Source organism: Secundilactobacillus paracollinoides, from assembly GCF_001702155.1.
Lineage (GTDB): Bacteria > Bacillota > Bacilli > Lactobacillales > Lactobacillaceae > Secundilactobacillus > Secundilactobacillus paracollinoides.
In genome coordinates, this window is sequence record NZ_CP014912.1 from 1,557,129 (window position 1) to 1,614,799 (window position 57,671).

55 protein-coding genes, 3 pseudogenes and 4 other annotated features (2 of these 62 cut by a window edge) are annotated in these 57,671 nt (G+C 45.6%); of the genes and pseudogenes, 34 read left to right on the top strand and 24 right to left on the bottom strand.

Going from position 1 to position 57,671, the window contains the following annotated elements; translation table 11 throughout:
* From ltrA to AYR61_RS15695, 8 genes and pseudogenes are all read left to right on the top strand, one after another.
* Window positions 1-673, top strand: the 3' end of a protein-coding gene (gene ltrA / locus AYR61_RS06510) for a group II intron reverse transcriptase/maturase (RefSeq protein WP_065902218.1). The gene continues 710 nt to the left of window position 1, outside the view; 673 of the gene's 1,383 nt are visible here — the last part of the coding sequence; its start codon lies beyond the left edge, outside the window; the stop codon is at window positions 671-673.
* 179 nt (window positions 674-852) lie between these two features.
* Window positions 853-1,082 (top strand) — a binding site (T-box leader).
* 211 nt (window positions 1,083-1,293) lie between these two features.
* Complete coding sequence (locus AYR61_RS06515) at window positions 1,294-2,379, top strand: glutathione S-transferase C-terminal domain-containing protein (protein ID WP_065902220.1); 1,086 nt, start codon at window positions 1,294-1,296, stop codon at window positions 2,377-2,379.
* A 144-nt stretch (window positions 2,380-2,523) separates the two neighbouring features.
* Window positions 2,524-3,435, top strand: coding sequence for a DUF1684 domain-containing protein (locus AYR61_RS06520; protein WP_065902222.1), 912 nt, complete (start codon window positions 2,524-2,526; stop codon window positions 3,433-3,435).
* Between the two features lie 49 nt (window positions 3,436-3,484).
* On the top strand, window positions 3,485-4,048 hold the full coding sequence (locus AYR61_RS06525) for a GNAT family N-acetyltransferase (protein ID WP_065902225.1): 564 nt from the start codon (window positions 3,485-3,487) through the stop codon (window positions 4,046-4,048).
* A 148-nt stretch (window positions 4,049-4,196) separates the two neighbouring features.
* Complete coding sequence (locus tag AYR61_RS15875) at window positions 4,197-4,667, top strand: transporter substrate-binding domain-containing protein (RefSeq protein WP_404814638.1); 471 nt, start codon at window positions 4,197-4,199, stop codon at window positions 4,665-4,667.
* A gap of 23 nt (window positions 4,668-4,690) precedes the next feature.
* The gene (locus tag AYR61_RS15880; RefSeq protein WP_065912696.1) at window positions 4,691-4,990 is read left to right on the top strand and encodes a type 2 periplasmic-binding domain-containing protein; all 300 of its coding nucleotides are present in this window, start codon (window positions 4,691-4,693) and stop codon (window positions 4,988-4,990) included.
* 11 nt (window positions 4,991-5,001) lie between these two features.
* Window positions 5,002-5,658: a DUF1684 domain-containing protein gene (locus AYR61_RS06535; protein ID WP_065902227.1), complete on the top strand. Its 657-nt coding sequence runs from the start codon at window positions 5,002-5,004 to the stop codon at window positions 5,656-5,658.
* Window positions 5,659-5,681: 23 nt separating this feature from the next.
* Window positions 5,682-5,912: pseudogene (locus AYR61_RS15695) on the top strand (DUF1684 domain-containing protein); the annotation flags it as partial.
* A 112-nt stretch (window positions 5,913-6,024) separates the two neighbouring features.
* Here the strand turns inward: AYR61_RS15695 and AYR61_RS06540 are convergent.
* From AYR61_RS06540 to AYR61_RS06600, 13 genes are all read right to left on the bottom strand, one after another.
* Entirely contained in the window at window positions 6,025-7,164 is a 1,140-nt protein-coding gene (locus tag AYR61_RS06540) for an amidohydrolase (RefSeq protein WP_054711228.1), read from the bottom strand.
* Window positions 7,165-7,183: 19 nt separating this feature from the next.
* Window positions 7,184-8,182, bottom strand: coding sequence for an NAD(P)-dependent oxidoreductase (locus AYR61_RS06545; protein WP_065902228.1), 999 nt, complete (start codon window positions 8,180-8,182; stop codon window positions 7,184-7,186).
* Window positions 8,183-8,339: 157 nt separating this feature from the next.
* Window positions 8,340-9,260, bottom strand: coding sequence for a glutathione S-transferase C-terminal domain-containing protein (locus AYR61_RS06550; protein WP_056987539.1), 921 nt, complete (start codon window positions 9,258-9,260; stop codon window positions 8,340-8,342).
* A gap of 33 nt (window positions 9,261-9,293) precedes the next feature.
* Window positions 9,294-10,088: a transporter substrate-binding domain-containing protein gene (locus AYR61_RS06555; RefSeq protein WP_054711230.1), complete on the bottom strand. Its 795-nt coding sequence runs from the start codon at window positions 10,086-10,088 to the stop codon at window positions 9,294-9,296.
* A gap of 94 nt (window positions 10,089-10,182) precedes the next feature.
* Window positions 10,183-10,977: a transporter substrate-binding domain-containing protein gene (locus AYR61_RS06560; RefSeq protein WP_082409313.1), complete on the bottom strand. Its 795-nt coding sequence runs from the start codon at window positions 10,975-10,977 to the stop codon at window positions 10,183-10,185.
* Window positions 10,964-12,343 carry a class-II fumarase/aspartase family protein gene (locus tag AYR61_RS06565; RefSeq protein ID WP_065902231.1) on the bottom strand — a complete coding sequence of 460 codons (1,380 nt, stop codon included), beginning with the start codon at window positions 12,341-12,343 and terminating at the stop codon, window positions 10,964-10,966. The genes AYR61_RS06560 and AYR61_RS06565 overlap by 14 nt, the downstream gene beginning before the upstream one ends.
* Before the next feature lie 8 nt (window positions 12,344-12,351).
* On the bottom strand, window positions 12,352-13,527 hold the full coding sequence (locus AYR61_RS06570; RefSeq protein WP_065902232.1) for an aminotransferase class I/II-fold pyridoxal phosphate-dependent enzyme: 1,176 nt from the start codon (window positions 13,525-13,527) through the stop codon (window positions 12,352-12,354).
* A complete protein-coding gene (locus tag AYR61_RS06575) occupies window positions 13,487-14,590 on the bottom strand; it encodes an iron-containing alcohol dehydrogenase family protein (RefSeq protein ID WP_065902233.1) in 1,104 nt (367 codons plus the stop codon). The genes AYR61_RS06570 and AYR61_RS06575 overlap by 41 nt, the downstream gene beginning before the upstream one ends.
* Window positions 14,591-14,615: 25 nt before the next feature.
* Window positions 14,616-15,752 (bottom strand): amidohydrolase, encoded by a 1,137-nt coding sequence (locus AYR61_RS06580; RefSeq protein WP_056987541.1) that lies wholly within the window; start codon window positions 15,750-15,752, stop codon window positions 14,616-14,618.
* A gap of 3 nt (window positions 15,753-15,755) precedes the next feature.
* Window positions 15,756-16,517 carry an amino acid ABC transporter ATP-binding protein gene (locus AYR61_RS06585; protein ID WP_054711241.1) on the bottom strand — a complete coding sequence of 254 codons (762 nt, stop codon included), beginning with the start codon at window positions 16,515-16,517 and terminating at the stop codon, window positions 15,756-15,758.
* Complete coding sequence (locus AYR61_RS06590; RefSeq protein ID WP_065902235.1) at window positions 16,450-17,193, bottom strand: amino acid ABC transporter permease; 744 nt, start codon at window positions 17,191-17,193, stop codon at window positions 16,450-16,452. Before AYR61_RS06590 ends, AYR61_RS06585 begins: the two co-directional genes overlap by 68 nt.
* A gap of 5 nt (window positions 17,194-17,198) precedes the next feature.
* Window positions 17,199-17,759, bottom strand: coding sequence for a GNAT family N-acetyltransferase (locus AYR61_RS06595; RefSeq protein WP_054711246.1), 561 nt, complete (start codon window positions 17,757-17,759; stop codon window positions 17,199-17,201).
* Window positions 17,714-19,087: an MmgE/PrpD family protein gene (locus AYR61_RS06600; protein ID WP_054711248.1), complete on the bottom strand. Its 1,374-nt coding sequence runs from the start codon at window positions 19,085-19,087 to the stop codon at window positions 17,714-17,716. Before AYR61_RS06600 ends, AYR61_RS06595 begins: the two co-directional genes overlap by 46 nt.
* Before the next feature lie 621 nt (window positions 19,088-19,708).
* Window positions 19,709-19,942 (top strand) — a binding site (T-box leader).
* A gap of 139 nt (window positions 19,943-20,081) precedes the next feature.
* On the opposite strand from AYR61_RS06600, the gene AYR61_RS06605 reads away from it, so the two are divergent.
* From AYR61_RS06605 to AYR61_RS06650, 10 genes are all read left to right on the top strand, one after another.
* Window positions 20,082-21,239, top strand: a complete 1,158-nt coding sequence (locus tag AYR61_RS06605; protein WP_083220042.1) for an amidohydrolase — start codon at window positions 20,082-20,084, stop codon at window positions 21,237-21,239.
* A 36-nt stretch (window positions 21,240-21,275) separates the two neighbouring features.
* Window positions 21,276-22,316: an ABC transporter substrate-binding protein gene (locus tag AYR61_RS06610; protein ID WP_056987542.1), complete on the top strand. Its 1,041-nt coding sequence runs from the start codon at window positions 21,276-21,278 to the stop codon at window positions 22,314-22,316.
* Between the two features lie 11 nt (window positions 22,317-22,327).
* Window positions 22,328-23,407 carry an Ldh family oxidoreductase gene (locus tag AYR61_RS06615; protein ID WP_065902237.1) on the top strand — a complete coding sequence of 360 codons (1,080 nt, stop codon included), beginning with the start codon at window positions 22,328-22,330 and terminating at the stop codon, window positions 23,405-23,407.
* 12 nt (window positions 23,408-23,419) lie between these two features.
* A complete protein-coding gene (locus AYR61_RS06620) occupies window positions 23,420-24,718 on the top strand; it encodes an O-acetylhomoserine aminocarboxypropyltransferase/cysteine synthase family protein (protein WP_054711250.1) in 1,299 nt (432 codons plus the stop codon).
* Window positions 24,719-24,757: 39 nt separating this feature from the next.
* On the top strand, window positions 24,758-25,186 hold the full coding sequence (locus AYR61_RS06625) for a GNAT family N-acetyltransferase (protein WP_054711252.1): 429 nt from the start codon (window positions 24,758-24,760) through the stop codon (window positions 25,184-25,186).
* A gap of 13 nt (window positions 25,187-25,199) precedes the next feature.
* Complete coding sequence (locus AYR61_RS06630; protein ID WP_065902239.1) at window positions 25,200-26,342, top strand: trans-sulfuration enzyme family protein; 1,143 nt, start codon at window positions 25,200-25,202, stop codon at window positions 26,340-26,342.
* Window positions 26,343-26,355: 13 nt separating this feature from the next.
* Complete coding sequence (locus AYR61_RS06635; protein ID WP_065902241.1) at window positions 26,356-27,537, top strand: aminotransferase class I/II-fold pyridoxal phosphate-dependent enzyme; 1,182 nt, start codon at window positions 26,356-26,358, stop codon at window positions 27,535-27,537.
* Between the two features lie 240 nt (window positions 27,538-27,777).
* Window positions 27,778-28,020 (top strand) — a binding site (T-box leader).
* Window positions 28,021-28,091: 71 nt separating this feature from the next.
* Window positions 28,092-29,138: an ABC transporter substrate-binding protein gene (locus tag AYR61_RS06640; protein ID WP_056987544.1), complete on the top strand. Its 1,047-nt coding sequence runs from the start codon at window positions 28,092-28,094 to the stop codon at window positions 29,136-29,138.
* 20 nt (window positions 29,139-29,158) lie between these two features.
* Window positions 29,159-30,172 carry an ABC transporter permease gene (locus AYR61_RS06645; protein ID WP_082409319.1) on the top strand — a complete coding sequence of 338 codons (1,014 nt, stop codon included), beginning with the start codon at window positions 29,159-29,161 and terminating at the stop codon, window positions 30,170-30,172.
* Window positions 30,173-30,187: 15 nt separating this feature from the next.
* Entirely contained in the window at window positions 30,188-30,961 is a 774-nt protein-coding gene (locus tag AYR61_RS06650; protein WP_054711258.1) for an ABC transporter ATP-binding protein, read from the top strand.
* A gap of 51 nt (window positions 30,962-31,012) precedes the next feature.
* Here AYR61_RS06650 and AYR61_RS06655 read toward each other — a convergent pair whose 3' ends face one another.
* From AYR61_RS06655 to AYR61_RS06690, 8 genes and pseudogenes are all read right to left on the bottom strand, one after another.
* Window positions 31,013-32,416 carry an MFS transporter gene (locus AYR61_RS06655; protein ID WP_225356523.1) on the bottom strand — a complete coding sequence of 468 codons (1,404 nt, stop codon included), beginning with the start codon at window positions 32,414-32,416 and terminating at the stop codon, window positions 31,013-31,015.
* Window positions 32,417-32,657: 241 nt separating this feature from the next.
* Window positions 32,658-33,933 (bottom strand): annotated as a pseudogene (locus tag AYR61_RS06660) (IS1380 family transposase).
* Between the two features lie 277 nt (window positions 33,934-34,210).
* Window positions 34,211-34,912 (bottom strand): phosphate signaling complex protein PhoU, encoded by a 702-nt coding sequence (gene phoU, locus AYR61_RS06665; RefSeq protein WP_054712076.1) that lies wholly within the window; start codon window positions 34,910-34,912, stop codon window positions 34,211-34,213.
* Between the two features lie 10 nt (window positions 34,913-34,922).
* Window positions 34,923-35,681, bottom strand: a complete 759-nt coding sequence (gene pstB, locus AYR61_RS06670; protein ID WP_065902244.1) for a phosphate ABC transporter ATP-binding protein PstB — start codon at window positions 35,679-35,681, stop codon at window positions 34,923-34,925.
* 13 nt (window positions 35,682-35,694) lie between these two features.
* Window positions 35,695-36,489: a phosphate ABC transporter ATP-binding protein PstB gene (gene pstB / locus AYR61_RS06675; protein ID WP_065902247.1), complete on the bottom strand. Its 795-nt coding sequence runs from the start codon at window positions 36,487-36,489 to the stop codon at window positions 35,695-35,697.
* A gap of 8 nt (window positions 36,490-36,497) precedes the next feature.
* A pseudogene (pstA, locus tag AYR61_RS06680) lies at window positions 36,498-37,385 on the bottom strand (phosphate ABC transporter permease PstA).
* Window positions 37,382-38,290 carry a phosphate ABC transporter permease subunit PstC gene (gene pstC, locus AYR61_RS06685; protein ID WP_054712081.1) on the bottom strand — a complete coding sequence of 303 codons (909 nt, stop codon included), beginning with the start codon at window positions 38,288-38,290 and terminating at the stop codon, window positions 37,382-37,384. The pseudogene pstA and the gene pstC overlap by 4 nt, the downstream one beginning before the upstream one ends.
* Window positions 38,291-38,368: 78 nt before the next feature.
* Complete coding sequence (locus tag AYR61_RS06690; RefSeq protein WP_054712088.1) at window positions 38,369-39,271, bottom strand: phosphate ABC transporter substrate-binding protein PstS family protein; 903 nt, start codon at window positions 39,269-39,271, stop codon at window positions 38,369-38,371.
* A 192-nt stretch (window positions 39,272-39,463) separates the two neighbouring features.
* Here AYR61_RS06690 and AYR61_RS06695 point away from each other — a divergent pair, with 192 nt between their 5' ends.
* From AYR61_RS06695 to AYR61_RS15510, 3 genes are all read left to right on the top strand, one after another.
* Window positions 39,464-40,177: a winged helix-turn-helix domain-containing protein gene (locus AYR61_RS06695; RefSeq protein ID WP_065902249.1), complete on the top strand. Its 714-nt coding sequence runs from the start codon at window positions 39,464-39,466 to the stop codon at window positions 40,175-40,177.
* Between the two features lie 709 nt (window positions 40,178-40,886).
* A complete protein-coding gene (locus AYR61_RS06700; RefSeq protein WP_054712092.1) occupies window positions 40,887-41,348 on the top strand; it encodes an NUDIX hydrolase in 462 nt (153 codons plus the stop codon).
* On the top strand, window positions 41,345-42,553 hold the full coding sequence (locus AYR61_RS15510) for a C39 family peptidase (protein WP_225356524.1): 1,209 nt from the start codon (window positions 41,345-41,347) through the stop codon (window positions 42,551-42,553). Before AYR61_RS06700 ends, AYR61_RS15510 begins: the two co-directional genes overlap by 4 nt.
* Here AYR61_RS15510 and AYR61_RS06710 read toward each other — a convergent pair.
* Both AYR61_RS06710 and AYR61_RS06715 read right to left on the bottom strand, forming a co-directional pair.
* Window positions 42,550-43,641, bottom strand: a complete 1,092-nt coding sequence (locus tag AYR61_RS06710) for a DmpA family aminopeptidase (protein WP_065902250.1) — start codon at window positions 43,639-43,641, stop codon at window positions 42,550-42,552. The genes AYR61_RS15510 and AYR61_RS06710 overlap by 4 nt on opposite strands.
* Before the next feature lie 93 nt (window positions 43,642-43,734).
* On the bottom strand, window positions 43,735-44,328 hold the full coding sequence (locus AYR61_RS06715; RefSeq protein ID WP_065902251.1) for a M15 family metallopeptidase: 594 nt from the start codon (window positions 44,326-44,328) through the stop codon (window positions 43,735-43,737).
* Between the two features lie 114 nt (window positions 44,329-44,442).
* Between AYR61_RS06715 and hisJ the strand changes: the two genes are divergently transcribed.
* From hisJ to AYR61_RS06775, 12 genes are all read left to right on the top strand, one after another.
* Window positions 44,443-45,288, top strand: coding sequence for a histidinol-phosphatase HisJ (gene hisJ / locus AYR61_RS06720; protein WP_225356525.1), 846 nt, complete (start codon window positions 44,443-44,445; stop codon window positions 45,286-45,288).
* A gap of 69 nt (window positions 45,289-45,357) precedes the next feature.
* Window positions 45,358-45,618 (top strand) — a binding site (T-box leader).
* Window positions 45,619-45,671: 53 nt separating this feature from the next.
* Window positions 45,672-46,811, top strand: coding sequence for an ATP phosphoribosyltransferase regulatory subunit (locus AYR61_RS06725; protein WP_054712100.1), 1,140 nt, complete (start codon window positions 45,672-45,674; stop codon window positions 46,809-46,811).
* A 5-nt stretch (window positions 46,812-46,816) separates the two neighbouring features.
* Window positions 46,817-47,449: an ATP phosphoribosyltransferase gene (hisG, locus tag AYR61_RS06730; protein WP_065902253.1), complete on the top strand. Its 633-nt coding sequence runs from the start codon at window positions 46,817-46,819 to the stop codon at window positions 47,447-47,449.
* A 4-nt stretch (window positions 47,450-47,453) separates the two neighbouring features.
* Complete coding sequence (gene hisD / locus AYR61_RS06735; protein WP_065902255.1) at window positions 47,454-48,737, top strand: histidinol dehydrogenase; 1,284 nt, start codon at window positions 47,454-47,456, stop codon at window positions 48,735-48,737.
* A 609-nt stretch (window positions 48,738-49,346) separates the two neighbouring features.
* On the top strand, window positions 49,347-49,931 hold the full coding sequence (hisB, locus tag AYR61_RS06740; protein ID WP_056987243.1) for an imidazoleglycerol-phosphate dehydratase HisB: 585 nt from the start codon (window positions 49,347-49,349) through the stop codon (window positions 49,929-49,931).
* Window positions 49,932-50,558: an imidazole glycerol phosphate synthase subunit HisH gene (gene hisH, locus AYR61_RS06745; protein WP_054712499.1), complete on the top strand. Its 627-nt coding sequence runs from the start codon at window positions 49,932-49,934 to the stop codon at window positions 50,556-50,558. It abuts the gene before it with no gap.
* Window positions 50,536-51,264: a 1-(5-phosphoribosyl)-5-[(5-phosphoribosylamino)methylideneamino]imidazole-4-carboxamide isomerase gene (hisA, locus tag AYR61_RS06750; protein ID WP_065902257.1), complete on the top strand. Its 729-nt coding sequence runs from the start codon at window positions 50,536-50,538 to the stop codon at window positions 51,262-51,264. Before hisH ends, hisA begins: the two co-directional genes overlap by 23 nt.
* The gene (hisF, locus tag AYR61_RS06755) at window positions 51,254-52,012 is read left to right on the top strand and encodes an imidazole glycerol phosphate synthase subunit HisF (RefSeq protein ID WP_054712493.1); all 759 of its coding nucleotides are present in this window, start codon (window positions 51,254-51,256) and stop codon (window positions 52,010-52,012) included. The genes hisA and hisF overlap by 11 nt, the downstream gene beginning before the upstream one ends.
* The gene (gene hisI, locus AYR61_RS06760) at window positions 52,009-52,347 is read left to right on the top strand and encodes a phosphoribosyl-AMP cyclohydrolase (protein ID WP_054712482.1); all 339 of its coding nucleotides are present in this window, start codon (window positions 52,009-52,011) and stop codon (window positions 52,345-52,347) included. The genes hisF and hisI overlap by 4 nt, the downstream gene beginning before the upstream one ends.
* A gap of 2 nt (window positions 52,348-52,349) precedes the next feature.
* Window positions 52,350-52,670, top strand: coding sequence for a phosphoribosyl-ATP diphosphatase (hisE, locus tag AYR61_RS06765; RefSeq protein ID WP_054712479.1), 321 nt, complete (start codon window positions 52,350-52,352; stop codon window positions 52,668-52,670).
* A gap of 24 nt (window positions 52,671-52,694) precedes the next feature.
* On the top strand, window positions 52,695-53,768 hold the full coding sequence (gene hisC / locus AYR61_RS06770) for a histidinol-phosphate transaminase (protein ID WP_056987244.1): 1,074 nt from the start codon (window positions 52,695-52,697) through the stop codon (window positions 53,766-53,768).
* A gap of 568 nt (window positions 53,769-54,336) precedes the next feature.
* Window positions 54,337-55,212 carry an AraC family transcriptional regulator gene (locus tag AYR61_RS06775; RefSeq protein WP_083220044.1) on the top strand — a complete coding sequence of 292 codons (876 nt, stop codon included), beginning with the start codon at window positions 54,337-54,339 and terminating at the stop codon, window positions 55,210-55,212.
* 263 nt (window positions 55,213-55,475) lie between these two features.
* Here the strand turns inward: AYR61_RS06775 and AYR61_RS06780 are convergent, their stop codons facing one another.
* A complete protein-coding gene (locus AYR61_RS06780) occupies window positions 55,476-56,504 on the bottom strand; it encodes an aldose epimerase family protein (RefSeq protein ID WP_054712473.1) in 1,029 nt (342 codons plus the stop codon).
* Between the two features lie 203 nt (window positions 56,505-56,707).
* On the opposite strand from AYR61_RS06780, the gene AYR61_RS06785 reads away from it, so the two are divergent.
* Window positions 56,708-57,671, top strand: the 5' portion of a protein-coding gene (locus AYR61_RS06785) for a GntR family transcriptional regulator (RefSeq protein WP_054712470.1). 116 nt of this gene lie beyond the right edge of the window; 964 of the gene's 1,080 nt are visible here — the first part of the coding sequence; it begins with the start codon at window positions 56,708-56,710; its stop codon lies beyond the right edge, outside the window.

A 57,671-nucleotide genomic window follows, 5' to 3' on the forward strand; every position in this document is an offset into this window, starting at 1 on the left:
TTTGGCTAACATTTATCTCAACGAACTGGATAAGCTGTTAACTTCCAGAGGTCATAAGTTTGTCCGCTATGCGGACGATTGTAATATTTATGTCCGAAGCAAACGTGCTGGAGAACGGGTTCTGAATAATGTTACTCGCTTTCTTGAAGGCGACCTAAAGGTCACCGTCAATGAGGACAAGACATCAGTAAGTTCGCCTCTGCGGGCCAAGTTCCTGGGATTTTCCTTGGGGGTTGGTCGAGGAGGTGCGTATGCGCGACCTGCTTGGCAGGCCAAGCAACGCATCAAGTCTGCACTCAGGAAAATGACCAAGCGCAATCGGGGCGTTTCGTTAAACCTGGTGTTTAACGAGATTCATCAAAAGATGCGTGGGTGGTTACAGTACTATTCGGTCGGGAAAATGACCAATTTTATCCGTCACTTAGACGAATGGTTGCGAGCAAGGATTCGCCAGTATATTTGGAAACAGTGGAAGAAGCTCAAAACAAAGGTCAATCATCTTGTAAAACTGGGGCTTTCTGGCACCAGTGCTTATACAATGGCCAATACCCGTAAGGGTTATTGGCGAACTGCGCATAGCAAGACATTGACCTATACTCTGACAAACAAAAGACTGGAACGCCTTGGACTCATCAATATGAGCAAGACACTCCAGTCAATACAAAGTGCTTAAATTATTGAACCGCCGTATACGGAACCGTACGTACGGTGGTGTGAGAGGTCGGTAATTGAATTAATCAATTACCTCCTACTCGATTCGCGCTTAATCAAATTAATGTTTAAAAAACTATTGACAAAGAAATGAGAAGTACTAGTATGAATTTATAAATTTACTAATTAAATTTTAATAAAAAACATCTTTTGATAAGAAGAGTAGCTATTGCTGATTGAAGAAAAGAGAGCCTGTGTTGGTGAAATCAGGTTTCAATTAAGATAGTGAAGATGAGCTTTGAATAGAAGTATCCGGTGTCCGCTGGGTACTCGGTAGGAACCGTTATTTTCCCAGATATTTATTTTAAAGTATCGTTGAGACATCTTAAGATGTGAAAGAGGGTGGTACCACGGTTAAATTCGTCCCTTACTGGTCATTAATGACGAGTGGAGATTTCCGTGGACAATCACCTAAAAAGCCTCTGCAGTTCATTAATGACTGTGGGGGCTTTTTTGTACAGGAAAAGTATTAATTTTAAGACAGTAATCTGATCAGTTACTGCTTGTGAGAAACAGTGAATGGATACTGAAAATAGCAAATGATAACTAATTAAAATTAGTAAAGGTTTGGAGGATATTGATATGGCAAAAGAAGCAGCATTACAAGAAGAGTTAAGTAAGATTGACGTTAATGAAAAATTATCCGCATGTCCAATCGATTTTTCGCGCAGTAAGGTGGCTAATCCTCGTGCAGGTCAAAAAAGTAAGGATTATGTGAGTGGTGAAACAAAATCTAATTTCAATGACCGAAAGAAATTTCAGCCCTATCAAGAACCGCAATTCAATCAGTTATTTACAGATGGCACTTTACCGGTGGAGGCTAATCGATATCGCTTAATTTGGTCGAGACATTGTCCTTGGGCTAACCGATTAGCAATTGCAATCGACCTATTGGGTTTAGATAATGTGATCTCCAAAGGCGTTGTTGATCCATTACGGCCTGCCGGAGTTGTTGGCGATTGGTTCTTTACTCTAGACGATGATGATGAAGATCCTGTACTGCATACTAAGTCCTTATCGGAAAGTTACCTCAAAGCAGATCCCAATTACACGTTAAGAACAACTGTTCCAGCATTGGTTGATGTTAAAACTGGAAAGGTTGTCAATAACAACTACAACACGTTAATTGATGAATTCAGTATTGCATGGCAGAGGTATCAGGATGAGGATGTACCGGATCTTTATCCAGAAGAATTAAGAGAAGATATTGACGCTTTAAACAAGATTATTTACACCGACGTTAATACAGCTGTCAATGAAGCGGGACTTGCACGTTCACAAGTTGATTATGAAAAATACTATAATCGTGTTTTTAACCGACTTGATTGGTTAGAGGAGAGACTTTCAAAGCAGCGGTATTTGTTTGGTTCAACAATTACGGATACAGATATCAGACTCTACGTGACGTTAGCTCGATTCGACGTTGTTTTCTATCAAAAGTATTACGTAAACAAGAAACGGTTAGTTGATTATCCAAATTTGTGGAACTATACGAAGGACCTTTATTCATTACCAGCATTTAAAAACAACACGGATTTTGATGCGATTAAAAAGCGCTTCTATCAAGTTGATCACACGCCGCAGTTTGATTTGCCTAGAATCATTCCTAATGGTCCTGATTTAAGTATTTGGACTGCCCCCAATGATCGAAATCGTTTTGAAGCATAATCTTAAGAGCTGACGTGTTAGGTACAGATATTCGGTAACGATGAATTCAAATAATATAACTAGGGTAAGTTATGGCTTGAAAAATAGGTGTTAAAAGCCATCTTTCAAACAAATAAACTGACACATATTATGGAGGGTGTTTGAATGTCAAATTTACAGCGTTTAACTAAATTGAATAAACAGGACTATGAACAGCAATGGGAAGACTGGCATAAAAAGCGTGAAGACGCGGTTAAGACACCATATGGTTGGCTATCACTTAGAAGCATTGACTGGCTCGAAGATGGCAAAAGAATTGCTATCGATGGATTTCCCGGCCTTTGGGGACAGAATGGCAATGCTGTAACCTACTATCCAGAAGTAGGAAAAACGGTGACGAACCGCGACAAGATTATTTCTGAACCAAAGATCATTGTTGTTGATAATGTTGAAGATGTTAACGTTGAAGATTTTTATTATGAAGGTGTTAGAGCGCAACTGATCAAACGCATTGGATCGACCAAGAAGTTCGCTGTTCGCCAGCGGGATCCTGAATCCAAGTTCAGAAGAAACTTTAACGGCTTTCCCCATTTTGATCCAGACGAGAACTGGGTTTTGCCAGCACGGTATGAACCGTTAGATAACTGGTCAAATATTACTACTAAAGCAGTTACCGTAGGGTTGTCACACAATGAGACGCAAATTGGAAATCTTTATTTTAAATATCATGACAAGGATTATCGATTCGTTGTTTTTCAAGGCCATAATGATGATTCTGGCTGGCTAAAAAAAGATCCTGAAACCGGTGAAACACATTACTTAAATAATCGACAAAATACTGAAGGCATCGGCTTTATTCTCTTTAAGGATCAGAGCACGGGTAAACAAACCTATGGTGGCGGCCGAGTCCTTTCTATTGATATTTCCAATCCGGCCAAGGTTAATTCTGTGGATTTGAACACAGCCTTTAATTTGCCTTGTGCATATAGCTATTTTTGCACATGTCCATTTGCCCCTGAAGAAAATATTTTGCCATTTGCTGTGACATCTGGTGAAAAAACGCCTCATATCTACTAATCATTCGTGCTATTGGTTAGTTGATACGCACTAACTGTCAGGGGAAATTATGTTGCAATTTAAAAAAATTGAAAATGCAGATGTTGCTGAAAAGTTAACATCGTTGCTTCATCAGGCGTATGCAGCAGACGTCAGGTTGGGGATTCACTTTGCTGCATCATCTGTAACAGTAGAAAACGTTCGTAAGCATATCGAAAGTACGCCGACGTTCATTCTTGAAGATGATGACGGAACAATTGTCGCCACTACGTCGGTACGGTTACCTTGGTCGGATAATCCAAGCCCATTTGGTCTACCGCATCTAGGCTGGGTTGCAACCAATCCCGATTATCAGCAACAAGGGTTTTCCAAACAGATAATAAGCTGGGTAGTTACCAACTATGTTAAGCCTGAACTATACACGCCAGCTGTCACAATTGGCACAGCGGCGGATCATCCCTGGCTGCTATCGTTTTATAAATCGCTAGGGTTTAAGGTGATCGACATCACTCAGAAACCTAACGCTCCTAGAGCCGCCTATCTCATTTCAATTTTTGATGAACATCGAACCAGACTAATCGATGATGCTTATTTACAAAAGACACTTTCAAAACAGGGGTTAAGCACATATTAGTAGAGTTCTTAGGAAAATATTTCGCCCCTCCATTGGGAAGGTTCCACATGGAGGAAAGCATAATGATGCAGCTAATCGCTGCATCGATAAATATAATACTGGAAAATCTAAGGTTTTAAATATACGTTGAAAAGGATGGAAGACATTTATGAAGAAAATTTGGATTAGTATTATTGGGGTCGTTGTCGTTATTGGATTAATTTTTCTAGGGTTCACGCAATTGAATAAATCGACAGCAAGTAGCAGTTCTAGTAAGAAAACAATTACGATTGGGACAACTGGAACGAGTTTTCCAACGTCGTACAAAAAAGGAAATAAACTTGTTGGCTTCGATGTTGACTTGATTAACAAAGCTGCAAAAGACTTAGGGTATAAGACTAAGTGGGTTACAGGTGAGTATGATGGTCTTCTTGAGGATCTTGATCAAAGCAAGGTTGATACGGTTGCTAATGATGTTGCCATTACGCCTGAACGGGAACAAAAATATACATTTAGTACACCCTATAATATTGAAGAAACAGCGATTGCTGTTAACAAAAATTCGTCTTTTAAAACGATTCATGATTTGGATGGGAAACAGTATCCACAGGCGCAGCCTCTAATAACACTGATAATTTGAAGAAATATGATCCCAAAATCAAATTGAAGACGTTTGATGCTCGTGACGAATTTTATGAAGCGCTGTTGGCTGGTCATGTTGACGGAACTGTTGATACGCGGAATAACTTGAATGCTATCATTAAAGCCAAGGGTTACAAATGGCGCGTTGTTAGTGGTACTGCCGCAACCGTTAAAATAGCTTTACCATTTTTGAAGAATGCGCATGGTAAGAAATTAAACAAGGAATTTAGTAAGGAAATTACTAAATTGAAGAATAATGGGACCGTCAGCAAATTATCAGAAAAGTACTTCGGATACGATGTAACTAAGACTGAAAAATAGGAGGTGGCGCTATGACAGACTATCAGGGGTTAACAACTCTCAGTAAAAAGGAATATCTTCAACATTGGAAAGAGTGGCATTCAAAACGAGAAGATGCCTTAAAGGCGCCATATGGATGGTTATCCTTGAGAAGCATTGATTGGCTGGAAGATGGAAAGACCATCAAACTCGCTGGTTTTCCTGGTTCTTGGGCACAGGATGATAATACAGTTACCTATTATCCTGAGGCAGATAAAGAAGTAACAAATCGAGGAGAAGTCCTTACGAAACCGAAAGTTATTGTCGTAGAAAACGTTGAAGATGTTAATGTTGAGGATTTTTACTTTGAAGACGTTAGAGCACAGCTCATTAAGCGATTAGGATCAACAAAAAAGTTTGCTGTGCGGCAACGAGATCCGAACTCGAAATTTCGCCACGATTTTGCCGGCCTAAAGCATTTTGATCCTGATGAAAATTGGGTATTCCCGGCAAAATATGTACCGCTGACTGAATGGAAGGATGTTAAAACAGCAGCGGTTCTATCTGAACTATCGCATAATGAAACGCAAATAGGCGATTTGATTTTTGAATACGATGGTCATGAGTATGATTTCGTAGTGTTTCAAGGACATAATGATGATTCGGGGTTAACTGTAAAAGACCCTAAGACGGGGAAACACACTATTTAAACAATCGTCAACATAGAGAAAATGTCGGACTGATTTTGTTTAAAGATAAAACTAACGGTAATGACACATATGGTGGCGGGCGACGCTTAAAGCTAGATATCTCAGATCCAGAAAAATTTGATCACGTTGACTTTAATACCGCTGCTAATTATCCATGTGCGTTGAGTTACTTCTGTACCTGTCCATTTCCACCGGAACAAAATACGTTGCCATTTGAGGTTACGGCGGGAGAGAAAACACCGACTGTTTATTAGGATTAAGAATTAACAGGATTATATAGATTAGTGATTTTAAAGTTAAACACAAAAAGAACCGGTTAATTAAATCCGGTCCTTTTTGTGTTTTTTACGATTATCAGTTTGTAGGTCATAATTCATCCAGTAATCGCAGTGCATTCCGTTCAAAGTACTTTACACCTACCCTAATCAAAGCATCATCTGCTTTAAAATAAGGGTTATGAGCGCTGATTGTTTCACCGTTTCCGATATTGGCGTATACGCCAGGTATCCTTTCTTGGTAACAGGAAAAATCATCGCTGCCTAAGCGCTGTTCCTGTTCATAGACAGTTGCGAACTTGCTGGATTCATCACGCACGATTGCAGTAAGCTTAGCATCGTTATTAACGGATGGATCACCATCATACCAATCAATATCAGCAGCAACCTGATAAGCTTTTGCAGTGTAGTTAACAATGTCTAGAAAACGAGTTTTGATCAATTGGCGTAGTTGTTTGCTGGCGGTGCGAACAGTGCCTTCAAAGAAAGCTGTGTCCGGTAGAATATTCCAGGTGTTGCCCGCAGAAACGTGGGTAATACTTAACACACCTGCTTGAAATGCATCTAGGTTTCGACTTGCAATGCTTTGCAGCGCGTTTATTTCAGCACCTAAGGCAACAATCGGATCTTGACCCTTGTCAGGTGTGGAGGCATGCGTGCCAACGCCGTGAAGTGTCACTTTAAATTTATCAATTGCGCCATTGGTGATGCCTGCTCGAATACCAATATGATCAACGGGATAATTAGGGGTATTGTGAAAACCTAAAATTGCATCCACATCATCAATTTGGCCATCGTTGATTACTTGTAAAGCACCCTCGTTATCTTCCTCAGATAACTGAAATATGAGTTTAACACGTCCTTTTAAATCACGTTCTTGTTGCTTCAATAGGTAAGCAGCTCCTAGCAGCGAGGCCATGTGGGTGTCGTGTCCACATGCGTGCATAACACCAGCATTTTTAGAACTGAAGGCCACACCAGACTTTTCTTGAATCGGGAGCGCGTCAATGTCAGCTCTTAGGGCAATTGTAGGACCGTCAGAATGACCGATTTCTGCAAATACGCCCGTTGCTAATTGGGTAGGTAAAATAGTGATTTCCCAATCGGTAAGTATCTTGGTGATTGTTTTTGTCGTATTAAATTCATGATCTGCCAATTCTGGGTGCTCATGAAAGTAGTGGCGATAGAAAACAAGTCGCTTTTCTAATTCCTCTTTCGATAGCATTGTCATGCATTAAGCCTCCAAATAATTAGAAGTGAATTTCATGTTCTGTTGGTCGGTTCTCTAAGAAAGCAAGGGTGTCATCAAGAGATTCCACGACCATGTTTCTAACGGCATGATCAGTGAAGAAGCCAATGTGCGGAGTTAGTAGCAAATTTGGAATTTGCTTTAGTTCGTTATACAACGGCACAGGTGTTTCATCAGCAAACTTTTGATTAAATACCTGGGTTTCGTTTTCAACGACGTCCAACCCGCCACCGGCAAACTGGTGGTCCAAAAGTGCATCACGAAAAGCAACAGTGTCAATGACAGGACCGCGTGAATCGTTGATGAAGAAGGCACTTGGTTTCAGTTTAGCAAATTCATCTTTGCCCACTAGGTGATGATTCTTTTCGCTGTAATAAACATGAACCGTCACAACATCGGCAATTCGATAAATTTCGTCCTTCGTGGTGTATCTTAGGACACCCTTTAGATCTTCACGAGGTTCAGTGATGTCATTCCCCAAAACAGTGGCGCCTAAAGCATGAAAAATACGTGCTACCGCGCTACCGATTCGACCAACACCAATAATGCCAATTGTTAGTTCAGATAATTCACGAGACCGTAAACCATCAACGACATAGTTATTATCTTGAAAACGGGCCCGGAATTCTGGGATGTGACGAATCAGCTGCATTGCTTGGGTCAGTACTAGTTCAGCGACAGCTCGAGGTGAGTAGGATGGCACATTAGAGACACGAATACCATTCGCCTTTGCCCAATCTAGGTTTAGGGTGTCAATACCTGCAGAACGAGCCGATAGCTGCGAGATGCCGTAAGCGTGTAATTTTTCATATAAGTCTGGTTTGTCAGTGATTAAACTGCGTTGCTTAAAATCAACACCGTCATACCCCTTGGCTAGTGCCACTGTATCGTCATGTAATTCCTCAGTCACGCTGTCAACTTGGATATGGTGTTCTCTTACCCATTCATCAATAAAGGGTTGCTCATCGTCACGGACATGGTAGGCCAGAATTTTTGTCATCATCATTTCTCCAATCAAATTATAAAATATTATCTAATAATATTTTAATCTATTTTTCATATAAAAGCCCCATTTTACAAAATAAAAACGTCCAAATTTAGTGAGCTAAACCGGGCGTTTTATAGTTTTCTGAATGGGTGGTCAGATGGTGTGGTAACTATACTGACCATTTACTGGTATCGGGACCTGAAGGCAGTACGTGCGCAAAATCATGAACATCAACGCTTCCCTGAATGAAGTGTTGTTTGATAGCTTTAAAATTAGTGTTGTTTTTGAAAGCTGGTAAGGCGTAACACTGCTTTGCATATCGCCAGAGATTTGGAAAATCTTCAAGTCGGTTTTGATTTAATTTATTTTGGAAATAGAAAACAAGATCGAAGCGGATGAGGCGGGCAAACAAAAGTAAATCAGAAATCGTGACCGTATCACCAAGTAAGAAATCTTGATCTGATAAGAGATTATCGAATTCCGACAGTTGATTAAAAAATTGAATTGATAGTTTATCATATTCTGCCTGACTTTTGACAGCACCAATTGTATTAATGACATGTGATAAGTTATCAATAATCTTTTGATAATATTCGAGTATTTGTGTTTGTTTGTTTTTAGGGAAAACATCAGGCGCGTCTGCTGCTTCATAGGCTGTCCAAGTTGTGGCGAGTTCTGTCAAAAGGATACCGGAATCGTTATTAACGGCTTTACCAGTTTTGATATCAACCAGTGTTGGCACCGCTGCCCGATCATTAAAGGTAGAATCTGCGTTTCGATAAAGATTAGACAGTCGATTTGTCTTTAAAATTGGGTCTTCATCTGCGTCCTTTTCTCCAAAAAACCAGTCGTTGTCAATACCAGAATGTCGTAATGGGAATACCGGGCTTTTAGCAATCACAGTATCCAGGCCAAGAAGATCAATCAGCATTGAGACGGGAGTCGCCCAGGGACAGAAGGGTCCCCAAACTAATGTGTAGCAATTTGGTTCAACAGGTAATTCACCCGTTGAAAAGCGTTTATTGTAGACATTTTTCTTATTTGCTGCTGGTTGCCAAGCACAGGCAGCAGCTTTGAGAGATTCGCTCATTAACGTTACTTCCTTTTATTTATATTGATAGTATTAGCTGTGAGAAGCATCTATACCAGAGAAGTATTTCTTTGATAATTTACTAAGTGTGCCATCTTTTCTAAGTTCAACGACGGCTTTGTTGAATTTCTTCTGGAGTGCCTTACCGTGTGAGTCCTTCGCAAAGGTAAATGCGATATTTTCGTTGGCATAAGAACCCTTTAATAATTTAAGCGGTAAGTTCTTTTGCTTGATGACAGCCGCAATAATGGTTCCAGAATTGGAGTAACCATCAGTTTTGCCATCAATCACAGAGTTCAAGACGGTATCACGATCATCGTAAGTTTTAATTTTGATTTTAGGATTAAATTTCTTGAGGGCAGTGATTTGGTTTGAACCAGCTGTTTCGGCAATTGTTTTGCCACTAAGTTGATTGATGTTCGTGAGCTTGGAATTCTTCTGAACAGTCACCTGATACTTGAAGTAGGCGTATGGTTTTGAAAAGTAAAATTGCTTTTCTCGTTCTGGTGTAATCGCTGTTGTACTGGCAATTAAATCAGCTTTACCACTTGATACTTGTCCAAAGAGACCGTCAAAACTTGTTGTTGTAAATTTAACTTTGTAACCAAGTTTCTTTGCGGCAGCTCGGGCAACATCGACATCGAATCCAGTTAACTTCCCCTTTGATTTGTAAGAGCTAGGATAACTGACTCCGGTTGTGGCAACAGTCACAGTTTTTTGACTGTTGTTCGACGCCTTTTTTGAACTGGAACTTGATGAACAGCCAGCTAGTATTAACCCTAAGCTAAACACGAGTACTAATGATCCGATTAATTTATTTTTCTTCATTTTATTGCTCCCCTAAATCATAGTTGTATTTTTGTTGTGTGAGACGGCAAATCTAAGGCTATTTTTGGAGACCGCAATATCTCTTAAAGGGTCCCTATTTTTGAGAAGCATCCAATCCCGAGAAGTATTGTTTTGAAATCTTGGCAATCTTTCCCTGACGTTGTAATTTATCAATTGCAGTATTGAATTTCTTTGCTAGCTTTTTACCAGCAGCGTTTTTAGCAAAAGCAAAGCCAACTTTTTGTGAATCAAAGCGACCTTTGAGAATCTTAAGCGGGAGATTCTTTTGTTTGATGGTCGACGCTAGAATTGCACTAGAATGACAATAGCCATCAACCTGCCCAGTTGTAACAGCGTTGATGGCCGAATCACGATCATCAAACGTCCGTAATTTAATTTTCGGGTTTAGCGCCTTAATTGCTTCAATTTGATTAGACCCGGTAACAACGGCAAGCGTTTTTCCACTAAGCTGATTGATGTTTGTCAGTTTTGATTTTTTGCTTACAGCAATTGCATAAGTAAAATACCCATATGGTTTGCTGAAGTAATATTGTCTTTCACGTTGCGGTGTAATGGACACCATATTGGCGACAGCATCGACTTTGCCACTAGAAAGTTGACCAAAGAGGCCGTCAAAACTAGTTGTTTTAAATTTGGCGGTGTAACCAATTTTCTTTGCGGCGGCCGTTGCAACATCAACGTCAAACCCTGTCAACTTACCATTGGACTTGTAAGAAGTCGGGTAGCTCACACCCGTCGTCGCAAAGGTGACTATTTTTTTACTGCTATTGCTTGACGATTTGTTCCCAGAATTAGACGCACATCCAGCCAATACCAGTACTAGACTGAGTAAAACAACTATTGATCCGATTAATCTATTCTTCTTCAATTTGAACAATCCTTGATAAGTTATTTGCTTCGGCCAACACATCATCGATTTTTTCAGAAATACTGCCTAGGTCCTTTGAAGGGTCGGTCCAGTCGGTTAACTGGTCGCGCGTGAAGTTCTGTTTCACGTCGGGTTGCTTATATAAAACGTCCAAGAAGTTTTCGTGTTGTTCAATGGCTTCCATGGCACTGTTGTAAACAAGCTCGTGGGCTGATTGTTTGCCAATAACTGTGCCCAGATTAAACATAATGTGTTCGGCAAAAGGCAGGCCGTTTTGGAGGTTAACGTTGCGCAACATTTGGTCGGTATTAACTTGGAAATCCTTAATGATCGTGGCCGTCAAAGTTAACTGTGTATCTAAGTGGTTGGTGATTTCTGGTAATGCAACCCATTCATTGCGCCAGTGCATCGAGTCGCGTTCGGAGTCAATGATCATCGTTTCTAACATCAAGTCGGCATCCTTAATAATTGGTTGCGTAAGTGCTGCTAAACTTTCAATCAAAGCTGGATTTCGTTTTTGAGGCATCGTTGAAGAGCCAATTTCACCTTTTTTAAACGGTTCGTGAATTTCATCGACTTCAGTTTTCATCAGATTGAATAATTCATGGCCGATTTTTCCGAGTGTTCCTGAATAGATGCCTATAACGGTCGCAAATTCAGCTAATCGGTCACGTGATGATTGCCAAGAAATTGTGGGCACATCTAAGTCTAGATCCGCAAGCACTTTCTTTTCAATTTCTGGTCCTTTTGACCCAAATGCTGCATATGTTCCGATGGCACCGTTAATGTTCCCGACGAAAGTGTGCCGGTCGTTTAATGCAACTAACCGACGATGGTCGCGAACGAGCTCATCTAACCAAACGGCTAATTTAAACCCAAAGGTCGTTGGAATAGCCTGAATACCATGTGTTCGACCAATTTCAATTGTGTTACGATAACGATTTGTCTGCACTTTTAAGATGTCGATGAGTGTCTTGCTGTCTTTAAGTAAGATTGCATAAGCTTGTTTAACTTGAAGAATCGTGCCGGTATCGACAATGTCCTGGGTTGTGACCCCGAAGTGAACGTATTCGCCAGCTTCATCACCAGCCAAGGCTTGAAGTCGATGCACAAGTGCAATTAATGAATGGCGCTTTTCGCGTGTTTCTTTGGCTAAATCGTCGATGTTGAAATTTTCAAACTTTGCAATCGAGACAATTTTATCGGCTGCGGTTCGGGGGATAACATTCAGTTGACCCTCAATTTTGGATAGTGAGGCTTCTACTTTGATTTGACTCTTAATCTTGTTTTCATCACTCCAGATTGATCGGACGGCAGGAGTACTGAAGTTACCTTGAAGTAATGTTGAATCTAATACGTCGGTCAATGAAATTCCTACTCTCTATATTGTTTTAAGTATGTGATTAATTGATTGATACCTGAAGATAGGGTTGCTTTATCAGCAACGAGACTAATTCTAAGATAGCCTTGACCCGCCTCGCCAAATGCACTACCTGGGACAACGGCAACGTGAGCGTTATTTAAAAGTGACTTAGCAAATTGTTTATCATCCGTGATAGTTTCTGGCAGTTGCAGCCAAACGAAAAAAGTTCCTGATGATTGGCTAACGCTGAAATGGTGAGCCTCTAATAGTTGAATCACTGTATTGCGTCGTTCCAAATAAGTGTCACGAAGTTGTTTTCGTTCCTTGATTTGAGTGTCAAGTGCATACTCGCTTGCGTCTTGAACAACGCCAAAAGTACCACCGACAGAATTTTGAATGTAAGCTTTCAGCAACTTAATAATTGAGGCGTTACCCACCGCAAAAGCACTGCGCCAACCAGCCATATTAAATGTTTTAGAGAGGGTATAGATCTCAATACCGGTTTCTTTAGCTCGCTTGCTTTGGAGAAAGCTAGGCGCTTGATGTTCGAAAGAAATATCAGCGTATGCAAAGTCATGAACAATTGCAATGTGATTATCCAGCCCGAATTGAACTACTCTGTCAAAAAGATCTTGCGTGGCGCCAGCTCCAGTTGGGTTATGTGGATAGTTGAGAAACATTAATTGCGAGCGGTCTCTAATAGTCTGCGGAATATTTTCGAGGTCCGGTAAATAATTGTTCTTTTCCAACAAAGGCATTTGCCATTCTTCGGCACCACTCATTGTGATGCCGATGTGGTAACCAAAAAACGCAGGCGTTGGTGTTAGAACGACACCCTCTGGATCAGCAAGGGCCATTGGCAAGGCAGTTAAAGCAGCTGCAGAACCGCTAAAAACTGTAATTTCATCATCTTCAAGAGCAACCTGATATTCACGTTGGTAAAAGTGTTTAATTGATGTCTTTAAAGCCGGTTTACCGCCATATGGCGGGTAACCATGATTGGCTTTGTTGTCTAGGGCTGTTTTTGCTGCTTGGACGACGGGCATAAAAGTGGGTAAATCTGGATTACCACGACCCAGATTCAACACTTCAATGCCCGCTTTTTTTAATTGATTGATATTAGCCTGTTGAATGGCTAAATATTTTTCACCCACGCTCTGCAGACGACGTGACGCGTTGAATTCCATCGGAGTGGACGCCTCCTTCTAATGAATTGATGGCATCGACAACCTCGGCTTCAGTTAAGTGATCATATACTGTTTGAATTCTGACGTTATCTTTAGCAACCATATCGCGGGCAATGGTATGAATTTCGTCTGTGTTGACGGTGAGTCCCAAATCACTTGGTTTTGTTGGTAAGCCAATACCTATGTAAAACTTGGTGAGTTCCTGCAAGTCATCAGTTTCTTGTTCAATTGCAAGTTGTACCAAAACACCAAGTGCTACGATTTCACCGTGAGTCTTGGTTGGATGATGATTAACTTTTAGATAACCATTATGGAAACTATGGGCGGCAACGCTTCGCCCACGAGTTGAAGCAAAACCATCCACGGAGGCAGCAACTAGAAAAATCGTGTCTAATAGATTCTTAAAAGTGTCATCATCAATTGCGTTGGGGTTTTTGATAACCAGTGTCCGTTCTTTTGAGACCTCAATTGTCCGCCTGGCAATATCGAGAATTGCTCCGGCAGCTTCAGGGACGTTTAACCGTCGACGAATCTCGTACCATTTGGCGAGAGTATCGCCAATACCTGATAGCAAATAGTTAGTTGGAGAATGTCTCAGTAAGGTCGGGTCGACCAGTACTAAGGTCACAGCTTGTGGATGGCGTTCTCGACCAATTAATTCGTGCTTTGTTTCAGAATAGACCATACTCTTAGTCGTAATAGAAGCACAGTTAGAAGGCACGGTTGGAATGTTAATGAGATCAATTGTCTTTACGTCGGCAACATTTTTTGCGGTATCAAGCAATTGGCCGCCTCCAAGCGCGACCAACACATCTGAATGAGTGATTTCGGATTCAACTCGTTCAGCTTCAGGGTAAGTGCAGTTGCCGTTAAAAATAATCGTCTTGTGTTTTTCAAAGAAATGGTCTGGTACATAGGGTGAGACGGCTTCGATAACTGCTAGATCAGTTAAAATTACTGGGCTTTTGTAATGCTTTTCAATAATGATTTCATCTAATTGTTTCAGGATCCCGGGTTCGTTAACGTACTCCACGGGACTTAATCGAACTGGTTGCCAAGTCATAGAAAAACCTCCTGATTGCATGTTTTTATAACTCTGATAAAAGGCGCTTTGCGACGTAGTAGTACCAATTGACAGCCGGAGCTAAACCGTTATCATCCAACTTTAAATCGGAATGATGCCAGTCTGAATTGCCGTTACTGCCAACAAATGCAAATACACTTGGGATGCGTTGGCTAAAGAAAGCAAAATCTTCACCGGCATTCGAAGGTTGTGGCCGTACTAAGTTCAAATGTTTCTGTGTTTCGTCTTCAACGATTTTTGTTAGTTTGGCGTCATTGTTGACTACGTCAGGGCCTTCAACCCATTCGATGTTTGCTGTTACGCCAAATGATGCTGCCTGACCGTTGACAATTTCAATGAATTGTTTCTTTGCAACTGCACGGGCATCATGGTCAAACGTTCTTACGGTACCTTCAAACCAGGCCTTTTCTGGCAAAACATTCCAAGTATTGCCCCCATCGATATGAGTGACTGAAACTACAGCAGTCTTTTGGGGGTCTTCATTACGGCTAACAATAGTTTGCAGTGCGTTAACCGTACTGGTGAGCGCAATAATGGGATCTTTACCAAATTGCGGCATTGCAGCGTGGGTCCCAACACCCGTAAAAGTGACTGTAAATTGATCAACTGCAGCCATTAATCCACCAGGTAGCAAGCCAATGTCGCCAGCTTTCAAGTCGGGCTTGTTGTGAAATCCGAAAATAGCATCGATGCCATTAACACCACCAGCATGAACAACTTCCTGTGCACCAACATGGGTTTCCTCAGCGGGTTGAAATACGAGGCGAATGGTGCCTTTTAAACTATCCTGCTCGTCAGCGAGTAATTCAGCAGCGCCGAGCAGGGAGGCCATGTGAAAATCGTGACCACAAGCATGCATCACGCCTTTGTTTTCGGAAGCAAACGATAACCCAGTCGTTTCCTGTATTGGAAGTGCATCGATATCCGAACGAAGGGCAATCACTGGATGACCAGAACCAATTTCAGCGATGACACCGGTGTTTAGACCCTTAGGCGTAATAATGCGATATCCTAGAATTTCGAGTCTTTTTGTAATGTACTTTGTTGTCTCAAATTCATGATCTGAGACCTCTGGGTGTTGATGAAGATAATGACGTGTTTCAATAACAGTTTGGTTAATACTTGTGGCAGTTTTTGCCATGAGTTAAGCTTCCTTTCTAATCGTCGGATGCGACAGTGAGTTAACAAATGAGCTGATTCGTCCTGGTCGTGTTCCTGAAAGGAGATCGTCAGCTGAGCCTTGATCCAAAACTTCACCATTTTCGATGAAAACAGCTTGATCTGCGATTTGACGGGCAAATTCCATTTCATGGGTCACCAGAATCATCGTCACATGTTTGCTTGCGAGATTGGCAATTGTACGGAGGACACTTTCAACGAGTTCAGGATCAAGTGCTGAAGTTGGTTCGTCCAGTAGGATGACCCGCGGATGGATGGCAACTGCACGAGCAATTGAGACTCGTTGCTGTTGACCACCTGACAGAGTCACAGGGTATTGTTCAGCTACTGAGCTAAGACCAACTTGGTCTAAAACGGTTAATGCAGTTTCCTCTGCTTCTTTTTTACTGGCTATACCGTTAAAGATAAGGGGCTTTACCACATTATCTTTGACAGTCATATTTTTGAATAGATTAAACTGTTGAAAGACCATTGCCGAGTTTTGACGTAGGTCACGGATCGTTTTCTTGTTGAGATCACCAGCATTAGCCGTGATATCACCCACTTTTACGCTACCTTCACTGGGTAGTTGCAACAAATTGAGCGTCCGCAACAGCGTTGTTTTGCCAGAACCGCTTGGGCCAACAAAGGCTGTTACTGAGCCTTCTTCGGCTGATAAATTAATGTGTTTCAAAACTTGCTTCTGGCCGATTTTCACTGACAGGTTCTTTACTTCGATTAATGACATTAGCGGTCCTCCTATATGGTTTCTGCAGAGCGTTTTCAAGTAAGTGTTGTAGCCAGGTGTAAACAACGATTAAGATCCAGTAAATAATCCCAACTGCAAGGTAAGTTTCAAAATATTTGAAGGATTCGCCGGCAATCATTTTTCCGTCCCCGAACAATTCAGTGAGACCAAGAGTAAATGCCAACGAAGTTTCCTTAACAAGACTGACAAAGGTGTTCCCGGTTGCTGGTAGGGCATTGATTGTTGCTTGTGGTAAGACAACGTTCAAGAACAGCTTTGATCGACTGATATTCAATGATTGACCTGCTTCGATCTGTCCCTTATCCACGGAGTTGACCGCCGCTCTGAAAATTTCGGCGAGGTAAGATGCTTGTTTGAACCCCAGCCCAATCACCACAGCGACGAAAGCCGATAACCCGCGTAGTGCAGGAAAGATTTGCGGTAATCCGTAGAAAATGATGAAGAGCTGAACAAGTGTCGGCATGCCACGAAATAGTGAGATGTAGAGGTGTGCGAAACCTCTAAAGGGTGCAACTGGTGACAATTGTAACGAGGTTATAAAACCACCAATAAAGATTGCGAGTGCCATGGAAAGAACGGCCATCAGTATCGTAATTGGAATATATGCAGGTAATTGTGTAAAAAGACTAAAAAAGTAATGCCAATCAAAATTCATGATGTTCACCTCTCATTTAAAATCGTTTGCGGCAGAATCTTCTTAAGATAGACATCGTCGATTTGGTGCGTTCGATGATCGTCAAAAATTGAAATCAGATAAGCGGTTTGATGATCCTTGAACTTACGAACGGTATCGATTGTTTGAAAGCCAATCGAGTGATAAAAATCTTGTAACCAAGGGTGTTCAACAGCAGTTCCTAAACTAACGGCCGGGGCGTGCAATTCATCTTTAACAAAGTGAGCAATCACTTGTGTAATGATTTGTTTTGCAAATCCCTGATGTTGGTAAAGTGGATTTGTAGCTACCCAACCGATATGCGGTAATGTAAACGGTCCGGGATTATCAGACCAGGGTAATCGTACGGATGCTGTGGCGGCAATGGTGCCGTCATCGGTTTGCAAAACAAAGGTTGGCGTATTTAAGATATGATCACGAACTTGTTGCTCTGTAATGGTTGAAGCTCCAAAATGAATACCTAAATTAACGTCCGCAGCGTAAGCATTGTGTAAAAGTTGTGTTAGCTCAGTGGTGCTAGTGAGATCTGTGAGTTTTTTGAAGTGCAATCTAAATACCTCCTGTAATTTAATAGCGAATCAATTTCCTTTAACTGCGTTTTCGATTTACTGATAAGTTGAATGACATCAGACGCGAGATCACCGAGCCCGTTGACAAGCTTTTTCTGTAAGTCAGTTTCGTCAAGCGGATTTAGTGGCGATCCCTTGGGATTAATGACCGTAAAGTTAGCGGTTTTATCATCTTGAATGACCTCTAATCTAACTGGTCGAGCCCTTTTATCCTTGCTTGGCAGGTCATGCTGTCGAGAGAATTTGGGTAAATCAGTTTCGAACTTAGGACTAACTCGGAAGTTATCTAAGTCCTCAGTTGAAATATCGCCGTTTTCTAAAACGCACCAAGCAATATATTCAATCGAGAACTTACCTTCTTGACCGGTGAGCGGGTGACTTTTAGTTAATGCCCTGTCACCATTTTCCGGGTAGTGAAAAATAAACTGTGTCGTATTGGATATCCTGATGCCGGCTTCATAAGCTTGACGTGTTGCGTCATAGCCTGAGATGGCAGCGGAACAGAATGGCTTTTGTTTGAACCAGATTCCTGGATTTTCAATTTGTGCGGGTGATAACCAAGAATTACCCCAAGTAGATGGTGTAATCTCAGTTCCAGAAATTGTTTTAAGCCAACCGTTATGGTTATTGAATGGATCTTTAGTTGCAGTTAGACCGCTTTCGGTGAGTTTATAAGCGGCAACAGCATTACGCGCCGCTAGTCCGGCCTGCATTGGTTTAGCGTCACTACCTTCTTGGAACATCATTCCTGAAGCTTGACTCGCTGCAAACGATAGTAGTGTGGCCAACTTGTCTTCAGGTAGTTTTTTATAAACGCCGATTGCCGCAGCTGCAGCTATCGTTCCGATAGTGCCGGTTGAATGCCATCCCTGCAATGCGTGTCCAGGATGGATCGTTCGGCCAATATGACCCGCAAGTTCGACGCCCTGAACGAAGGCTTGGAGCAAGGAACGTAATTTATCCGTTGGATTACTGACTGCAAGCAAGGCCGAAAAGATGACAACACTGGGATGGCCACGAAAATTTGCTTGAACGTCATCGAAGTCAAGGTAGTGTGCGGTGAAGCCATTTAGCAACGCGGCCTGTTCTACTGATAAGTTGCCTTTTTGACCAATAATCAAATACTGATCAGTGTAATGAAGAGATTGTTTCAATTTCTCAACGGCAAGTTCTTTATCAGCGAGGGTTACAGAGGCGAGATAATCTAAAAATGATTTTTTTGCCAGCACTTCAAGCTTGTTTTTTTGATCCTTCGACACTCGTGTTTTTAGTAGTTCTATGATTTCTTCAGTATTTGTTTTACCCATGTTAGTCCTCCTTATAAACGCAAAAATGCTTTCGTCCCTGTTATAGACTTGTATCTATAACAGGGACGAAAGCATCGTGGTACCACCCAGATTCGTGTAATAGCATTATTACACCTCAACAACACAAAAGCATGTTTGGGATTATATCGTATCCTCACGGGTTTTCAGCTTTCACCGGCAACCACAACTCAGAGTTCATCTTCAACCATTGTTCGGTTTCACCTTTTCACTATTGGTGATCACTTTGTACCTACTCCGTGATTTACTCTTCTCTTCAACGTTTATTATTTGCAATTTATTGATTTCTACAATAACGATTCGCTTAGAATATGTCAATAACTTTTAATTAACTTTTAATCGTTAATTCAGCTTGCAGACTATGAAATGCTGATAAAAAGGCTTTTTCTGAACTCGCAAATGTTTTTACAACTGAATGTTGTGTCACTTTCTTAAAAATGACTTAGAATTCTTTTTAAGATAATTTATTTTGTGACGTAAGTATATTCGCCATAATATAGAACAATAGATTGAGAAAATGGATCCTATGTTTGACTATGGCTTTAAAATTCATTGACAATCTCTAATCAAAGCTTAATAATATTCGTGGTTCTTATATCAAACAAAAATTCAAGAAGAGTAGACAACCAAATCGTTCACAGAGAGCTGTGGTGAGGTGGAACACAGCATGGTTTGATTGTCGAAGATGGTCTTGAGTAAATGATTGTCGTTGAGCGACTGTTAAACGACAACGGGTACGCCCGTTATAGCGTTCGGGTATCACTGGTACCCAAAGAGAGACGGCTTGTGAGGGTCGTTTGAATTCAGGTGGTAACGCGAAGCATCTTCGTCCTGACTAAGTGATTAGTCTGGGATGAGGGTGCTTTTTTCGTTTCATCATTTGAGATATAAGTGCGTGAATATTTGGAATGATGCTGACGCCCCTGAAGCCTAGCAAACAGTTTGTGTGATTATTTTAAAAAGGAGACCGTTCATTATGGCAATTGATCCAGCGTTCATTCAACAAATTACGACCTTGCGACATGAATTTCATCAGCATCCTGAGTTGTCCAATCAGGAATTTGAAACAACTAAGAAAATCAGCCAAATACTAACCGACTGGGGAATTGAAGTTGCGGATACCGATTTAGATACGGGGGTGGTTGCCTATATTCGTGGCGCTAAACCGGGTAAACAGGTTACCCTGCGAGCTGATATTGACGCACTTCCAGTCACGGAAGCAACCAATTTACCTTACAGTTCTCAAAATAAGGGTGTGATGCATGCTTGTGGCCACGATCTTCATTTTTTAAGCTTGTTGGGAGCGGCATTCCTTTTACAACAACAGAAGGCTAATATCACGGGGACGATTCAACTTCTGTTCCAACCAGCAGAAGAGGCCGGACATGGCGGCGATCAGGTTCTGGCAAAACATGTTCTGGATGGGACGAGTGCCATTGCCGGATTTCACAATAATCCCAATCTACCCATTGGCACGATTGGATTGAAGCCAGGCGTATTGATGGCAGGATGTTACCACTTTGATATCACCTTGCACGGTGCCGGGTCACATGGTGCGCGTCCGGAAAAAGGGCACGATCCAATCGTTGCCCAAGCAGCAATCGTGTCACAGTTACAGACAATTGTGAGTCGCAACGTCAAGCCGCTGGATACGGTTGTCGTCAGTGTGACACAGGTCCATGGCGGTGAAACCTGGAACGTGTTGCCGGAAACGGTTAAATTGGGCGGCACTGTTCGGACATTTAACGATGAGACAACGCAACTTGTGAAGCGTCGCATGGAAACAATCGTCAATCAAATTGCTGCGGCATTTGGAGAAACTGCCGATTTTGACTGGTCAGTTGGTGCGGTGCCAATTGATAATGAGCCGACACTAACAGAAGTGGTGGCGAAAGAAGCAGAGACGCACGCAAAGGTGATCACCCCAGAAATTTCAATGGCTGGTGAGGATTTTGCTACTTTCCAAACGCAATATCCTGGCGTCTTCGCCTTTATTGGGTCGAATGGCCAGCCGGATGCGGCCGACTGGCATGACCCGAATTTTATTGGCCTGGACGAAACGATTCCAGTTGCGGTTCAGTATTTCTTGGATGCGGCCAAGAGTTTACTTAGTTATGTCAATCAACAAGCTTAAAAGATCATTTTAAATCGGGTTTAGGAGATGGAAGATATGAAAAAATGGCATGTTATTTTAGCAAGTTTAGCGTCACTGGCGCTGGTTGGTACGTTGGCTGGGTGTGGTAATAGTAAAGCGTCATCCTCCAAAAGTAATAGTACGTACAAGTATGGCAGCATCACGATTCCTGCCAAAAACGGGACAATTTGTGGGGCACCAAACTACATTGCCTACGAAAAGGGCTTCTTTAAGAAAAATGGGTTAAAGGCAAAACTGGTTGCCAAGCCAACGGATATCTCAGATTTAGAAGCCGGTTTCGCGAGTGGTAAATACGATGCTTTAAACGGTGACTTTCAATATCTGCCAGCGATTCAAAACGGTGCGCAAATTCAGGCGGCCGGCGGTATTCACCAAGGGTGTATCAGTGTCCTTGTCCCAAAGAATTCCAAAATTAAGTCGGTTAAGGATCTGAAGGGGAAGACCATTGCTACACCTGGTCAAGGCTCAACTGCTCAGTATGTAGCTTCCATCGCGTTGCAACATGCTGGCATCAACCCGCAAACTGGTGTGACATGGAAAACGTACGACTATGATCTGCTGACTAAGGCTGCTGAAAAAGGCCAGGTCGACGCCATTGGGACGGTTGACCCATACGCTTACCAAGCAGAAAAACAGGATGGTTTCCGCGTTATCGTCAACAATAATAACAGCAGTAATTCTCAAAAGATGGCTGATATGGGGATGAAGAAGAGCGGTTCTTGCTGCTACTTATACCTCTCCAACAAACTGACCAAGGACAACAAGTCCAAGGCTAACGCCATCGTGAAGTCATACGCCGAAGCTGCGCAATGGATCAACAAGCACCCACAACAAACCGCTAAGATTTTGCTCAACAAGAAGTATGTCGCCAAGACGAAGTTCGTTAACGAACAGAACGTTACCAACTTGATCAAGCAATATCACTTTGGGCTGAAGAAAGCTTCCGGTAAAGCGGATGTGACGTACTACGCAAAGCAACTTAAACAAGCTGGCTTTTTGAAGAAGGATACCAACGTCAAGAAATTGGTTGAACAAGCTTATTACACAGGCAAATAAGGTAAATTGGCATGACAAAGACGTTTGAACCAGAAAAATTAAAACAATTTGCAAAAACGGTTTTTGAACAGTATGGCTTTAATGCCAACGACAGTGGCACGATTGCATCAAGCTTAGTCGACGCAGATATGCGTGGTATTGCGTCGCACGGGATGCAACGACTCGGGATGTACGTGAGAAAACTTAATCACGGAGATATTCTACCGGATCGACATGGCACGATTTTAAAAGAAACGGCTAGTTCAGTCCTGATCGATGGTGAACATGGGATGGGACAACTGATTGCCTCACAAGCCACTCACCTGGCAATCACAAAGGCGTCCCAGACTGGCATCAGTGTTGTCAGCGTCCGAAATTCCAATCATTTTGGAGCTGCGGGCTACTATGTTCGCCAAATAAGTCGGGCTGGGTTGATCGGTATCAGTATGACAAATACAAATCCGCTAACCGTTCCGACACATGCTAAGGATGCATTCCTTGGCAGCAATCCCATCGCATTTGGCATGCCCACTGAAACGGACGACTTTGTCTTTGACGCCGCAACATCGACTGTTTCGTTTGGCAAGTTTGAGGTGCTCATGCAGCGTCACCAAGCCGTACCAGGTGACTGGGCAATTGATGAGACTGGTGCAGTGACCCATGATCCAGGCAAACTTGTTGCTAACATGCAACACCCCAAACGATTAGGCGGCGTCTTACCACTTGGTGGTTTGGATGAAACAAATGCTGGATATAAGGGCTATGGGCTAACTTTGCTGGTCGAGATATTAACCGGAGTGCTGGCTCAGGGACCACTTTCGGTAGATATGGGAAGTGGCCAGCGCGGCATTAGTCACTTTTTTCTGGCACTTGACCCTAAATTGTTTGGTGAACCTTTGGCAATTCAGACACGACTCAGCGACTTACTGAACCGATTGAGAGCCCTACCGCCTTTGACGGATGCGCAACCCGTTCTTGTGCCAGGTGATCCAGAAATTGCAAGTTATCGCAGACATCAGACAGCAGGAATTTCACTTGAGGATGAAACGATTACGGTGCTGAATACCATTGCCAACAGTCTTCATCTTGATGCACAACAGTTTGAATTTTAGGAGTGAGCCAGAATGGTTGAAGAACATTTTGATACACAGCGCCTTCATGCGGGCTATGACTGGTCGAAACATCAGTATGCCTCGTCGGTGCCGATATATGCCACTGCAGCGTTTGGCCTTGAAAATTTTGATAATGGGTTAAAAGTTGTTTCCGGGCAAAAGAAAGAATTCAGTTACTCGCGGGTCTCAAATCCCACGACAGAGGTCTTTGAAAATCGAATCGCGGCACTTGAAGGCGGGGTTGGGGCTGTTGCGCTTGGTTCCGGGATGGCTGCGATTACGTACACCATTTTTAATGTTGCAGAGGGCGGTGGTCATGTACTAGCGCCGTCTAACATTTATGGCGGGAGTCTTGACGAGTTTCGGACGCTATTTCCAAAGTTTGGGATCACGGTCGATTTTTATGATGACGTGAACGATTTGACGAGTATCCAAAATCAGATAACGGCGGACACGAAAGCCATTTATGCCGAAAGTGTGGCCAACCCAAGTACTGAAATTACGGATGTGGCAGGTCTCGCTGACATTGCCCATACCGCTGGGATTCCATTGATCATTGATAACACATTTCCAACGCCATATTTGTTTAAACCTTTTGAATTCGGTGCGGATATTTCAATTTACTCGTCGACAAAGGGCATCAATGGGCATGGTAATGTGATTGGCGGCCTTGTCGTTGACAACGGGAAGTTTGATTGGTCCAGCGATAAGTTCCCCCAATTGAATGAATCGGAGTTTATTTTGACGGATGATGCACATCCAAACGGTCAAAGCTTTGTCGAAAAGTTTGGTAGTAAAGCATTTATCTCCCGTATTCGGATGAAATATCTCAGGCTGATGGGTGCCGTTCTCAGTCCTGTTGAAGCGTACATGTCGCTCATTGGGCTTGAAACGATTTCAGAACGGGTGACGAAAGAGGTTGCCAGTGCAACTAAAATCGCGAAGTACCTTCAGGAAAATAGCCACGTTAAGCGGGTTTATTATTCAGGACTTGATACTGAAAACAGCCTCGTTAAAAAATACTATCCACATGGCATTGGCGCGATCCTGGCATTTGAAGTTGCGGGCGGTATTGCTCAGATTCGTGACATTATCAACGGCGTTCAAATCTTCAGCTATTTGCCAAATGTTGGGGATGCTAAGTCATTAATTGTGAACCCGACGAAGACAACTCACCGTGAGATTCCAGAAGAAATTCGAGCTAAACATGCACTGAATGACAATGTGATCCGATTATCGATTGGGTTAGAGGATGTTGATGATTTGATTGCGGATCTGGATCAGGCCATTTCCGGTGCGTTTAACGACTGATAAGAATACTGAATTTGGGAACTAGAAAGGATTCGAAATATGCAAATACGTCACTTTACTCCAGAAGACTATGACGAAGCGTATGCGCTTTGGGAAAAGACACCTGGAATGAATTTAGGGTCGCTGAATAACACGTACGCGGGAATCAAATCTGTGGTCGATCATAATCCAACATTGTGTTTTGCCGCAATTGACAACGATGGCGCAATTATTGGGACCATTTTAGGCGGTACGGATGGTCGCAAAGGCTACCTGTATCACACCGCAATTGCGGATGGGCATCGTGGTCAACACATTGGCACTACGCTCATTCACAAAGTTTTGGCAGAATTTAAGCAGCAAGAAATTGAGAAAATAGGGTTGTTTACAACCAACGATAATGTGGACGGCAGAGCGTTCTGGGAACACCTTGGGTTTAAGCAACGCACAGATATAACGTATTTAGACATCGATTTAGATCAGTCTTAGGAGGTTAGTGATTATGGCAGAATTCGATACGCAACTGGTACATGGCACGCCACAACATGACAACGACACGGGGGCGGTCAATGTGCCTATCTATGCATCTTCAACGTACATTTTTCCAACGGTCGACTCGCAGGTGAAATGGGATTATGCGCGTTCGGGTAATCCAACTCGAAACTACTTAGAAGATCAAATTGCAACGCTAGAAGGTGGTGTTAAGGGATTTGCCTTTTCATCAGGCCTAGCAGCCATTCACGCCACCCTCGCTATCTTTTCTCCAGGCGATCATATTGTGATTGGCAACACCGTCTATGGCGGGACGTTTCGGTTGATTACCCAGTTCTTTAAACGCTGGCAGCTCGAATTTACGGCGGTGGATACTCAGGATACCAAAGCAGTTGAAGCCGCCATTCAGCCCAATACAAAGGCAATCTACTTTGAAACATGTACGAATCCACTCTTAAAAGTCACGAGTGTCAAAGCCATTGCTGCTATTGCGAAAGCTCATAACCTACTAACCATTGTGGACAATACGTTTTTAACGCCTTACCTGCAGCGCCCGCTAACATTGGGAGCAGATATTGTCGTTCACTCAGCCACCAAGTATCTTGGGGGACACTCCGATGTTGTTGCCGGCCTTGTTGTTGCAAAAACACAGGCGCTAGCTGATCGTATCTATTTCAATCAAAACGGGATCGGTTCGATCCTATCGCCTGAAAATGCTGCTCAAATTCGGCGCGGTATTCAAACCCTTGCTGTTCGGTTAGACCGTCATCTGAGTAATGCCGCCAAAATTGTCGCCTTTTTACAAGAGCGAGATGAAGTTTCAAAAATCTATTATCCGGGCGTTCCAGGGTCAAAGGATTACGACATTGCGAAGGCTGAAACAAATGGGTTTGGCGGTATTATCAGTTTTGAATTGAAGGCTGGTCTTGATGCAAAGAAATTTGTAGAAAGTTTGTCACTCATCCAGTTAGCCGTGAGCCTTGGTGCGGTGGAAAGTCTGATCGAGTTACCGTACAAAATGACACATGCTGAATTGTCAGATGCACAACAGTTAGCCGTTGGGATTACTCACCAATTAGTGCGGTTATCGGTAGGGATTGAGGATCCTAGGGATTTGATTGGGGATTTAAAACAAGGTTTGGACCAGTTATAACGGAGGTGATAGGATGCATGAAATTTCTAATTTAGTAAAGCCTCGTTTAAATCAAATTCCATCCTCTTTGATTCGGCGCGTCAATCAAAAGTATGGGGCGATTAAGGATATTGTTAAGTTGACGATTGGTGAGCCTGATTTTGTCACCCCAGACCATATTAAATTAGCAGCCATTCAAAGTATCCTTGATAATCATAGTCATTACGCACCTAATCGTGGGACTGCTGGACTTTTACAAGCAATTAGTGATTATTTGTTACGGCGATATCAACTCACCTATAACCCGCAAAGTCAGCTAATTGTGACAAATGGGGCTACTGAAGCCATTAGCACTGTGATCAATGGCATGATTGGACCAAACGATGTGGTTTTGATTCCGTCACCAGCTTTTAGTCTGTATGAAACGGTGACGTTACAAAATGGTGGGGTACCGGTGACTATCGATACCAGTCAAAATGACTTTAAGTTAACTCCCGCCGTTTTAAAATCGTATCTCGAGACTTATGCTGGTCGCGTTAAACTTGTTGTTTTGAATTATCCAAATAATCCCACGGGCGTGACGTTGACATCTGTTGAGCTTCAAGCCTTAGCTGCCGTTTTAAAAACGTATGACGTCGCAGTGTTAAGTGATGAAGTGTATAGCGAACTGTCTTACAGCGTAGATCATGTTTCTATTGCAAGTCTTTTGCCTGATCAGACGCTCTATATAAATGGTGTTTCAAAGGCATATGCGATGACTGGTTGGCGTGTTGGCTATTTAGCTGGCCAGACTGACGTGATTGGCCTACTTGCAAAGGTGCATCAAGCTAACGTTGCGACCATTGGCTCGCTCAATATGGATGCTGCTACTGAAGCATTTCTTAACGGCGATGGCGATCCAAGAAGGATGAAGGCAATCTACGAGGAACGACAACGTTACCTGACTCACGCGTTAATAGCATTAGGCTATCAGTTCGTCGAGCCACAGGGTGCTTTCTATGTGTATGTTGAAGTTCCGGCAACCTTTACAGGAAGCGCGAATGATTACACGGATCTGCTGGCTGAAAAAGCAAAAATAGCAACGGTACCTGGTGAGGCCTTCGAGTCCGGTGGGTCGCACTATTTTAGAATCAGCTATGCGACGAGTCTGGATAATCTTAAATTGGCTGTGAGCCGATTGACCCAATTTGTTAACACGCAGTCTGTGAAACAATAACTTACTTTGAGTAGGCGGCTGGTAAGTCGTTTACTCTGACATACATACGATATTATTGAATTGATTTATTAAGATTAGTGGTGAAAAAATAGAGTGTGTTATTGTGCCGGAATGTAAATACGTATTAACATGTTTTAAAATTATCACTTATCACCTGATATCACTGATTTTCAAGGAAATCTAAAATTGCATGTTGACAAATGTACACATTGCATTATAATTTAACCATATTTTAATATTAAACACGCAGTGATGAGATAAGTAGATTTATCGTATCCATTTTAGAGAGCCGGGAGCGGTGAAAGCCGGTATGGGTGCAGAATCGAAGATGGTCTTTGAGCGTCCAGAGCCGAATAGTTAAGTTCTGGCGGTTGTCCTCGATAGCGGATAAGGGTATCTCATGGCTTCATGACGTACTCGGTGAGGGCTATTTTGTGAAAAATAGTCAAATTAAAGGTGGTATCGCGAGTAATCGTCCTTATGTCTTATGCGGGCATAGGGGCGTTTTTTTGTTTCAGTTATTATTTTAGTTATCTTATTTGGGAGGCTTCACGATGAGGAAAAAGGGTTTCTTAGTTGGTTTGGTGAGTTTATTAGCAATTGGTGGTATTCTCGCGGGTTGTGGGAATAGCAGTGCAAGTAATAAGGGTGCTTCAAAAACGTATAAGTACGGGACAGTGACGATTCCTGCAAAAGATGGGTCAATCTGTAACGCCCCTAATTACATCGCTTACGAGAAGGGGTTCTTTAAGAAGAACGGGATCAAGGCCAAGCTTGTGGCTAACCCCCGTGACATCAGTGATTTGGAAGCTGGATTTGCGAGCGGTAAGTACGATGCGCAAAACGGTGATTTCCAATATCTGCCAGCCATTCAAAATGGTGCCCAGATCAAAGCTGTTGGTGGGATTCACCAAGGCTGCATCAAGTTGTTAGTGCCAAAGAACTCAAGCATTAAGAGTGTTAAGGATCTAAAAGGGAAGACAATTGGGATTCCTGCGCAAGGGTCAACACCACAGTATGTGACCTCGATCGCATTGCAACATGCCGGGTTGAATCCTAAGACGGATGTGACATGGAAAGTTTACGGTACCGACCTGTTAGCTAAGGCCGCTGAAAAGGGCCAAGTTGATGCCATCGGGACCGTTGATCCATACGCTTACCAAGCCCAAAAACAAGATGGGTTTAAGACCATTATTGATAACAACAACTATTCAGGCAACTCAAAGATGGCTGCCATGGGGATGAAGAAAAACGGGTCTTGCTGTTACCTCTACATCTCAAGCAAGCTGATCAAAGAGAACCCAGCGAAGGCTAAGGCAATCGTGAAGTCCTACAAGGAAGCAGCTGCTTGGATCAACAAGAACCCTAAGGAAACTGCTCAGATCGAATTGAACAAAGGGTACGTTTCAAAGACGAAGTTCATCAATGTTAAGAATGTGACTCAGATTCTACAGGATGAGCACTTTAACCTGAACCTCAAGAAAGGTAAGTCAGATTTGGCCTACTATATTCAACAATTAAAGGAAGCCGGTTACTTGAAGAAGGATACGAACAACAAACAACTCCTGAAGCAAGCATACTGGTACCCAGATCTTAAGTAATTGAGTAAGGAGTGAATTTCATGTTGATGTCTGTTCAACAAACGAGTGATAAAAAGACAGCCAAAGCAACGCGGGATGCAAGCAAGTATTGGAAAAAATGGCATTTAACCTGGAATATTTTGAGCTTGGTCGCCGTGGCGGCAGCGTATTTTGAAAATAAACTGGTGGCCTCACAAGAGTTAGTCAATAATAAAACCTACTACTGGTTCTTAGCAGCCTACTTTGCTTACCTCCTGATTGTAACGGTTATTGGCCAGTTTACCCACGGCCGAATCAGACACTACAACGGCCACTTTGCCCAATTAAACATTTCACTAGGGGTATTGCTGATTGTCCAAGATTTGCTGACTGAAAAATTCGCAGTCCTTGAACAGCCATTCTTCGTGAGTTCTGCCCAGATTCTTGACCAAATGCGTGAAAACGCAGCGTTACTTTGGGCGTCAACACTTTCGTCACTTGGATTGTGGGTCGTCAGCTTTATTGTAGGGACCTTGCTTGGGGTCGTTTTAGGCCTTGGCATGGGCCGCTATCGCCAGTTTAATTACTGGGCATTCCCATATTTAAAAGTGATTGGGATCATTCCAGCTGCTGCGTGGATGCCGTTAACCATGGTTATTTTTCCAACGAGCTACATGGCCGAAGTTTTCTTGATTGCGTTTTCCGTTTGGTTCCCAGTGGCCTTCATGACCATTGGTGGAGTTCAAGGCATTTCTAAAGAGTACTTCGAATCTGCGAAAACACTCGGGTTCAGCGAGTGGCAAATTGTGCGTAAAATCGTGATTCCTGGTGCGTTACCAAGCATCTTCACCGGGATCTACACCGCCATGGGTCTCTCATTTACCATGTTGGTGATTTCTGAAATGATTGGTGCCAAGGTTGGTCTCGGTTGGTTTATCAACTGGGCAAAAGGGACTGGTAACTACACGCAGGTGTACGCAGCGATTGTCATCATGGCCATTTTGTTCTCCGTTCTCTTCGCGCTGTTCACGAAGGTTCAGGACTACTTCTTACGTTGGCGTGAAAAGCGAAATTAGAAAGGGGCACATTAAATGGGTGTATTAGAAGTTGACCACGTTAACCGGCGTTTGCAGGATAACAATGGTCAAGAAATTAATGTATTAGACGATATCGACTTTACCGTCAACCCTGGCGAATTCGTGTCCATCATTGGGCCATCGGGCTGTGGTAAAACGACGCTGTTGCGGCTCATTTCAGGATTGGATCAACCCGAGGAAGGGAAGGTTACCATTGATGGTGACCGGATCACTAAGCCGGACTATTCGCGAGGGTATGTTTTCCAACATGGGAGTCTTTTTCCATGGGAAACGATTGAGGAAAATATCAGTGTTGGGTTGAAGGTCACTAAGGGCCGTCATTTCGACAAAGCCCTGGTGAAGCACTACATCGATCTGATGGGGCTGACCGGTTTTGAGAATTCCTATCCGCACCAAGTTTCAGGTGGGATGGCACAGCGGGCGGCTTTGGCGCGCTCAATCATCATGAAACCGGAGATTCTGTTACTGGATGAACCAATGGGGGCCCTCGATGCCTTCACACGAGCTGATATTCAAAACGTCATCTATCGTGTTTGGGAAGAGACACACACCACCATGATCTTGGTAACCCATGATATCGATGAAGCGGTCTATCTGAGTAACCGGATCGTGGTCATGACACCGCGACCTGGTCGAATTAAGGAAATTGTCGACAACCCGCTGCCGCATCCACGGTCACGGGTGAGTGAAGACTTTGCAACGTTCCGCCACGAAATTCAAGAGAAGTTGAATTTTGGTTTGGAGGACGTCCAGGAAGCGTCACGGTAATCAACACAGCTAAAAACGACCGAGAAATCATGTGATTTCTCGGTCGTTTTGTCATGCTGACACTTGTTTTCGTTCTTTCAAAATATACCGATTAGCCACCAACGCTGCCGCAAACGCAATCAGTGCCAGTACAACCAACACCACAAAATCAACGTGGCTGCCCTGTCTCGTCGCATGTTCGGTGGAGCGGATGGTCAGCTCATGCGCTGAGATAATGGCTGATAGCACGCCGGTTCCCAGTGAGCCGGCGTATTGCTGCATCATATTGAACAGCGAATTTTGGTCGGCCTTTTGGTGTACCGCAACGTGCTTGCTGGCATCGGACATGAGATTCCCGAACCCAAAGTTGAAACCAAGTCGCAGCACCATGAAGAAGATGGCAATCAAGCCGAGCGTCAGATGGTTGGTCAGCGTCGCAAAGAGGCCCGTGCCAATCAGAAGGAACACGTTGCTGATCATAATCGGCAGAATTCCGCCTCGTTTATCATAGATCCGACCGGCAAGTGGTGCGGTGATGGCACCCAGTAGGGCACCGGGAAAGAGGATCATGCCTGCGACCATCGAATTGGCACCCAAGACATTTTCGGCGTAGAGCGGAATCACAAAGGAAATACCGATGTTGGTGAACTGCAATAGGAAGTAGGTCGTCAACCGGAGGCGAATCAGCGGCATTTTCAAAATTGACCAGTCCAGCAATTCTCGTTTGCCATGACCCATGTGCCAGAGCTGGATGCCCATCAATAGAAGAAAGACGATTAGCCAGCCCCAGAATTGACCGCTCATAAACCCGTGCGTTCCGGCTTCGTTGAAGGTCCAAACCAAACTTGCAAAAATGACGGCAACGAGTGCCAGTCCATAAAAATCAAATGCGCCGTGTTGGTGGGAGGCCCTGGTATGAATTGTGCTGTTTCCCAGAAATGCAACAATGATAATAATCGGTAGGGCAATCCAGAAAATCCACCGCCATGACAAGGCGTGGTTTAACAGGCCACCATACGTTGGCCCAAGGGCAGGTGCAAAGGAAACGACCATTGCAGCAAGGCCGGTGTAGACGCCTAACTGAAATTTTGGCACGGAAGTCAAAATGATGTTAAACATCAGTGGTGTGGATAACCCTGTGGATATCGCCTGAAACAACCGCCCGAAAATGAGAAAGGTGAAGTTGGGCGCGATGCCGCACAGGATGGTGCCAATGAGACAACAAATGATTGCAAACCGAAAAATCGTTCGGCCGTCAAATCGTTTTAAAAGATACGCTGTGGTGCCCATCACGATGGTCACCAACAACAGATAGCCGGTAGTGACCCACTGGATCGTCGATAAAGAGACATGGAGTTGCGTGATCAACGTTGGAAACGTCAAATTCATAGACGTTTCAATGAGGATACCGATAAACGAGAGTAGCCCCACTGCTAAAATCGACAGTTGGGTGCGACGGGTGACTTTTGTTTCCAAAAAAATCCTTCTTTCGTGGCGATATGTATGGGATTGCTTCTTTAACCTGAATTATTCATAGTTCATAAAAATCCCGTCAGTTTTCGTATTTTTTCGAAAACTGACGGGTATGTCTTTATCTTTTGCTGAAATACGATGTTTATCAGTTCTAGCTAGTGAGATCTTTCAACTAACTCAGAATTGCTTTGAACTTTTGGATACACTTGTCCCTTGGTTGTACAGATTTTTTTAATTTTGCCGGTTATTCAATAGCCTGGATACGCTGTAGAGCCTGGTAGAACAGCCGATGGTAAACATGATACGAGCTCAGCCGCAACTGAATGCGTCGGCCAGTATGCACAACACGTGCCGCAACTTTGAATAAACGGATCCGCAATGTGCTAACGCACAAGCCGGAATCATGTTTTGTCAGTGCTAGCTGCTTTAAAAAGTTGACAATATTGTAAGCCAGTACACTAACCATCATCCGGGCAGCATTGGCATTAAACGTTGGACTATCAGTCTTATCGAAAAAGAAACCTGTTTTAGCTTCTTTGATGTAATTTTCCATTTGGCCGCGTTTGTGATACAGTTCGAAGGCAGTTTCAGCCGTTAAATTAGTCAGATTAGTGACGATAAATTCATGTGAAAAGATCAGTTCACCAGCTACTCGAGTTGATTTAATATAAATCTGCCGTGGCTTAGGCCACGATGCTGATTGATAGATTTCAGAGTAGTAATGAGTCTCTTCCTCTTGCCACTGGGTTTGATCACTGATCTTGACGAACTTTTCAGCTAGATTCTGTAATTTTCGATTGCATTTGAGTCGAATAATGTAAAACACATCGTTGGCTTCACAGACATCGTAAACTTCTGGCGTGGCGAAGCCACTATCACCACGAACCAGAATGTCAGTCGTGGGCAGCTGAGTTTGATAATGCTTTAATAGTGGTGTTAAAAAAGCTTTTACATCTTTGCTGGTGTAGGCATTTCCAGGACGCAAGACAGCTTTCAATAAGTTACCATCTTGATCAGTTGCCAGTAATGGATGATATCCTTCAGTACCATAATGTGCGTTGTAGTTAGTGGCTTCCTGTTTGCCATAAGTGTCTGAGTGAGTCGAATCGATATCAATAATCGTGGCTGTCTGGTTGGTTAATAGTCGAACACGGTCGATCAAAGCCTCATTTAAAGTCTGTAATGTGCTAACACTATCTTTATCAAAGCGTTGCCAAAGACGGTTTATCCAATAATAATTTAAAAAGCGGTTCTTTTTCTAAAGAAGTTGCCGCAGAATCTGCGCTATAACCAGCAATAATCTGAAGAATTAACTGTTTTAAGATACTAGAATTACTGTGTTGACAATATCGTCGCTGGTCATTGAACCTCAATAGTTTGTCGGCCAAGATGGTGAACTGGAATTTTGCCATCAGCTCTACACACAATGTTAGCCCGCCATCGGAAGATAATTGACCACCCGTATGCGATACTAAAATGTTTTTGTTGAAATTTAATGCCATTTCCTGTAAAGTTTTCAATATAGAGTCCTCTTCTCTCATGTGGTTTTGTTTAGCAATTTAACTATACCAGAGCTGGGGCTCTTTTTGTGTACTTAAAAGGTGAAAATACAAAATACCCATCAAACGCGTGATGCATGTGTTTGATGGGTATTTTGCATATCTTTGTGAATAAATCAGGTCTTTAATATTATAGTAGTGATTTGGATATTTGCAATTTAATTTGAATCATCAAGCATATGTAAAAAACTAAATCGATAACGCCAAGCCGACGATATCGCTTTAGTTTTCAGTTAATCTATTTTTGATCCAGTGCCTGCTGCACCAACTCAGGTTGCGTCTTGCCCAGATTCAACTCAACAATTTCGCCATCCACATTATAAACAACCTCTTCAGCAAGGTTCACAATGTGATCCCCAATTCGTTCAAGAATCTTAACGACCAACAGGTAGCCTGAACTTACCTGTGCCATGTCGGGTTCCTGCTGCAGGGTAGTTGAAACCGTGTGGCGGATTCGAACGTACTGTTCGTCTACTTGAAGGTCTTGATGGGCCACCGAAATCGCGAGCTCTGTGTTGAGCTCGGCTGTGGCCTCCAGGATGTCGGCCAACATGCTGCGAATGAGTTCACTGAGGTCGGCCACAGCCTTTTCAATGTCAGCGTTTCGAACGCTGGATTTCAGACGAAGCGTTTCACGGGCAATCCCAGTGGCGTGGTCACCGATACGCTCTAGATCAGCACTGGCTTTCAAGATGGAGATCACGGCCCGAAAATTATCGGCAAAAGGTTGCTGAAGGGCAATCAATTCGAGGGCTTCTTTTTCCAATTGAACCTCAGCCTTGTTGATCTGCTGATCAGTGGTGATGACTAAGTTGGCCTTTCCCTGGTCATGATCGACAAAGGCTTGAGTTGCCCGGTTGATCTGCTGATTCACATGTTGCCCCATTTCTGTAAAGTGGTCGTTCAGGGTGTGAAACATTTCTAAAAAGTGCGTTTGCATACGGGGCCTCCTAGCCAAATTTACCGGTGAGATAGTCGCTGGTGGCCTGTTGCTCTGGCGTTAGGAAAAACTGGTTTGTCTCCCCAACTTCAACGAGGTCGCCGTTTAGCATAAAAGCGGTACGGTCTGAGATACGTGATGCCTGTTGCAGGTTATGAGTGACGATGATGATCGTGTACGTCTTCTTTAGCGCCATCAATGTGGCCTCAATCTCACTGCTGGAGATTGGATCCAGTGCACTGGTCGGCTCATCCAATAAGATGATGTCAGGTGAGACCGCCAGTAACCGAGCGATGCAGATTCGTTGCTGCTGACCGCCGGAAAATGACAGGGCGTTTTTATCGAGATCATCCTTTACTTCGTCCCACACGGCAGCCTGTTTGAGCGCCCATTCAACCTTCTCTGCGATGGCTGTTCGACTTGGGCGGCCGTTTAAACGTAATCCGTAGGCGACATTTTCTCGAACCGAGAACGGAAAGGGATTCGGTTGTTGAAATACCATCCCGATTTGGGTTCGTAAGGCAACTAAATTGGCGTTTGGCGCGTACAGATCCTGACCTTTAAAGTTGAAGGTTCCCGTAATCGTCACATTGGCGATCATGTCGTTCATCCGGTTGAGGCATCGTAAATAGGTCGACTTGCCGCAACCGGAGGGGCCGATCAGGGCAGTGATCGTGTTGGGTTCATAGTCTAATGAAATGCCATGCAATGCTTCGTGGTCACCGTATGAGAGGTGGACATTTTTTGTGGATAAGAGGGGCGTCGTCATTTGTCGCTCCTTTCTAGCCAAAGTGGCCGGTAACATAGTCGCGGGTGATCGGCAGTTGCGGCGTTTGAAATAGGTTACTTGTGGTATCAAATTCCAGCACGTGACCCAGATGGAAAAACGCCGTGTACTGACTAATGCGTGATGCCTGCTGCATGTTATGGGTCACGATAATGATGGTGTAATGTTCCGCCAATTTAATTAAGGTGGCTTCGATCTTTGCCGTGGAAATCGGGTCGAGGGCACTGGCAGGTTCATCCAGCAATAAAACGTCTGGTTGAACTGCCAAAGACCGCGCTAGACAGAGGCGTTGTGCCTGACCGCCAGACAGCGATAACGCACTCCGGTCGAGTGTGTCCTTCACTTCATCCCACAGCGCAGCTTCTTTTAAACTAGTTTCGATCCGTTCATCTAACTCCGCCTGATTGCGAATACCATAAGCTTTGAGCGCAAAGGTGATGTTATCGCGGATGGACTTCGCAAAGGGATTCGGCCGTTGGAACACCATCCCGATGTGCCGACGAACCGCATAAACGTTGACATTTTTCGCATTGATATCGGTGTCATGATACATAATTTTTCCCGTAACGGTTGCCACATCATCGTTCATGCGGTTTAAACTTCTGAGAAATGTGGATTTACCGGATCCTGAGGCGCCGATCAGTGCGGTGATACGATTTTCCGGAAACTGTAACGTCGCGTCGTGCATGGCATGGTTGTTGCCGTAGAAAACTTGCAGGTCTTCAGTCGTGATTGCTGATGGTAGGTCTGGCGCCATCAGGTAGGTTTGAGAAAAGTCCGTGTTTTGCATAGATTACCTCACTTATGTCCGGTCATTTTCCGGTAGAGATGGGTGCCAAGCGCGCGTGCACTCAGATTGACAATGAGGAGCACGATGATCAAAACCGCTGAAGCACCGCTAGAAATCGTGAGCGCATCCGGTGTAACACCTTCCGTATTCACTTTCCAGATATGCACAGCAAGCGTTTCAGCGGGTCGCATTGGGTTCAAAAAACTGTCTGCGCTCAGAGGATTTCAGTTGGTGTAACTCACGATCGGCGCACTTTGCCCTGCCGTGTAGATCAACGCGGCTGCTTCACCAAATACGCGGCCGGCGCTTAAAATGATACCGGTCAGGATCCCGGGCAGCGCTGCTGGGAGAATGATGCCCTTGATCGTTCGCCAGTTGGAGAGTCCCAGTGAGACACCTGCTTCATGTTGACTGGTCGGGACTGCGTTCAGTGACCCTTCAATGCTGCGAATCAAAAGCGGTAAATTGAAAAAGGTCAGGGCAATTGCGCCGGAAAGGATTGAGAAGCCAAAGTGAAATTGGATCACGAAGAGCAAGTAGCCAAACAAGCCAACGACCACTGACGGCAATGAACTCAGGACTTCGATGGCGGTTCGAATGAGGTCTGTCAGCCAGTTGTCTGCAGCATACTCTGCCAGATAGATAGCTGCCCCTAAGGCCAGGGGAAACGAAATGACCAGTGTCAACACCAGCAAGTAGCAGGAGTTAAACAATTGGTCTCGAATGCCGCCGCCCGCCGCAAAGGACTGCGAGGGTGAAGTCAGCAAATGCCAGGTGACATGGGGCAAGCCGATCGTTAAGATATCGCCGACTAAAAAGACGAGGATTAAGATTACAAAGACGACCATTGCGTTGATCAACAGGGTGGCAACACGATTTGTTCGTTGTGGTGTCATGGATTAAAACGCCCCCGTTTCCCGATAAACCGGATGAGCAGGTTAAAGACGAGCGACATGAGCAGCAGAATTAATGCCAGTGACCATAGCGCGTTGTTGGGTAGGGTGCCCATCACGGTGTTACCGATTTGGGTCGTCAGCTGACTCGTTAAAGTCGACGTGGCTGACACGAGTCCGTGAGGCATCAATACGGCGTTTCCAATCACCATTTGGACGGCGAGCGCCTCACCAAAGGCCCGGGCCATCCCAAAAATGATAGCGGTGAGCAGTCTGGGTGTTGCGGCGCGTAAAATGACTTTATAGATGGTCTGCCACCGGGTGGCACCCAGTGCAAGCGATGCGGAGCGCAAATGTGATGGGACAGCATTTAACGCATCAACTGAGAGGGAAGTTACCGTGGGCAAAATCATAACAAAAAGCACACTAGTGCCGGCGAGAATCCCCACCCCAGTGCCACCGAACAGGGTGCGAATAATGGGGACGATAACAGTTAAGCCAATGAACCCGTAAACCACGGAGGGAATGCCGACGAGCAGTTCCATGACGGGTTGCAGGATCTTGCTGCCGCGTTGCGGGGCAATTTCTGTCATGAATAGGGCTGCCGCAATGGCGAAAGGCGTGGCCACAATGGCTGATAACAGGGTGACCATAAACGAGGTGGTGATCATGGGCAACGCGCCTACTTGCGGATGTCCGGCCTTGTCTAAGACGCTGGGGTTCCACTGGGTGCCTGAGATAAATTGCCAAAGGTCAACGTGATCTTGAAAAAAGGTCGCCAGTCCGCGTGAGGCAATAAAGTAGAGGATACTGACAACTAGAATGGTGATGATGCCGATACAGCCATAGCTGATCAGTCGGCCACGACGGTCTTCATGTGTGGCCTTTGAGGGTGAGGTAAGATCCATAAAACGCCTCCAAATAAAAGAGAGGGTCCTAGGCAACGACTGCCGCGGCCTGGAATCCTCAATTAGTGTTCAACCAACTTATTTTGCGGACACAACGTTTTGCGCGTTTTTCGTGACCTTCATGGATTGCATGTTAATGTACCCAAGGTTCTTGACGAGCCCTTTTTGAATTTTAGTGGTGAGCATGTACTTCAGAAATTGGGCCGTTTGTTTATTTGGTTGGCCCTTCGTGTACATGTGTTCATATGACCAGATCTTCCATTTGTTAGTAGTCACGTTGGCATCAGTCGGTTTCACGTGGTCGATACCAACTGCCTGAATATCAGGTTTGATGTAGGAAAAGGCCAGGTAGCTAATAGCACCAGGAGTTGAGGTCACTAATTTTTGCACCGTACCGTTTGAATCCTGTTCTTGAGAAGTGATTGCTTTTTCACCCTTCAAAACAGCCGCTTCAAAGGTTGCACGGGTGCCACTTCCCTGAGCACGGTTAATGACAGTGATTTTTTGGTCTTGACCGCCGACTTCCTTCCAGTTCTTGATCTTACCGGTAAAGATATCGCGGAGTTGTGCCATGGATAAGTTTGTGACGTCGACTTTTTTATTGACCACGGGTGCCATTCCGACAACGGCAACTTGGTGATCGACCAGTTTCTTAGCCTTAACACCTGACTGCTGTTCAGCAAAGATATCAGAGTTTCCGATTTGCACGGCACCCTGCTGAACCTGACTGAGACCAGTCCCTGACCCGCCGCCTTGAACGGTCAAAGTGGTGTCTTTATGATCCTTTTGATAATCAGTTGCGGCTTGTTCGACGAGGGGTTGTAACGCCGTTGATCCGACTGCCGTGACCTTGGTTGTTTTGGCTGAGGTGCTTGTGCTAGACGACTTTGACTTACTGTTGCTGCTTGAACTGCAGCCGCCTAATAGCAGGCCAACGAGACCCATGGTAACGATGGTGGACGCAATGACTTTGTTCTTCATAAGTAGAACGCTCCTTTTAAATAGTGGCTTCAATGATAGTAACGTCGTGGTTTGTTCCTAACCACAAACTTAGTATAAATCGCCAATGTAAAGATACTGTATGGTTCTTGTAACGTTTATGTAAAGGGGGTATTTTATTTCGGAAATTTGTGCCATAAATAAGGGTAGCCAAAAATAATAGGAGGTGCCACCATGACTCGCAGCATCTTATTAGTGACTGAAAATGCTAATCTAGCGGCGCGTTTAAGCCGGTTGATCGGCGATTGGAAACTGATTGAAGCGCCAAGTCTACCACCAGAATTTTTACTCAGTCGTTATGACCAGACCATGATCATCTTTGATATTCAACACCAAGTGCTCGTTGCAAACCAGCGGGCAAACCTGGAATTACTCCGCCAGCAGTTCAGCGGTCCGATGCTGGCGATCGGCTACCATCAGGCTGGGTCGGCACTTGCTTGCACACTGCTTGAAAATCTGCATTTTGATGACGTTTTAGACTGCCTGATGACCGATTCCGAATTGCGGGCGCGAATTAGTCAGAAAATTTGGTCGGCAACGCACCGTGAACGGATCGCGTCGATTCCAACGCAGACGCTGCAAGTTGGGCGACTCATGATCGATTTTCAACACTATCAGGTGACAGCAGGCGGCAAACGATTAGAGATGGGGCCACTGGAGTTTAGGTTGCTAGTGTTCTTCGTCCAGAACGCAAACGTCGTCCTGACCCGCGGCCAAATTGCAGAAGGTGTGTGGCATAATCGCCGCGATGCGACGATGCGGGCGATTGATTCTCACATTAGCAAACTGCGCAAATTGATTGAGTTAGACGCTAAGATGCCGGCTTATTTGGTGACTGTGCGCGGATTTGGGTATCAGTTTAAAACGGAGATGGAGGTTGCTGACTGATGATTTTTTAGGAGGGGGGTAGAGATTTTTACTATGTAATCGTTTTAGGCAGGCATCCTTAGAGAAGAAATTTTGGAGGTTCACTTTTTGATAAGATTGTGAGGATTTTAGTTCTGAGATTTGTTTGGCGCCGTGGTTTTGGGTCTTATTGTCGAAACGTTTTTCGCAAGGTGTCTGTCCATTGTTGGGTGATTCAAAGTAACGCTTTAATGTTGCTTCGTTCCACCGTTCGGACCTGCGGACACGTTTCCACTACGCTATGATTCTGGCAGTGGTCGGCATAAGGTATATCATGAACTTTCTAATTTAATCGTTACTGGTGACTAGCACCTCATGAGAAGCAATGCTGTTAATAGCCTTATTAGCAGTCGAGGGCGGATTCTCTACGAACTAGTTTTAAAGCTATTGTGATGCTTAACTAGTGATAAAAGGGTAGCGCAACGTCAGTGGAATGGAGCAATTTGGCACGGAGCTGTGGTGTCGACATCAGTTAGCAACCGTATTGTGGTCGGTTACTATGTGCGAGACGACTGAGATCCACTCGAGAGCTACGCAGCAGAAATCGAGTTAGCTCAGTCGCGAGCCACCACACGGAGTGCCAAATTGCGGAATGCAGCGGACTATCACCTAACATTCTGCCCTAACCCGCCTTGCTACACACTCTGCTATAATAAACCTAACCTAAAACCAAATCGGAAGGATGACCAAGATGGCAGATTACATTCATGAAGTACGGCAGTTGGTCGGGCACCGGCCCCTCATTCTCAACACCGCTGCTGGCGAAGTTCTTAATGATCAACAGCAGTTATTGCTGCAGGAACGCACTGATACAGGTGACTGGAGTTTTCCCGGCGGTTACATGGAGTTTGGCGAGTCGTTTGAGGACACTTGCCGGCGCGAATATTTAGAGGATGCGGGGCTTCAAGTTGAACCGGTTCGGTTGCTCAAGCTCTTTGATAAGGATTTTTACACCTATCCCAATGGTGACCAGACACAGCTGATCACCGCGCTGTACCTTGTGAAGGTCATTGGTGGTCATGAACTGGATCACGTGACAAATGAAACGCAGCAGGTGAAGTATTTTGATTTGGACAACTTACCAAAGTTATTTAATGATCAGAGTGTCAAAATGGCACAGGCCGTAATTGATGATGTGGAGGCAAACCGATGAAAATAACGCAAGCAATCGATCATCAACGCGCAATTGTCGGCAATCAAAATGGCACTCGACTCGTTGATAACACCGGAGCGCTGATTGATATGTTAAGCTTTCAGGACCTTGTGACGATTACTCAGATCATGACTGATAATCACCAGGAATGGGCGCAAACGCGACTGGGGCTGGTCCCACTAGAGGACCTTGTTTTCGTGCCGAACATCACAGTCAGCCGGCCGCTAACGGCGCAAACAATTATTGTCAGTCAACTCGGTGGCGTGCGAGGCGTTAGCACTGCCGGCGATTTTGGCAATCAGTATGCGTTCAAACAAACGGTGGCTATTCAGGCCGATGTGACAGCCACGGATGCCCGCTATTTTGAAACGACTAACGGGGATCTAATCCTTCAAGACGCCTGCCACATTGTGGGGCAACCCATGGTCGTAACGTTTCGCCCAACGACTGCCTCTTATTTGCAAGTTGTGACGCCGACGGGAGCCCAAGTATTTAATGACGCAGAACAAGTCGTCGATCGGCTGGCAGCTGGCAGTTTACGGACCATCATCGGTGAAGTCGTGGATGAATTGGGACAGTATTTTATCCAAATTGAAAACAAACAGTACGTTGCAAAAACTAACGTTGTGTTGCTTTCTGATAATTCACCGGTTGCCATTAACGATTATATGATGTTAGGCGCTGAAAATATCAATCAGTTATTCTGCGGCATGCCCAACGGCTGTGAACCAGCAGCGCTTCTCATGGGGCTCCATTGGAAAGCTGAAGCCGCGACGTTAGACTACGGTGCCTTTCTAGCTGAGATGCCGATTGCTGCGGACTACAACCCGTACCACGGGTTTGGCGGTGACCCAGCGGATGATGTTGCTGGCCGGTTTGAAGCAATTTTTCCAGAACCCTTAACGAAATGGGCAAACCGGTATGGTCGCGCCCGGAACGTAAGTGGTGCTGATACGGCCCAACTGAAGGACATGCTGACAGAAAAAAATCCCATCGTCACCTATGTGACAGTGGGATTTGAAACACCTGTTTCAGATGACTACGCTTTTGGCCGTGCCCTGAGTAACAACCATGCCGTGTTGCTGGATGGGCGTTGTGGCGAGCTGCTACACGTGTCGGATCCAATTGATGGCGCTTATTGGTTGCCGGTGGCGCGGTTTGAAAAAGCCTATAACGCGCGCCACTGGGCCGTAGAATTACTTTAAATACCGAGCTGTTGTTTGAGCCGCTCTAGTGCAGCGTCGGGTGTGACGGTCAGATAGTGGTCAATGGCATCGCGGAGACTCTGTCGCGGTTGGCCTTTCCGGTCAGTCACAGTGGTGGCGTGTGTTAACACACTGAGGATAGCTTCCTCAACGACACTGACCGTCATGCGAAAGTAGCGGTCAAACTTGTCGTCGCTGATGGCGGCCTGAGTGGTCAATTCCGTTTTCGGGTAGTGGCTGATTCGGTTTGCTGTTGAAAATGCGAGGACGATCTCGCCGCTGCCGTTACCGATAAACGCACCTGTCCGTGTAATGCCTACGCTCGCCCGTTTACTGATTCGGGTGAGCTGTCGAGAATTAAAGGGAATATCTGTCGCGATGATCGTGATGATACTCCCATTTTCTTTGGCTTTTTCGGCATCTTGTAATGCCGCGAGCTTGGCGCCCACTGGTTCATTATAAATATTGAGGTCGCGTAGAAAACCGTAGTTTGAGAGGACAAGGGCGCCCATGGTAAACGGCTTGCCGTCGATGTTGATCACGCGGGAGGCTGAGCCAATGCCACCTTTGAGGTCGTAGCAGCTCATGCCAACGCCAGCACCGACCGTACCTTCCTCAAAGCTTGTGCTGGTCGTTGCGAGTGCTTGGGTGACATCGGCTTCAGTGACAAAAATGTCGCGGATCGCATTAATGTCACCATCATTACATTCCATAATGACTGGATTAACCGTGCCAGTTGTGACGCCGATATCCGGGTTATCCGCCATCAGCGCCTTTACTAACGCAGTTTCGGCCGTTCCCACAGCAAACGTGTTTGTCAGGACAATGGGGGTTTCTAATGTGCCGAGTTCTTGGACTTGAACGAGGCCCGTACTTTTTCCAAAGCCGTTGATGACGTGAGCGGCGGCTGGCACCTTATTTTGAAAAACGTTGTCTGGCGTTGGTTTAATGACCGTGACGCCCGTGTTATGAGTCCCGTCTTGATAAGTAACCTGGCCAACGGTGACGCCAGGCACATCGGTAATGAGATTCTTTGGCCCTGGTTTTGTGGTGCTGACAGGGTCAAGAAAGGGGTGGGTAAGTCCCATGTGGATCGTCTCCAATTCTGAAAATTTTTGTGTATTGCTTCATGACAGGATACTAATATAACGAATCGTTGTAAAATAACAACACAGCGTTAGCTACTCTGCATAATCATTAGGGTCAACCTGTTTTGGCCCATATGCCTCTGCATCGTTGTCCTGGTAGTCCCACCACTCGTTTTCATATCCGTGAAAATCGGCCTTCGTCATGACGTCAAGCAGCAGCCGGTAATACCGGTCTTGTTCGTCAGTGCGCTGATAGCTGCGTTTCGCACGGTCTGAAAAGTCGTCAAAGCCGCTTTGCATCGGTAACTCATTGCCGTCGAGGTCGGTTAGTGTCAGGTCAAACGTGACCCCTTTTTCATGACTATAATTTGGATTTGGCGGCGCTACCCACATGGGGTCGGGGCATACTGAAAAGAGTTTTTCTTGCGCAATGGTGGGCCGGTAAGCATCCCAAATTTTGATTCGGTAGCCTTGAGCGCGTAGGAGTTGCGCAGCAATACCTAATTTTTTGGCGGTACCAGTACGCGCAACCGCGGTCTTGAAGTCATAAATCATTTGGCCGGTGAAGTTGTCCGTCGTGGCATATTTGAGATCAACAATAATGCTGTCATCGATGGTCTGCAGGTTGGTAAATCCCGGATCTGGCACAATATCTTTCGCAACCGTGATCCGATTATCGTTAAACATAGACTGGACTGACCTCCTTTGACAGGGTAATATGAAAAATAAATGAGAACTTAATAGGGTTATTATACCAAATTGTTTGTTGGATAACGCAGATCGACTGAAATGAGGTGCCATATGATCAAAAAGGAAGGCCATTCGCACACGGAGTTTTGCCCGCATGGCAGTGGTGATGATGTTGAATTGATGATTCAAAAAGCGATTCAATTGGGGTTCAAAGAATATTGTATTACCGAACATGCGCCACTACCCGATGCCTTTTCCAGTGAGTATGCTGGTGAAGAAACAGGCCTAACTGAGGCATCGATGACAATGAGTGACCTGCCCGCTTACTTTAAGAAATGTCACCAAATGCAGGCCAAATACGGTGCTGATCTAGCCATTAAAATCGGGTTTGAAATTGATTTCCTGGCCGGCTATGAAGATTGGCTGCGTGGCTTTTTAGCAAGCTATGGGCCACAGACAGATGAAAATATTCTCTCCGTGCACTTCATGCGTGGCACGGACGACAAGTTTTGGTGTGTAGATGATACAATGCCTGATTTTAAAAAGGGGCTCTTGCAACATCAGCCTGATGGGCAGAAACTCTACCAACAATATTTTAAGACGCTGAATCAAGCAATCATAACTGATTTGGGACCCAATGCGCCCCAAAGAATCGGGCACATCACCCTGATTAAAAAATTTCAGGACTATTTCCACTTACCTCTGACTTACACGACAGAAACACTTAAGGTTGTCGATACTTTATTAGAGAATATTCATAATCAACACAGACAGCTGGATTACAATGCTGCGGGATTGTACAAAGAATTTTGTAATGAAACTTACCCAGACTTTGAAATATTGAAACGTGCCACCAGCCTTAATATACCGCTAATTTATGGCAGTGATGCGCACAGTGTTAAAGAGGTAGGTCACGGGTACCATACGCTCATTGCGCAACAGCTAGTAGCCAATTAATTTTAAATTAGGGTTGACTTCCTGAAAAAACGGGGTATATTTGATTCATACATTAAAACTAAATGACAAAATAAAGTTGTGATTAGAACAAGTAATCAACGCATCGTGTAAAGCGAGTTTGGGATGATGGGATCCGAGCCACGGTGATTGATGAAACCACGTCTATGAACTGACCGGCTGAACTTGAGTAAGCCGGTACGCATGTTTAGCGTTATCAGGGTTGCCCCTAGCTGTTCTCGCCTTAGCGACGACTAGCAGGTGGCAACGTAAGGTTGTCTATCGTGAGGTAGCAACAAAATGAGGTGGAACCACGACTCGATCGTCCTCGTAAGCTTTAATTAGCTTACGGGGATTTTTTTAGTTTCAGGAAATGGAGTGAGACGATGAAGAACCGTAATTTACCAAGCGGCACCCGCGATGAATTTGGCGTTCGTGCTGAAATGAAAGAAGCCATCACTGCGAATTTATTCGCCATCTTTAAACGGCGCGGCTTTTCCAAACTAACCACACCGATTCTCGAATATGCGGATGTGTTCAAACCGCTGAACCTCACCAATTATCGGCCGTATCAGCTGTTGGACGAACAGGGGGAAGCATTGGTTTTACGCCCTGACCTGACACTGCCAGTCGCGCGGGTCATGAGTACCACCGGCGTTGAGTTGCCCGCAAAATGGTATTACAGCGGCGATGTGTTTCGGGTCAAAAAGCAACTTTCCGGCAGTTACAACCAACTCACGCAAGCCGGCATTGAGCTTGTGGGTTATGCGAGTCTCAAAGGTGAGTGGGAATGTTTAAAAATTGCGCTGGAAGGCGTCGCAGCAGCCGGCATTACCGACTGGACGCTGGAACTTGGCGATGCACGCTTCACGGATGCCGTCCTTGCCGCGTTGCCCATCCCCGAACCAACCAAGAACGCCTTGAAGCAAGCCTTGTTCGCTAAGGACCTTAGCCGGTATAAGCAACTTTGCAAACCACTGGCAGACACCGCATTTGAGCCGTTTCTCAACGAATGGCCGTGGCTGTTTGGATCGTTCAACGATGTTATTCAAGTCGTGGACACGTTACCAGACATTGCCGCGCTTGTACCGGTCATCAGTAATTTGAAACAAACGGCTGGCTTTATCAAAACGCAGGCGCCAGACCAGGAAGTCTTCCTCGACCTCAGCATTCCGTCCCCGCAGAGTTACTACACGGGCATGGCGTTTCAGGGGTACACCCAAAATTCCAGCGACTACCTCTTTAGCGGCGGCCGGTATGACGAACTGCTGACCAGTTTCCAACAGGTCAAAGAACCCGCGGTTGGGTTGGCGTTTGATACGGATGCATTGGTTGACCGGATGCCGGAACCAGCTTCTGCCGACCAGACCTTGATCTACTTCGATACTGACCAGTGGCAGTTAGCTGAAGCCACGCTGAATGACACACCCAACAGCACGTTGTGTTTGGCTGACAGCCGCGAAGAAGCCGGCCAGATCGCGACCAGCACCAATCGCACCCTCATTGATCTAACGGAAGGCAGGTGAGCACCATGACCATTAAAATTGCCCTAACCAAGGGCCGTGTTGAACAGCAGGTCGTGCCACTGCTTGAAGCCAGCGGCATCGACTGCAGCGGCGTTCGCAATAAGGGCCGGCGGTTGATTTTCAACGAAGACCCGAATTTCCAAATCATTTTGGTCAAGGGACCCGATGTTCTGACGTATCTCAACAACAGTTCCGTCCATATTGGGATTGTTGGCAGCGATATCCTTGCCGAACAGAATAACCCGCAATACGCGATGTTAGACATGGGGGTCGGTAAGTGCCGTTTCGTCCTTGCGTCCACCCGGGATTTCAATCCCCAGCAGGTTCGGCGCAAGATCATTGCCACGAAGTACCCGAACATCACCAAGCGGTACTTTCAAAGTATCGGCGAAGATGTTGAGATCATTAAGATCGAGGGCTCGGTGGAGTTGGCGCCGCTTATCGGTTTGGCCGACGCCATCGTCGACATCACGGAGACAGGCACAACGTTGAAGGAGAACGACCTGCACGTTTACGCCGAACTCCAACCCGTCAGCACCAAATTAGTTGTCAATCGACTGGCTGTGAAACAGTACCGGCCGGAAATTAAAACCTTCATTAACAAGTTGCAAGAAGCCCAAAAAAATTTAGGAGTGTAGCCATATGAAAATTTTGAAAAACCAAACGTTAGACCAATTACTTGAACAAGTTGACCGTCAAACTGACCAGCAGGCTAACCAACCAGAAGTTGAAGCAACGGTTGCCGGTATCATCAGTAATGTCATTCAAAATGGCGATGACGCGCTACGCGACTACAGCCGCAAATTCGACAAGGTTGAACTCACTGACCTGCGCGTGCCGCAAAGCGATATTGATGCCGCGTACGAAAATGCTGATCAGGATTTAATCGATGCGTTGAATCTCGCCAAGAACAACATTGTCAGCTACCACAAAAAGGAAATTCAAAACGGCTTCGTTGATGCAGAACAACCCGGCGTTGTTCGTGGCGAGAAAATCACACCATTAGCCGCTGTCGGGTTATACGTTCCCGGTGGGACTGCCGCTTACCCATCATCGATCTTGATGAACGTGATTCCCGCTAAACTCGCTGGGGTTTCCAAAATTGTCATGGTCACACCACCCCAAAAGAATGGTATCGGCCAAGCCGTTTTAACCGCTGCTAAAATTGCCGGCATCGACGAAGTTTACCAAGTCGGTGGTGCGCAAGCCATTGCCGCGTTAGCTTATGGGACGCAAAGCATTCCCCGCGTCGATAAAATCACTGGCCCTGGGAACATCTTCGTTGCTGTGGCCAAGAAACAAGTTTTCGGGCAAGTCGACATTGATATGATTGCCGGCCCTTCCGAAATCGGCGTCATTGCTGACGACAGCGCCAACCCCCGTGAAGTGGCGGCTGACCTGTTATCTCAAGCTGAACATGATAAGCTCGCGCGGCCAATGATGGTCACACCAAGCGAATCATTTGCTCAAGCTGTTTCCGACCAAATTGATGAACAACTCAAAACGTTGCCCCGTGAAGAAATTGCGAGTGCTTCCGTTGAAAATAAAGGGTTCATTGCCGTTACGGACACCCTGGATGAAGCCCTTACCGTCATGAACGCCATTTCTCCAGAACACTTGGAGATCGAACTTGCTGACGCCATGCAATATCTCAACCAAATTCAAAATGCCGGCTCCGTCTTCCTTGGCTTCAACGCTTCAGAACCCGTCGGCGATTACGTTGCCGGTCCAAACCACATCCTGCCAACTGGCGGTACAGCACGGTTCTTCTCTCCCCTTGGCGTTTCCGACTTCGTTAAACGCATTCAATTTGTCACCTATAGTAAGGCTGCTCTGAAAAAGGAAGAAAAGGCCATTACGACTTTGGCACGTGTTGAGGGGTTGGAAGCCCATGCTCGGGCTGTTGAATCACGGTTCGCAGATTAGCGTTTTGAAATTCGTTGCATGGCGCGATTTGGCACTCCGCAGTGGTGGCTCGCTAATGAGCTAACTCGATTTCTGCTGCGCAGCTCTCGAGTGGATCTCATTCGACTCGCATATCACTAGGTGGCCGAAGATCGCGCCCACCAAGTGATATCGACACCACAACTCCGTGCCCAATCGCTCCATTCCACTGACGTTGAACTTGTTGCATAAATTAGTTAAGCAACGCAATGGCGTTAAACCGAGTTCGAGGAGAATCCGCCCTCAACTGCTAGTAAGCCATTTGATAGCAATGCTTTATGCAATGTTTCAGATAACGATAGTGATTAATTGAAAGCTGTCACGGCAACGCCATGATGAGTTATCGTCAATGCTGAATAATACAGGTATCTTAGCGTAGTGGAGCCGTTCGGCCCTGCAGGCTGTGGTGTCGGTGGTTGTTAGCGACCGTTCTTTGGTCGGTTACAAACACGGGAGACGTAGGAGATCCTTGAATTTCTGCTAAGAAATTCAATAGCTCCGGAGCGACCCCACCTCAGCCTGCAGGGCCGAACGGCGCAACGAAGCGGCAACAAAACGCTATTTCATGACCAACAATAGGAGGGAACCCAAATGCGCCAAGCAACCATTGAACGAAACACAAAAGAGACCCAGATCAAGTTGAGCTTGAATCTGGATGACTACAGTACCATTGATATCGATACGGGCATTGGGTTCTTTAACCACATGCTCGATGCCTTCGCCCGCCACGGCCGTTTTGGCTTGGTGGTTAAGGCAAACGGTGACTTGAATGTTGATCCGCACCACACGACTGAAGATGTTGGAATCGCGCTTGGGATGGCACTCAAGGAAGCCCTTGGTGACAAAGCGGGAATCGAACGGTTTGGTTCAGCGCTGATTCCGTTGGATGAAACACTGAGTCGGGTCGTCATCGATCTGTCGGGCCGATCATACCTTGTTTTCAACGCTGAACTCACGAACCCTAAATTGGGCGATTACGACACGGAAGTTACCGAAGATTTCTTCCAGGCCTTTGCCTTCAACGCTGAGCTGAACTGCCACGCTGAAGTATTGTACGGCCGAAACACCCACCACAAGATCGAAACACTATTTAAAGCCCTTGGCCGCGCCACCCGCGCAGCCGTGACACTGAATCCTGAAATAAAAGGGGTGCCATCAACGAAAGGAGTCATCTAAATGATCGTCATCATCGACTACGATACGGGCAACACCAGAAACTTGAAGAAGGCCCTCGACTATTTACACATTGAAAACACCTTGTCAGCCGATCCGGCCGTGATTCAACAAGCGGACGGTGTGGTTCTTCCTGGGGTCGGCGCCTTTGGTAAAGCCATGGACGCGCTGCGGGAACGGCGGTTGGTGACGGTGATTCAACAAGTTGCAGCTCAGGGGACGCCAATGTTGGGCATCTGTCTGGGGATGCAATTATTGTTTGAACGCGGGTTTGAGTTTGGCGAGAACACGGGACTTGGGTTGATTCCCGGGAACGTGGTCGCCATTCCTGACAACCTTGGTGTGAAGGTGCCCCACATGGGTTGGGACCTCAATACGATGACGCAGGACGACCCAATAGCGGCTGGCTTTAATCAAGAGTCGACCTACTTTGTCCACTCGTTTTACGCCAAAACAGCACCAGAAAATATTTTAGCAACCTGTGATTATGGCGTGACACTGCCGAGCATCGTGCGGCGTGACAACGTCATCGGGATGCAATTTCACCCGGAGAAGAGCGGCCAGATTGGCCTGAATGGGCTGCGGGCATTTAAGGAGGTCATCGACAATGCAAATTATTCCAGCAATTGATTTAATTGATCAGCAAAGTGTCCGATTGTCTCAGGGAAAGTTCGATAAAACGACGTTGATCGCGAACGACCCGGTGGCGCAGGCCAAACAAATTGAAGCGGCTGGGTTGCAGCGTTTGCACCTCGTTGATCTGGACGGGGCCAAGACGGGCCGACCAGTGAACCGCAATTTAATTGAAACCATTTGCCGCGAAACGTCGCTCAAGGTAGAAGTTGGCGGCGGGATTCGAACCCTTGCACAGATCAACAGTTACCTCACCAGCGGCGTTAATCGGGTGATTCTCGGTTCTGCAGCGCTCACCGATCCCGATCTCGTGCAGCAAGCCATTGCCCAGTTTGGTAACGACCAGATCGTGGTTGGCATCGATGGCAAGGATGGCCGAGTCGCGATTTCTGGCTGGTTGGAAGAATCCGACGTGACCATGGCGACCTTGATGTCCTCGATGGTGGCCTTTGGCGTGGTGAACTTCGTTGTGACAGATATTTCAAAAGACGGCATGTTGAGCGGTCCGAATACGAAACAATTAACGGAATTGCAAACGAAATTTCCTGATGCTGAGGTGATTGCTTCAGGCGGCGTCACCACGGTGGCCGACCTCAAGACCTTGGCCGATAACGGCATCAAAGCCGCCATCGTTGGTCGCGCCATGACCACGGGCGACTTGCCATTGGACACATTAGCGGAGGTGGCTTCGGATGTTAGCTAAACGCATTATTCCCTGCCTGGACGTGGATCACGGCCGGGTGAAAAAGGGAGTCAACTTTGTGAATTTAACGGATGTTGGTGATCCTGTTGAAATTGCGGCCGCCTATGAAAAACAGGGTGCTGATGAACTCGTCTTCCTCGACATTACGGCAACGAATGAGAAACGCAAAGCCATTGTAGACACCATCGAACAGGTGGCGTCACAAGTCTTTATGCCCCTGACGGTTGGCGGCGGGATTCACACCATTGATGACATGCAACGGCTGCTCAAGGCTGGCGCCGATAAGGTTGCTGTGAACTCAGCTGCCGTGAATGACCCGAATCTGATCACTGCGGGCGCTGAAAAATTTGGCGCCCAATGTATCGTTTTAGCCATTGATACGAAGTGGGACCCGGCAACCAACCGCTACGTTGTCTACACGAACGGCGGCCGTAAAGCTACTGACCTTGACGCCATTAAATGGGCACAAGAGGGGGTCGCAAAGGGGGCTGGCGAACTACTCGTGACCAGCATGGACAAGGATGGCACCAAGTCAGGGTTCGACCTCAAACTCTATCAGGCCCTTGGCAACGCCGTTTCGGTGCCCATCATCGCTTCCGGTGGCTGCGGGCGGTTACAGCATTTTACCGATGTCTTTGAAGAAACTAACGTTGACGCCGCTCTGGCCGCTTCCGTTTTCCACTTTGGCGAACTGACCATCAGTGATGTTAAACAAGAATTACGCGCAAACGGGGTGACTGTTCGATGACGTTAAAACCTGATTTTACCAAGTCAGCCGACGGTCTTGTGCCCACCATCGTTGTGGACGATAAGACTAGCCAGGTGCTGATGATGGCCTACATGAACGAAGCCAGTTATCAACTCACGCTTAAGGATGGCCAGACCTGGTTCTGGTCCCGCAGCCGCCAGGAACTCTGGCACAAAGGGGCAACTTCTGGCAACACACAAGACGTTGTTGCCATCTCGATCGACTGCGACGAAGACACGTTACTGGTCCGCGTGAATCCAGCCGGACCAGCCTGTCACACCGGGCACACGAGCTGTTTTTACCGCGATATCACACTTAACCAACAGGAGGATTAACCATGCAAGACTTAGACGAACTGTACCAACTGATTCTGCAACGGAAGGCCAACCCTAAGGAAGGCTCCTACACCGACTACCTCTTCACCAAAGGACTAGACAAAATTTTAAAGAAGGTCGGCGAAGAATCCACCGAAGTTGTGGTGGCGGCTAAAAATGATAGCGACGACGAATTTGTTTACGAAGTGGCCGATCTTGCCTACCACGTGTTGGTTCTGATGGCTGAACGCGGCATTAGCACGGACCAAGTGAAGAAGGAACTTGCCGACCGTGAAGGATTAATGAGCAAGACGAAGGAACGACGCGATATCAAGGATCTCTAAATCTCAGAAAGGATGGGTGAACCCATGGTCAAAAAAGCCATTGCTGATTTAAAACCATACACACCAGAAGACACACTAGACGCCTTAAAACAGCGGGAGGGGCTGAGTAAGCTAGTTCGCCTGTCCGCTAATGAAAATGCCTTTGGCACGTCACCGAGGGTCGCTGAAGCACTGTCTAAGTGGGGCTTTACTGGGGCAAACCGTTACCCGGATTCCAACATGACGACCTTGCGAGAGGCAATTGCATCGCGGTTAAACGTGTCGGCGGATGCGCTGGTGTTTGGGAACGGGTTGGATGAGATTCTGGCGCTGTTGTCGCGCACGTTAGTTGAACCAGGCGATGACGTCATTGTGGCTGAGCCGACCTTTTCCGAATATGCCCTGAACGCGGTCGTTGAAGGGGCAACGATGGTTGATGTTTCTGTTGACAGTGACGGCGTGACGGATCTGGCAAGCTTCACGAACGCCATCACACCAAAAACGCGGATGATCTGGATCTGCAATCCCAACAATCCGACTGGGACGTTTGTCTCTAAGGCTGAGATCGCTGCCTTTATGAAGACGGTCCCAGCAAGTGTGACCGTCATTGTCGACGAGGCCTATATCGACTTCACGACGGTTGAGGACGATCCTTCAGCTCTCTCGTTAATGGCGCAATTTGACAACCTCGTTGTGTTGCGGACGTTTTCAAAAGCCTATGGCCTCGCAAACTTTCGGGTTGGATTCGCCATCGTGTCGCCAACCCTAGGCAACCAACTCGAACGCGTACGGTTGCCGTATAACCTCAGCACGTTTACGGAGATTGCTGCCACGGCGGCCTTTCAGGATCAGTCGTTTGTTACCAAAACCGTGACGACGGTGGCTGCTGAACGCAAGAAATGGCAACAATTTCTAACTGACCAGGGCATCGCGTTTTACCCGTCACAGGCCAATTTTATCTTCTTTAAAGTCGCGGATGCAGACGGATTAGCCGCCACTTTGCTGAAAAACGGGTATCTACTGCGTTCCGGATTGGGAGATAACTGGTTGCGCGTCACAATTGGACAGCCTGCAGATAATCAAGCTGTTCAAGAGATTATCGCGGCATTTGTAAAATAAGTGACAGCTAATTATAAAAATGGTGTTTAAGAAAAACTTATCTTTCTTGAACACCATTTTTATTTGCATAAACTTTCGGTTGCACGGTCACTCGTACATGGGGGAAACGATTTTTTTGTTTTGCCGTTAAAATGATGGGAGTCGGGGGGTGAAACCCACAGGGGCGCTTTTTAATAGGTGACATAACGGCATGTCTCTTAGTCTATTGACACTTATTTTACTAAAAATAAGCAACACTGGGTTGCACGTTTATTGACTGGCGGTTCATAGTCATTCATTCTCGAAGACCATAAAAAATAATGTAAGCGAATAAGCCAATTTTAATCATTGCAATATGAATGTGCCTATTATATAGTGAGAATCTGCAAATTTAAGCCAAAATGATGGCTAAATTTGTTAAGTTGCCAATCTTGATGACGATGTTTTGAACACGTGTTGTTTTAAAGGCCACTATTCGCCACCCATCGCCATAGATTCGGGCTAAATACGTGAAACTGACTTATTTCATGATAAAATAAATACTAGATAAACGCACTGTTCAATAAGTGTCAGGAAAGGGGAGATTTCTGTGACACAATCCGCCTACTTATCGCTTTCTTGTTTGCCGATGCCCACCTTCATTGAAGGACACCGCGTTGAACTCGAATTAGGTGGCCACAAAGAAACGCAAATTCATTCAGAATACTTTGTGTTCGCATTTGTGCGTCGAGGTCAGCTGATCTTGATGCAGGATGGCGTGGAGACCACCGTACACGAAAACGAACTGTTCATTTTAGTGCCGGGTCGTCACCGCTATTCTTGGTGGGCGCAATCCGACACGGTTCTTGTGGACTGCATCACCTTCTACGTGGCGGGCGACTGGAATATGCAAGCCAGTCTGACCCCGGCTAAGAATTCGATCAAATCAATGATGTTACACCCAGTTGTTCCCGTTCAGACCCTGTTTTTACGCCAGTACCAGCCGTTGACCGAACCGGATGCGATTTATACCCTTGTCACCGAGCTGATCAAGGAAACGACCGATTGTGAATCGCACCGATTCTTTGAGACCCAGGGTTTGTTCATCCGGTTATTAGACCTGATGCAGACGCAAAACAACGCGCAGGACGAACTCACGCAGTTGTCACTGGCACTGCAACGGTATTTGAAGGATCACTATCAAGACAAAATTACGAGTAAGACACTTAGCGACCACTTTGCCCAGCGCGGCACCTACCTCGTCAAAATTCTACGACAAACGGTTGGGTTATCCCCAGCTGAATACCTGATGCAGTATCGCATGGAAGAGGCCAGCCGCAAGCTGTTAAATACGGATCTCTCGATTGCCGATATCGCGATGGAAGTTGGGTTCCAAAACATTTATTACTTCTCAACGTCGTTTAAGAAGTACACTGGTGTTTCCCCATCAAAGTATCGTGAACAGGGCATCAATCCACAAGAGTAGAGTTGTGTGGACAAATTTGATTAAAAATTTTTAGGCAATATAAAAAGGACTTCCGATGGTGGAGGTCCTTTTTCTTTTTTGCTATTTAATGTTGAATATTTTTGTGATAGTCCGCTGCACTGCGCGTTTTGGCACTCCGCAGTGGTGGCTTGCGAATGAGCTAACTCAATTTCTGCTGCGCAGCTCTCGAGTGGATCTCATTCGACTCGTATATCAGTAACCGACCAGCGGAACGGAGCGAAATAGCACCTCAATCAAGCTATTTAAAACGTCACGTGATACCCAATCTCATAATACTTTGTTTCACCAGGGAACAATGTCACGTCGCCAAAGTTTTCAAAGCGGGTGGCGTCGGACAAGTTTTGTGCTTCCAACGCGATGCCCATGTATGGCTTACCGTGACCCACGGTGAGGGCCATATCTGGTGTAAACGAGTTGGCGGTGAAGACAATCAGGCCGTTTCGCTTGGATTGGAGAGTGACCGCTCGATTGTTTGCTGGATCACTGACGGTGACCACATCATGGGTGTCGCCAGTTGGCCGCACTTCATAAATGTCATCGAAGCCTTTTTCGGTCGTATCCTGCATGCCATCAATGGCGTCGCCTAAACGCGTTGTGGTGGCAAAATCGAATGGTGTGTCGGCGTTTTCGATGAAGTCGCCAGTCGGAATCTTCTCTGAGTCAACGGCTAAATGACGCGTCCCATTGATCTGCAGGTCGTGGTCGCGGATGCTCTCGGCACCATTGAGGTTGAAATAGGTGTGGTAGGTTGGGTTAAATGTTGTGGCAACTGTGGTTTCAGCTGCAAAATGAACGGTAAACGTATTGGTGTTCGTCAGCGTATAGGTGACGTCGACTGTCATGGCAGGAAAACCGCCTTCCTGATCTTCGAACTTGTGGTGCAGCGTCAAGGTTGCCTTGTCGTCGCTTGTCTCGGTGTAGCCTTCCCACTGAACAGAGTGGAACCCGTGAGCGCCGCTATGGAGCTCATTACCGTTTTCATTTGGTGTTAGGCTTGTGACCTTGCCGTTGACTTCAAATTGAGCGTCCTTGATTCGCCCAGCAACGGGGCCGATCATCATGTTGACGTAAAATGGGTTCGCGTAGTAGTCCGCTGTGTGCGGGTATTCCAATAGGAGGTTTTGCTGGCCGTTAGCGGTTGGCACGCTGAGCTCACGGATGATGCCGCCCTGACTCAGCACTGTGGCGCGCACGCCATTGTCGTTTTCCAGGTGAAACGCAGTCACGTCTTGATCTTGATACTGGTCGAAAATTTCTTCGGTTGTCTTCATTAGTCAGCCACTTCCTTGGGCAAATTTTTGTGTGAGTTGTCCGTATAAATTTAATTGAATACGCTTTCGAATTTGATATTGATTGGCAAGAAAGTCAAGGTTTTTCCAGAAAATTGATTGGGAAATGAATGGGTGGGAAATATATGCTATATTAATACTGAATGACAGATTAGACTAATTATAAATGGATGGAGCTTCCAAACATGCAAGCAAAATACGAAATGGTTGAGGAAGGGGTCAAGGACAAGATCCTTTCCGGTGAATACGCCATCGGGGCCAAGCTGCCCACTGAATCTGAATTGATGGCGCGATACGATGTCAGCCGCTACACGGTCCGGCGGGCAATCGGCGATCTGGAAAATGAACACCTGGTTTACCGCATTCAGGGCGGCGGGATGTACGTGAACGATTGGCAGAGCGTTAAGGCCAAGGAAAAAACGAATAACCGGATGATCGGCATCGTTGCCACGCACATCTCAGACTATATTTTCCCAAGCATTATAAGTGGGGCTGACCAGATCATTTCCGATAACGGCTATACGACGTTGCTGGCGAACACGCACAATGATCCGCAGCGGGAGCGCCGGTCACTGATCACGATGCTGGATTCAAACGTAGCCGGACTGATCATTGAACCAACGCAGAGTACGATTGCGACGCCGAACCGCGACCTCTACGATAAAATTAAAGAGTTGCAGTTGCCAACGGTGTTCATTAATGCCACCTACGACGCAGTGCCCGGTATTTCCGTGACAACGGATGATGAGGGCGCACTTGTGAGGTTGACGAACTATCTGATCGATCAGGGTCATGAGCGTATTTTAGGCGTTTTTCAGGTGGATGATGCGCAGGGGGTCAGCCGAATGAACGGGTTTGTGAAAGCCTACCAGCAACACCCAACGATTGCGCTGAAGTCCAACGTGGTCATGTACCAGTCCAGGGACGCCATCAAGGACGTTTTGGCGCAGATCGAAGAACACCTGAAGGCCGATAATCGGCCAACCGCAGTGATCTGTTATAACGATCAGTTAGCCATTCAGGTCATGGATCTGATCAAGTCGCTCAACCTTACTATTCCAGGCGACGTGTCGATCACCGGCTTTGATGACTATAGTCTGAGTCGCTACATGGATCCGCCGTTAACCACGATGGCACATGAGAAGGAAC

Coding starts and splice junctions, on each gene's coding strand:
- AYR61_RS06515 (WP_065902220.1), top strand. CDS start 1,294: ATGGCAAAAGAAGCAGCATTACAAGAAGAGTTAAGTAAGATTGACGTT.
- AYR61_RS06520 (WP_065902222.1), top strand. CDS start 2,524: ATGTCAAATTTACAGCGTTTAACTAAATTGAATAAACAGGACTATGAA.
- AYR61_RS06525 (WP_065902225.1), top strand. CDS start 3,485: ATGTTGCAATTTAAAAAAATTGAAAATGCAGATGTTGCTGAAAAGTTA.
- AYR61_RS15875 (WP_404814638.1), top strand. CDS start 4,197: ATGAAGAAAATTTGGATTAGTATTATTGGGGTCGTTGTCGTTATTGGA.
- AYR61_RS06535 (WP_065902227.1), top strand. CDS start 5,002: ATGACAGACTATCAGGGGTTAACAACTCTCAGTAAAAAGGAATATCTT.
- AYR61_RS06540 (WP_054711228.1), bottom strand. CDS start 7,164: ATGACAATGCTATCGAAAGAGGAATTAGAAAAGCGACTTGTTTTCTAT.
- AYR61_RS06545 (WP_065902228.1), bottom strand. CDS start 8,182: ATGACAAAAATTCTGGCCTACCATGTCCGTGACGATGAGCAACCCTTT.
- AYR61_RS06550 (WP_056987539.1), bottom strand. CDS start 9,260: ATGAGCGAATCTCTCAAAGCTGCTGCCTGTGCTTGGCAACCAGCAGCA.
- AYR61_RS06555 (WP_054711230.1), bottom strand. CDS start 10,088: ATGAAGAAAAATAAATTAATCGGATCATTAGTACTCGTGTTTAGCTTA.
- AYR61_RS06570 (WP_065902232.1), bottom strand. CDS start 13,527: ATGGAATTCAACGCGTCACGTCGTCTGCAGAGCGTGGGTGAAAAATAT.
- AYR61_RS06575 (WP_065902233.1), bottom strand. CDS start 14,590: ATGACTTGGCAACCAGTTCGATTAAGTCCCGTGGAGTACGTTAACGAA.
- AYR61_RS06580 (WP_056987541.1), bottom strand. CDS start 15,752: ATGGCAAAAACTGCCACAAGTATTAACCAAACTGTTATTGAAACACGT.
- AYR61_RS06585 (WP_054711241.1), bottom strand. CDS start 16,517: ATGTCATTAATCGAAGTAAAGAACCTGTCAGTGAAAATCGGCCAGAAG.
- AYR61_RS06590 (WP_065902235.1), bottom strand. CDS start 17,193: ATGAATTTTGATTGGCATTACTTTTTTAGTCTTTTTACACAATTACCT.
- AYR61_RS06600 (WP_054711248.1), bottom strand. CDS start 19,087: ATGGGTAAAACAAATACTGAAGAAATCATAGAACTACTAAAAACACGA.
- AYR61_RS06605 (WP_083220042.1), top strand. CDS start 20,082: ATGGCAATTGATCCAGCGTTCATTCAACAAATTACGACCTTGCGACAT.
- AYR61_RS06610 (WP_056987542.1), top strand. CDS start 21,276: ATGAAAAAATGGCATGTTATTTTAGCAAGTTTAGCGTCACTGGCGCTG.
- AYR61_RS06615 (WP_065902237.1), top strand. CDS start 22,328: ATGACAAAGACGTTTGAACCAGAAAAATTAAAACAATTTGCAAAAACG.
- AYR61_RS06620 (WP_054711250.1), top strand. CDS start 23,420: ATGGTTGAAGAACATTTTGATACACAGCGCCTTCATGCGGGCTATGAC.
- AYR61_RS06625 (WP_054711252.1), top strand. CDS start 24,758: ATGCAAATACGTCACTTTACTCCAGAAGACTATGACGAAGCGTATGCG.
- AYR61_RS06630 (WP_065902239.1), top strand. CDS start 25,200: ATGGCAGAATTCGATACGCAACTGGTACATGGCACGCCACAACATGAC.
- AYR61_RS06635 (WP_065902241.1), top strand. CDS start 26,356: ATGCATGAAATTTCTAATTTAGTAAAGCCTCGTTTAAATCAAATTCCA.
- AYR61_RS06640 (WP_056987544.1), top strand. CDS start 28,092: ATGAGGAAAAAGGGTTTCTTAGTTGGTTTGGTGAGTTTATTAGCAATT.
- AYR61_RS06645 (WP_082409319.1), top strand. CDS start 29,159: ATGTTGATGTCTGTTCAACAAACGAGTGATAAAAAGACAGCCAAAGCA.
- AYR61_RS06650 (WP_054711258.1), top strand. CDS start 30,188: ATGGGTGTATTAGAAGTTGACCACGTTAACCGGCGTTTGCAGGATAAC.
- phoU (WP_054712076.1), bottom strand. CDS start 34,912: ATGCAAACGCACTTTTTAGAAATGTTTCACACCCTGAACGACCACTTT.
- pstB (WP_065902244.1), bottom strand. CDS start 35,681: ATGACGACGCCCCTCTTATCCACAAAAAATGTCCACCTCTCATACGGT.
- pstB (WP_065902247.1), bottom strand. CDS start 36,489: ATGCAAAACACGGACTTTTCTCAAACCTACCTGATGGCGCCAGACCTA.
- pstC (WP_054712081.1), bottom strand. CDS start 38,290: ATGGATCTTACCTCACCCTCAAAGGCCACACATGAAGACCGTCGTGGC.
- AYR61_RS06690 (WP_054712088.1), bottom strand. CDS start 39,271: ATGAAGAACAAAGTCATTGCGTCCACCATCGTTACCATGGGTCTCGTT.
- AYR61_RS06695 (WP_065902249.1), top strand. CDS start 39,464: ATGACTCGCAGCATCTTATTAGTGACTGAAAATGCTAATCTAGCGGCG.
- AYR61_RS06700 (WP_054712092.1), top strand. CDS start 40,887: ATGGCAGATTACATTCATGAAGTACGGCAGTTGGTCGGGCACCGGCCC.
- AYR61_RS15510 (WP_225356524.1), top strand. CDS start 41,345: ATGAAAATAACGCAAGCAATCGATCATCAACGCGCAATTGTCGGCAAT.
- AYR61_RS06710 (WP_065902250.1), bottom strand. CDS start 43,641: ATGGGACTTACCCACCCCTTTCTTGACCCTGTCAGCACCACAAAACCA.
- AYR61_RS06715 (WP_065902251.1), bottom strand. CDS start 44,328: ATGTTTAACGATAATCGGATCACGGTTGCGAAAGATATTGTGCCAGAT.
- hisJ (WP_225356525.1), top strand. CDS start 44,443: ATGATCAAAAAGGAAGGCCATTCGCACACGGAGTTTTGCCCGCATGGC.
- AYR61_RS06725 (WP_054712100.1), top strand. CDS start 45,672: ATGAAGAACCGTAATTTACCAAGCGGCACCCGCGATGAATTTGGCGTT.
- hisG (WP_065902253.1), top strand. CDS start 46,817: ATGACCATTAAAATTGCCCTAACCAAGGGCCGTGTTGAACAGCAGGTC.
- hisD (WP_065902255.1), top strand. CDS start 47,454: ATGAAAATTTTGAAAAACCAAACGTTAGACCAATTACTTGAACAAGTT.
- hisB (WP_056987243.1), top strand. CDS start 49,347: ATGCGCCAAGCAACCATTGAACGAAACACAAAAGAGACCCAGATCAAG.
- hisH (WP_054712499.1), top strand. CDS start 49,932: ATGATCGTCATCATCGACTACGATACGGGCAACACCAGAAACTTGAAG.
- hisA (WP_065902257.1), top strand. CDS start 50,536: ATGCAAATTATTCCAGCAATTGATTTAATTGATCAGCAAAGTGTCCGA.
- hisF (WP_054712493.1), top strand. CDS start 51,254: ATGTTAGCTAAACGCATTATTCCCTGCCTGGACGTGGATCACGGCCGG.
- hisI (WP_054712482.1), top strand. CDS start 52,009: ATGACGTTAAAACCTGATTTTACCAAGTCAGCCGACGGTCTTGTGCCC.
- hisE (WP_054712479.1), top strand. CDS start 52,350: ATGCAAGACTTAGACGAACTGTACCAACTGATTCTGCAACGGAAGGCC.
- hisC (WP_056987244.1), top strand. CDS start 52,695: ATGGTCAAAAAAGCCATTGCTGATTTAAAACCATACACACCAGAAGAC.
- AYR61_RS06780 (WP_054712473.1), bottom strand. CDS start 56,504: ATGAAGACAACCGAAGAAATTTTCGACCAGTATCAAGATCAAGACGTG.